Below are 53,652 nucleotides of genomic sequence, written 5' to 3'. Positions count from 1 at the left end.
GCGGGCGATGAGCCCGTCCCGGAACGTGAACAGGTCGTTGAAGGCGAACCGGAACGGCCCGTGCTCGACGCTGACGCCCCGGCCCTCGCCGGTCACCACGACGACCGGCCCGTCCTCGTGCACGCGCTCGACGTCGAGCCGCGGGCTGCCGGTGAACGCCGGATTCTCGATCTCGCCGTCGAACTCCGCCCGGCCCCGCGTGGTCCGGTGGCCGTGGATGACCCACTCGACGTCGTCGGTGAGCGTGGCGAGGATGCGTGCGTGGTCACCGGCCCGGAAGCCGGCGAAGTATTCGGCGACCAGGTCACGCTGGGTTGCTCGGGTCACTGTCGTCTCCATCGTCGTGGTGTCGGAGGTGCGCGGCGAGGGCGTCGAGGATCGAGGCGAGCCCGTCGGCGGCCTGGTCGGTGCGCAACTCGGGCGGGAGCTTGCGCTGGTGCACGGTGAGGTCGGTGCCGTCTCCGGCGGGCCGCAGCGTGACGGTCGTGCGCAGCCCGGTGACCGGCTCGTCGAACACCAGCTCACGTGGCCTGTCGACGCTCACGTAGACGAACCGCAGCCGTCCGGTCCGGCCGTCCGGCGCGCGCGTGTCGAGCGCGAACTCGCCGCCCGGTCGCAGGTCGACAGTCACCGACGCCCGCGGCACCGTGGCGTGTGAGCCGCCCCAGAACGCGGCGATGCCCGCCGGCGAGGTGAAGGCCATCCACACCCGGTCCGGCCCGGCCGGTAGGTGACGCCGGGCGATCAGCTCGTCGCCGTGCCGCTCGGTACGGGCCCTCACCGGGTCGCCTCCGGTCCGGCGAGGTGGTCTTCGAGCGCGTCGAGACGGTCGTCCCAGGCGCGGCGCTGCTCGTCGATCCACGTACTCAGCCGGGTGAGCCGGTCGACGCGCAGCCGGCAGGGCCGCCGCGTGCCCTCCCGTCGTTGCTCGACCAGGCCACACCGGCGCAGCACGCCGACGTGGTGGGAGATGGCCTGCGGCGTCAGGTCGAACGGCTCACCGAGCTCGCCGACTGTGGCCTCACCCCGGGCGAGGCGGGTCACCAGGGCGCGGCGGACCGGGTCGCCGAGGGCGGCGAACGCGAGGTCGAGGTCCGGATCGGAGCGCATGACCCGCACGCTATCGCAAACACACGTTTGTGCAAACAAGTATTTGCGTATTGCTGGTCAGGCGGGTGGCCTCCGCGCCGGAACGTGGCACGGGGTGTCGGCGTTGGGGAAGCAGGGACGGGAGCGGCCGTTTCGGGCGGCGTGGCATCGGGAACGTCGTCGGGACGGGCACGGGACGGAGGTCGACGTGAGGACACCGGGTCGCCGTAGGCGGATGCTTGGCGTACCCCTGCTCGTCACCGCGCTGCTGGCCGGCGCGTGTGGCGACGGCGGTGAGAACGACGGCGGCGGCGACGCGGGGCCGGGCGCGACCTCGGCGGCCCCGGCGCCCACGGCCGTCACGCCGTCGGCGTCGCAGTCGTCCGGCGGGCGCGTGACGATTCCGACGTCCGCCTTCGCCGACCTGCCGCCGGAACTGCGCAAGTCCGGCGCGCAACCGATGGAGGTCACCGACGCGCTGCCCGGGTTGTGCGACCAGGAGTTCCGCAGCGGCGGACGGTCGGTCACCGCGAGCGCCGCCATGATGAGCGCCTACAAGCAGCCGAAGGACCCGCCGGAGAACGTCCCCTACGGCACGCTGCACCAGACCGTCTTCGCCTTCGAGGGCACCGGCGCGGCCGACTACCTGCGCCGGGTCCGCGGCGCGGTGGCGGACTGCCGGTCGTTCCAGGCCTCGGGCGGCACCGTCACCGTCCGGTCCCAGCCGATGGCCGGGACCGGGGACGAGGCCCTGCTGGTCACCGTGAGCCGGCCGGCGACCGGCCTGGACGGCAGCCCGGCCGAGGGCCGGACCACCAGCCAGATCCTCGTGATCCGGGTCGCCGACGCGGTCACTGTCGTGCACGACCAGGGCTGGGAGGGCACCAGCAACGACCCCGGCCTGGCCGACGACGTCGCCCGGGCCGCGGTCCGCGGCCTCGACTCCTGGCAGCGCTAACGACGGCGGCGCGCCACCCGGCGTACGAGCAGGAAGGCGACGCCTCCGGCCAGCACCCAGGGCGCGGCGACCACGACCGGGTCGAGCGGGTGGTGCACGCGGTCGACCCGGTTGCCGCGCCGCGACGACAGCCCGTGGTGGGTGAACTCGCTGCGTACGCCCGTCTCGGCCACCGGGTTGTCCGGGTGACGGCTGAACAGCGACCCCAGCCTGCTCTCCGCGGTGTCGACCCGGTCGGCGGCGAGCAGCAGCAGCCAGTGCGCCGCGCGGCCCTCGCTGAACCGGCGGTACGAGTAGCGGCGGATCACGCCGGAGAGCCCCTTGGGCGGGCACGAGGTGCCGAAGACCGGGGTGAGGAACCTGTGCTCGATCGACCGCTCGCGCGGCCACTTCTCCGGCTGCCGCTCGGGGAACTCCCAGTGCGCGCCGGTGATCTCCGGGGCGAAGCGCTCCTTCGGTACGGCGGGCCGGTCGGCCGGGTCGAGGTCGGCGCCCCACCCGGGGATACGGGCACGCAGCTCGTCCGGGGACTCGGCGAGTTTCGGCTTGTCCGGCGTGTACGGCATGGTCGGCTCCGGTCCTCTCAGGCGGCGTTCGGGACGATGAGCGGCTTGATGCAGCCGTCGAGCTTGGCGGAGAAGATGTGGTACGCCTCGGCGACGTGCTCCAGCGGGATCCGGTGGGTCACGATGTCGCTGGGCTTGAGGTAGCCGTTGCGGATGTGCTCGAACAGGCGCGGCCACTGCCGCTTCACCGGGCACTGGTTCGTCCGCAGCGTGAGCCCCTTGTTCATCGCGTCGCCGAACTTCACCGCGCTGAACATCGGCCCGTACGCGCCCATCACCGAGATCGTGCCGCCCTTGCGTACCGAGTCGATGGCCCAGTTCAGCGCCACCGGCGAGCCGCCCTGCAACTTCAGCTTCGCCGCGGTGACGTGCTGCAGCAGGTTGCCGTCCGCCTCCGCGCCGACCGCGTCGATGGCCACGTCCGCGCCCAGGTGGTCGGTGATCTTCTTCATGTGCACGACGATGTCGTCGTACTCGGCGAAGTTGTACGTCTCGGCGTGGGCGAAGGAGGCGGCCTTCTCCAGCCGGTAGTCGAGGTGGTCGATGACGATGACCCGGCCGGCGCCCATCAGCCACGCCGACTTGGCGGCGTACAGGCCGACCGGCCCGGCGCCGAACACCACCACCACGTCACCCTCGGCGATGTCGCCGAGCTGCGCCCCGAAGTAGCCGGTGGCGAGCGCGTCGGTGAGCAGCACCGCGTCGTCGTCGTCCATCCACTCCGGAATCGGGCTCGGCCCGACGTCGGCGAACGGCACCCGGACGTACTCGGCCTGGCCGCCGTCGTAGCCGCCGCAGGTGTGCGAGTAGCCGTAGATGCCGCCCACGGCTGTGGCGTTCGGGTTCACGTTGTGGCAGTTGCTGTAGAGGCCCCGGGCGCAGAAGAAGCACGACCCGCAGTACACGTTGAAGGGCACCATCACCCGGTCGCCGGGCTTGAGGTTGCGCACCGACGGCCCGACCTCGTCGACCACGCCGACGAACTCGTGACCGAACGTCATCCCGACCCGGGTGTCCGGCATCATCCCGTGATAGAGATGCAGGTCGGAGCCGCAGATGGCGGCCCGTGTCACCCGCACGATCGCGTCGTTGGGATGCTCCACGACGGGCCGGTCCTTCTCCTGTACCCGCACCCGGTACGGACCGCGGTAGACCATTGCTCGCACTCGACGCCTCCCGGATGCCCGTGCCCTGTTCGACTCGCCCCGGATCGTCCGGAGCACTGGGAGGGCTACCCCCGACGACGAGGGACAAACGGGAGCGGGGTCACCGGGCAGAATGGGTGGGCGGCCACAGCCGTGACGCGATGGGAGTCCGCCATGACCGCACGTCCGGACGTCGTCGTCCTCGGAGCCGGCGTGAGCGGCCTCAGCACCGGCATCCGGCTGGTCGAGAGCGGCGCCCGGGTGCTCGTCCGCACCGCGGCGCCGCCCGCGCACACGACGTCGGCGCTGGCCGGGGCGATGGTCGGCCCCAATCTGTCCCCACCCGGCGACCCGCAGCGCGCCTGGACCGACGAGACGCTGCGGGTGCTCGGCGCCGAGCCGCTGCCGGGCGTGGCGTGGCGCGACGGCACGCTCGCCGCCCGGCCGGAAGGGGCGACGCCCCCGTTCGCCGACCAGGCGCCGGGCTTCCGGCAGTTGGGCGACGACGAGCGCCCCGCCGGCTTCGGCACCGCGTTCGCCGTCCGGCTGCCGCTGGTCGACATGCCGGTCTACCTCGCGTACCTCCTGGAGCGCTTCCGCGACGCCGGCGGTGAGGTGCGGGTCGCGCCGGCGGGCTCGCTCGACGAGGCGGCGACGTCGGCCCCGGTGGTGGTCAACTGCGCCGGGCTGGCGGCGCGGACGCTGACCGGCGACACCGGCCTGCACCCGGTGCGCGGCCCCCGGATCGTGGTGCGCAACCCCGGCCTGGACCGGTTCTTCATGGAGGCGCCGATGGCGCCGACATGGGCGTCGATCTTCCCGCACGGCGACCACGTGGTGCTCGGCGGCGGCCAGCGACGCAGCGACGACACCACCCCCGATCCGGCCGAGGAGGCCGACGTCCTCGCCCGGTGCGTCGCGATCGAACCCGCCCTGGCCGCCGCCGAGATCCTCGAACACCGCGTCGGGTTGCGCCCCGGCCGGGCGGCGCCGCGCGTGGAGGCCGAGCGGCGCGGTGACGCGCTCGTCGTGCACAACTACGGCCACGCGGGCAACGGCGTGATGCTGTCCTGGGGCTGCGCCCGCGACGCCGCGGCGCTCGCCCTCGGCGCGGCGCCCGCCGCCTGACGGGGCCGCCGGTCAGGAGACGGCGGCCCGCACCAGCTCGGTGATCCTCTTCTCCACCTCCGGGCTCCACTTCACCAGCGCGAACGACGCCGGCCACATGTCGCCGTCGTCGAGCTTCGCCGCCTCCTGGAAGCCCAGCGTCGAGTAGCGGTACTTGAACTTCCCCGCGTCCTGGAAGAAGACGACGATCTTGCCGGCCGCGTCGGCGTACGCGGGCATGCCGTACCAGGTCTTCGGCGCCAGCTCCGGCGCGGCGGAGGTGATGGTCATGTGCACGCGCTCGGCCAGCTCGCGGTCCTCCGGCGCCATCTGCGCGATCCGGTCGAGCACGGCCTGGAGGTCGTCGGCCTTCTTGGCGCCCTTCTTGCCCTCGGCGCGCAACTCGGCCGCGCGCTCCTTCATCGCGGCGCGTTCCTCGGCGCTGAAACCGTCGGACATCTCGATTCCCCCTCGTGGCTCGCGGTCCGCGTGGTGCCGACCGCCCGAGGACCACGCTATGGCGCGGCGGTCACGGTGCGCTTCTCGATTCCTGATCACCTGCCGGGACCACGCCGGCACGGCCCACGCCCTAGCATCGCGGCCATGGCAACCCGGCTCGTACAGATCAACATGAAGGCCCACGACGAGATCACGCTCGGTGACTTCTGGGCGAAGGTGCTCGGCTGGGAGATCTCCAGCGAGGCCCCCGGCGTGACGAACCTCGAACCCGAGGGCTTCACCTACCCGGACCCCCGCTTCCTCTACGTCGACCTCGTCGTCTCCTCCGAGCCGAAGACGGCGAAGAACCGCGTCCACGTCGACCTCGCGACCACCTCGGCCGCGCACCACGCGGAGGTGGTCGCGCGCCTGACCGCGCTCGGCGCCACGCCCGCCGACGTGGGTCAGGGCGACGTGCCGTGGACGGTCCTGGCCGACCCGGAGGGCAACGAGTTCTGCGTACGGGAGCCGGACCCGCGGCACGCGGACACCGGGCCGATCGCCGAGGTGGTGGTCGACTGCGTCGACCCGGGCGCCATGGCCGGCTTCTGGAGCCGGGCCACCGACTGGACCGTGCACGAGGTGACCGACCGGCAGGCGGTGCTGCGCTCCGCCAAGGGCGTCGGGCCGTACCTGCGGTTCGCCCGCAGCACCGACGCGAAGACCGGCTGGAACCGCGTCCACCTCGACGTCCGCCCCTACCCGGGCGACGACCTGGACGCCGAGGAGGCCCGGCTGCTGGCGCTCGGTGCCACCGCCGCCGACGTGGGTGGGGCCGACATCCACTGGCGGGTGCTCGTCGACCCGGAGGGCAACGAGTTCTGCCTGCTCACCCCGGGCTGAGCCGCGGACCGCGGCGCCGGGCGGGCGCGACCGCCTGCCCGGCGCCGGTCAGGCCGGCCGGTTCTCCGCCCGGAACTCGTGGACCACCTCGATCGGCCCGACGATGTGCCGGTTGAACTCGTCGAGCTCCTCGGCCGGCACCCACAGCTCCAGGATGTCCCGGCCACCCACCTGCCGGACCGGGTAGCGGGCGGCGAACGCGCGCTCGACGTGGAAGCGCGTCACGTAGCCGGCGCCGGACGCCGGCACGTTCCAGTCCCGGGCGATCATGACCGCGTACTGCTCGTTGAGCACCGGGTAGAAGATCGGCTGGTCCGGCAGCCGCGGCGGCCAGGCCCGCCAGCCGGAGGCGCGGACGAGGTCGAGCTCCCGTGGGCCGGTCGGGCGCCACAGCGTCGTCGTCTCCGTCATCACGTACCCCCTTCTGCCACGGTCGTGGCACGGTACCGGCGGCGCGCCGCGACCGGCCATCGGGTTTCGGCCGCAGAATCGACAGCGGGTGCGATGAGTTCGCGAAGCCTCGGCGGTCCACCCGTCGACATCCCCAGACAGACAGGTAGGGAGCACCGCGATGGCCACTGTCATCTCCACGTTGTTCATCTCGGCCGACGGTGTCGCCGAGATCGACCCCGACTGGCACTTCCCGTACTTCGACGACAACATGGGCCGCGCCGTCGGCGAGGACTACGACACCTCCGACGTGCTGCTGATCGGCCGGGAGACGTACGACAGCTTCGCCGGCGCCTGGCCGGACCGGGAGGCCGCCGGCGGTGAGGACGCGCCGTTCGCCAAGCAGCTCGGCGACATGCGCAAGGTCGTCGTCTCGCGCCAGCCGCTGGAGTTCTCCTGGCGCAACTCCGAGCTGATCCAGGGTGACCTGGTGGACGCCGTGCGCGCGCTCAAGGCCGACGCCGGCATCAAGGGCATCCTCATCCCCGGGTCGATCTCGGTGGTGCAGCAACTGCTCGCCGCGGGCCTGGTGGACGAGCTGCGGCTGCTGGTGCACCCGGTCGCCGCCCGCAAGGGCCGCCGGCTGTTCGACGAGGGCGACGCGCCGTACCACCTGCGGGTGGCCGCGACCGAGGCGTACCCGACCGGCGTGATCCGGGTGATCTACACCCCGGCGCCGGCGCCGGGCGCGGTCGGCTACGACGACGTCAAGGACCAGGTGCCGGCCGGGAGCTGACGATCACGGGGCCGCGGCGGGCCGGTGTGTCGTGAAAGGATCCGCCGGTGCGTCGCGCTCCGCTGCTGCTGATCCTCGCGGCGGTGTCCGCCGTCGCCCACGTCGTCGGCGTCCTGGTGGCCGCCCCGCTCTGGCGCGGCGCCGAGGTGCTGAGCCTGGCGCTGCTGCTCGGCTACGCCGTCGCCGCCGGACTGCCGGCCCCGCGCTGGGCGGTGCCGGCGGCGCTCGTACCGCTGGTCGTGGACGCGGTCCGCACCATGCCGGCCGAGCCGGGCGCCGGGGACGCCGCCTGGTTGGTGTACGGCGGCCCCGGCAGCGGCTTCGACGTCACGGCCGGATTCGACGCGGCGTTCGCCGGGAGCTGGGCGGCGCTGGTCGCGGTGGCGGTGCTGCTGGTCGCGTTCCGGGGCCGTGGACGGCGCCGGCACCTGATCGCCGCGGCGGTCGCCGCCGCGCCCGTCGTCGGGTACGCGGCCGTCCGGGTCGCCGACGTCGGCTCTGCCGTGGCCGCGAGCACCCGGGTCGTGGAGATCCGCACCGAGACCACGCTGACCCGGGTGGACGGCCCGGGGTACGACCAGGCCGACGTCGTGCCCGCGCTCGTCCTCGCGGTGCTGCCGCCGCTGGCGCTCGCACTCGCCGCGCTGGCGCTCGCCGCGCTGCTGGCCGGGCGGGGCCGGCGGCTCGCCGCGACCGGGGCGGCACTGCTGGCGGTGCTCGCGCTGCCGCTGCTCGACGCGGCGCTGGCCGCGGTGCCGCATCCGTTGGACGCCGACGGCACCGCGCTGTTCGCCTGGTACGCCATCACACCCACCGCGGCGATGCCGCAGCCGGTGGCGGCGCTGACGGCGGCGGTGGAGCTGACCGCGTACCTGCTGCTCGTCGCGGGCCTGACCCGTTCGCGCCGTGCGGCGGTGCCCGCACCGGCGGCGGCCGGCTGATGTCAGGCGGTCGACTCCAGCTCGTCGAAGGCCATGTTCCACCACGACTCCGGATCCGCGAACGCGACCGGGTCGACCGGGCGCAGGTCGTCGCGGATCGCCGCCGCGCGCGCGGCCCGCTCCCGCCCGCCCGGGTCGGTGGCGATGAGCTGCCCGAGCCGGTAGAGGAACTCCACGAACGCGGCGAACGTGCTGTTCACCGTCTCCAGGTTCGGTGTCTCCAAATCCAGCAGGATCACCGCGCCGGTGCCCGCGTCCAGGCAGAACAGCAACGCCGGGTCCTCCGGGGAGGCGCCCAGCACGACGTACGGGCGGGGGCCCTGGTCGCCCAGCTCGATCGACAGCGTGGAGAACAGCTCGACGTCGGGTACCGAGACGTCGACCGTGAACAGGATCGGCACCTCGACCGGCAGCGCCCCGTCGGGCGGGAACACCTCCGGCCCGAGCGGCCCGAGGATCGCGTCGAAACGCTGGTCGGGGAAGTAGATGACGCCCCGCTCACCCCAGAGTGCGGTGAGCTGCTCCCGGGTGACGGTCACGGCTGCGCCTCGTCCTCGTCCACGTCGTCCGACTCGTCGAGCAGGCCCTGCCGGTCCAGGAACGCGTACCATCCGTCGTCGTCGGTGACCAGCTCGGCGTAGCCGGGGCCGAGCACGTAGTAGTGCACGAACGAGTCGAGGTCTGGCGCCAGCTCCTCGAACGCGTCGCCCATGAACCACTCGGTGCCGGTCGGCGGGAAGTACCAGACCGCGCCGGTCGCCCGCTCCAGGAAGATCGGCTCGTCGCTGCGGGCGCCGACGACCAGCCAGCCGGTCTTGTCCTGCGGGATCGGGGAGAAGTCGGGCGCGTAGTCGAGGAAGTACTGCACGCCCGCGAGCCGGCCGGCCGAGGCCAGCTCGAACGCGCCGGCCCGCAGGCCGTCGGCGGCGAGCAGCAGGTCGCGCAGGCACGCCGGCAGGTCCGCCGGCACGTCACCGGCGTCGGCCGGGTCGCCGATCTGCCCGTACGCGAGACTGGCCGGCTCGTCGGCGGCCAGGTCGGCGCGGAGTTCGGCGAGAAGCTGCGCGAGATCGGAAGTCAATCCACTACCTCTATTCGGATCGGGGTTCCGTCCGGCAGATTCTGGATCTGCCCCCAGATCTGGGAGCCGATGTCCGTGTTGGTTCTACCATGCAGCAGCTTGAGGTTGTCGACGGTGTCCGGCCCGCCGAGCTGCAGTTCCCACACGTGGTCGGGATGGTAGTCGCTGAGCCGTTGACTGAGCCGGTTGGCGAGGTCCTTGTCGTGCGGCCAGTACTTGTCCCAGATCTTTTGCCGGATCCGGTCCTTGTATCCGTCGGTGATGCTCTTGTCGCGCTGCACCGGGTTGGTGGCCTTGTAGAGCTTGCCGGAGTCGCTGAGCTTCTTCAGCGCGGCCATCTTGCGCCGGAACTGGGCGGTGGCGTGGAAGTCCCGGCGCTCCACCCGCACGACCTTCGTGGGCAGGCTGTGGTTGGGCCCGGTGACCCGGACGATCGGCTTCTCCAGCTTCTCGACCGCCTTGCGGACGATCTTGCCGGCCGCCGGTTTCGCGGCGGCGCCCCGGCCGCGTTTCGGGCTAGGCATCGAGCAGTCTTCCGATGACCTGGTCGATCAGCGCGCCGACGATCTCCCGGGTGATGATCTGGAAGATCGGGATCTCGGCCAGCGAGGCGCCGAACGTGACCACGGCCGTGGCGATGGCCTGGGCGACCTGGAACGCGAGGATGGCGAGCTGCACGATCACCGCGATCTTCAGCGCCAGCACGATCGCCGCGCAGATGATCAGCCCGGCGCCGAGGAGCATGGCCGCGGGCATGCTGTCGTGCAGCACCAGCGGCCCGTTCTGCTCGCCGCCCCACCACTTCTGGAACGCGGCGATCGCCGGGCCGACGTTCTGCGTCCAGACCTGCGCGGCCGCCGCGTCCGCCTCGCCGGCCGCCGCCCCGATCCGGCCGCCGAACTCGAGCCACGCCTGGCCCATCTCGAAGAGCTTCTCCTCGTCGGCCTGCGGCCAGGTGTAGCCGATCCAGCCGAGCGCGGTGATCAGCTCACCGGGTAGTTGCAGTCCCACGGCTCACCCCAGCCCGCCGGCCAGCGAGCGCATGGTGCCCGCGCCGTCCTCGTCGACCCGCTCGTACGCGTCGGCCATCCCGGTGATGTCGGCGCCCGCCGAGGTGAACTCGTCGGCCGCCATGCCGACGCAGTCGAAGATGTAGTTCGCCACCTCGGTGTAGGCGATGCCGATCAGCGAGCCGATGTCGTCGGCGCCCCACGGTTCGCCGTAGCCCTGCATCCGCGCCTCGAACGCCTCCAGCTCGCCGTTGAACCGCTTGGCGAGGTCGGTGACGCCGCGCCCGGCGGCCCGGATCAGCGGCGGGTGCACCTCGAAGCCGTCGCCGCTCATCGCTGCCCGCCGCGCGCCAGCCGCTCCTGCGCCTCGGTGAGCGCGTCGAGGAACGACCCGAGCCGGGGTACGGCGGTGTCCCGCACCTCCTGCAACTGCTCCCGCAACTGCGACATGTCCGCGACCTGTGGCGCCGGGCCGGTCCGCAGCCCGTCGATCGCCGCGTTCACGGCGGTGACGACGTGCGCGGTCAGCTCCTCGGAGCCGAGCCGCATCAGCCGCGGCTCGACGTGCAGCGACTGGAGCTTGCCGTCGCGCCCCATCTCGGCGCGTACCTGCCCGTTGGCGGCCTCGCCTACCGCCGGCGTCTCCGCCTCCTCCGCCGGCGGCGGACCGACCGTCCGAAGTGCCGCCATCGTCGCGTCGAGCATGCGGGTGAAGTCGCCGCTCATCGAAGGATCCGCACTCATGAGACCTCCCCAAGGCCAAACGCCACGAGCGTAACCGAGAGGGACAAAGCGATTCCGCCCCGTACGACCGCACGGTCCACGACGGACCGCCCGACCGGCCTACCGTCACGGGCGTGAACCGTCCGGACGCGAGCAGCGGACAACAGGTGACACGTCCCCACTCGCCGAAAGGCCGCGCATGAGAAGACTGAGACGGGCGAAGGATGTCGACGTCGGCGCGCTCACCGACGCCGAGGTCGTCGCCCGGTCCGTGCGGGAGCCGGAGACCTTCGCCGCGATCTTCGACCGGCACGCGCCGCACATCCACCGCTACCTGGCGCGCCGCCTCGGCTCCGCGGCCGCTGACGACCTGGTCGCGGAGACGTTCCTCGCCGCGTTCCGGCGCCGGGACCGGTACGACACCGGCTGCCCGAGCGCCCGCCCCTGGCTGTACGGGATCGCCACGAACCTCGTCGCCCAGCAGCGGCGCACCGAGGAACGGGAGTACCGGCTGCGGCAGGCGTACCACCCGGCGACGTCCGAGGCGTCCCCCGCCGACCGGGTAGCCGCCGAGGTGACCGCGCGGTCGCTGCGCCGGCACCTGCTGGACGCGCTGGCCGGGCTCGCCGACGGGGACCGCGACGTGCTGCTGCTCGTCGCCTGGGAGGACCTGACGTACGAGGAGGTCGCCGCCGCGCTGGCCATCCCGGTCGGCACCGTGCGGTCCCGGCTGAACCGGGCGCGCCGGCTGCTGCGGGAACGGCTCGGCGGCGAACCGGCCGACACCATCGAGGAGGTACTGAGCAATGGATGAGATGAGACTGCTCCAGCGGCTCGGCGACGAGACCGAGCTGCCGGCCGGCGAACGACTCGGCGCCGCGCGTACCCGGTTGGTCGGCGCGCTGACCGCGACGGAGGCCGCGCCGGTTCGGAGGGCGCGACGGCCGGCCTGGCGGCTGGTCCTCGCCGGCGTCGCGACGGCGTCGGTGGCGGCGTCGCTCGCGGCGGTGCTGGTGCTGGCGCCGGACCGGATCGGCGGCAGCGCGCCGGCCGCCCGGGCCGACGCCCGGCAGGTGCTGCGCGACGCGGCGGCGGCGGCGTTGCGGCTGCCGGACGTCGAGCCCCGGCCCGACCAGTTCGTCTACACGCGCTCGCAGGGCGGCGCGGAGCTGCGGGAGAGCTGGGCGTCGGTGGACGGGACCAGGGACGGCCTGGTCGTCGAGTACCCGCCGGGCGGCCGACAGGAATACGTGCTCCCCGGCTGCCGGGACGGCCGCGCGAAGGGGTACAAGGGTCAGCAGCTCATGCCGGGCACCGAGCCGTGCGTGCCGGAGCCCGCCTACGATCCCGCCGTGCCCACCGACGCCACCGCGATGCGCGCCTACCTGGACAAGCACCGCAGCGGCGAGCCCGGTGACGTCAACGCCGCCGCCAAGGACGTGCTGTTCCTGCTCAACGACTCGTACCTGAGGCCACGGTCGCGGGCCGCGCTGTTCGAGGCCGCCGCCGCGACGCCGGGCCTGAAGGTGGTGGAGAAGGCCACCGACGGTGCGGGCCGCTCCGGTGTGGGCGTCAGCTGGTCCTCCCCGGGGAACCCGGCCCTGATGGTGATGGTGTTCGACCCGCGGACGTACGCGTTCCTCGGCGTGGGCGGGGAGGCGGGCACGTCCGCGGTGCTGTCCGTCGCGGTCGTTGACCGGGTCGGCCAGAAGGGCTGAAGCCCGCCGGGCGGGTCGCCTCCCTGGGCGGCCCGCCCGCTCCGGTCGTGCGTCCGGGGCCTGCGCCATCATGGGCGTCATGACGAAGGCGGACGTGGTGGTGGTCGGCGGCGGGGTGATCGGGATGACGACAGCGCTCACGCTCCAGCGGCGGGGCGCACACGTCACCGTGCTGACCGCCCACGACCCCGCCGACACGGTGTCGACGGTGGCCGCCGCGGTCTGGTACCCGAGCCACACCGAGGAGGATCCCCGGGTGCTGCGCTGGGCCCGGGACACCCACGCCGAGCTGCGCCGCCAAGCGGCCGACGGCGTGCCGGGGGTGGTCGACCGGCCCACCCGGATGTGGCTGCGCCACCGCTACGCCGGGCCGCCCTGGTGGGCCGACGCCTGCGGCGATCTGACGGCCGAGCCGGCGGTGCCGCCGTACACCGCGCTGCTGCGGTTCACCGCCCCGTCGGTGGAGATGACCGGCTATCTCACCTGGCTGCGGCAGCGCCTGGAGGCCGGCGGCGGGCGGGTCGTCCGTCGCGCGCTGGGCACGCTCGCCGAGGCGTACGAGTTCGCGCCGGTCGTGGTGAACGCGACCGGCCTGGCCGCCGGCCGCCTCGCCGCCGACCCGGCCGTGTACCCGGCGCGCGGGCACGTCCTGCTGGTGGCGAACCCGGGCCTGACCGTCTCGGTCCGCGACGAGGACGACCCGGCAGGCATCACGTACGTGCACCCGCGCCGCCACGACGTGGTGCTCGGCGGCACCTACGAGGCGGGGGTGGGACACACCCGCCCCGACCCGGAGGAGGCGGCGGCGATCCGGCGCCGGTGTGTGGCGCTGGTGCCGCAGCTCGCGGACGCGCCGGTGCTGGGGGAGCGGATCGGGCTGCGCCCGGCCCGGCACGGCGGCCCCCGGGTCGAGGTGGACGCGGCGGACCGGCGGCTGGTGCACGCGTACGGGCACGGCGGCGCGGGGGTGACGCTGTCCTGGGGCTGCGCCGCCGAGGTCGCCGATCTCGCCCTGGGTGTCTGACCGTCGCGGCGCGGGCGGCCCCCCGCCGGAGCGCGCGGGCGGGACGCGAGTGACCTGCCGCTCCGGCGCGGGCTGGCCGCTGACTGACCAGGAGCAGCGCGGCGTGGACCGGTCAGGAATCGAGAAGCGTCGCGCGGGCGGGCGGACCTAGCGTTTCCGGCACGGGCCTCCCACCGGGGCGGCCACCGGGGAAAGGTCGTCGACCCATGGACACGCGCATCCGTCAGCTGCACCGCTGGTTCTCCATCGCCTTCACCGTGACCGTCGTGGTCACGTTCGTGGCGCTGGCCCAGAAGGACCCGATCGTGTGGGTCTCCTACGTGCCGCTGCTCCCGCTCGCCCTGCTCCTGATCAGCGGCCTCTACCTGTTCGCGCTGCCGTACCTGCGGCGCCGCCGCGCCGCCGCACGTCCGCGCTGACCAGGGGGATTACCGGGGCCGGTCAGCGGGCAACACTGGCGGATGGACCAGAAGGTGATGGTGTTCGCCCCGGCCCCGCTGTTGACGGTGACCATCGAGCAGCAGGGCGAGGCGACCGAGCTGCATCTGCACCCGGGCGGGCAGGGGGTGTGGCAGACCCGGATGATCGCGGCGCTCGGCGTACCGGTCACGATGTGCGTCGGCCTCGGCGGCGAGGTCGGCGACGCGGTCCGCAAGCTGCTCGACGACGAGGACGTCACGGTACGGGTGGTGCGGCGCGAGTCCGGCACCGGCTGGTACGTGCACGACCGGCGCGACGGTGAACGGACCGAGATCGCCGAGCACCCGGGCGCGCCCATGGTGCGGCACGACATCGACGAGCTGTACACGGTGACGCTCACCGAGGGGCTGCGCGCCCCGGTCAGCGTGCTCAGCGGACCGGCCGACCCGGCCGTGGTGGACCCGGACATCTACCGCCGGCTCGCCGCCGACCTGAGCGCCAACGGCGGGACGGTGGTGGCCGACCTGTCCGGGCCGTACCTGGAGGCGGTGCTCGACGGCGGCGTGAGCGTGCTGAAGGTCAGCCACGAGGAGCTGCTCGACGACGGCCTGGCCAAGGACGACAGCGTGGAGGCGCTGCGCGACGCCGGCCGCCGCTGCCAGGAGCGCGGCGCGCGGACGGTGCTGATCAGCCGGGCCGGGGAGCCGGCGCTGGCGCTGCCGGAGGACGGCGAGCCGCTGCTTGTGCACGCCCCGCCGCTGGAGCTGGCCGACCACCGGGGCGCCGGTGACTCGATGACCGCCGGGGTGGCCGCGGTGCTGGCCCGGGGCGGGGACATGCGGGAGGCGCTGCACGTCGGCGCCGCCGCCGGCGCGCTGAACGTGACCCGGCACGGGCTCGGCACCGGCCGGGCCGAGGCGGTACGCGAACTGGCCGGCCGGGTGCGGCTGACCCCGCTGGACGGCGGCGACCATGACGGCTGACCGGCCGCCCCGGGTGCTGGTGACGAACGACGACGGTGTGCACGCCCCCGGCATCCGCGCGCTGGCCCGGGCCGCGTACGAACGAGGGATGGACGTGGTGGTCGCGGCGCCGGAGGCCGAGGCGAGCGGGATGAGCGCGGCGCTGTCGGCGGTGACCGAGGACGGGCGTCTGGTGTTCCGCGAGACCGAGCTGGACGGCCTGCCCGACGTGCCCGCGTACGCGGTGGCCGCCTCACCCGCCTACATCGCGGTGCTGGCCGGGCTGGGTGTGTTCGGGCCGGCGCCGGACCTGCTGCTGTCCGGCATCAACCGGGGCGCGAACGCGGGCCACGCGGTCCTTCACTCCGGCACCGTGGGTGCGGCGCTGACCGCCGGCAACAACGGCATCCGCGCGCTCGCAGTGTCGCTCGACGTGCTCACCGCGGCGGCGGCGAGCGCCGGCAGCGGTGGCGCGGCGATCGCGGTGCTGGACAGCGTGGACGACGAGTCCCGCCACTGGTCGACAGCCGCCGAGCTGGCCGGGACGTTGCTGCCCTGGCTGGCCGGCGCGCACCCGGGCACCGTGCTCAACCTCAACGTGCCCGACCTGCCGGCCGACCGGGTGGCCGGGCTGCGTCAGGCGACGCTGGCCCCGTTCGGTCAGGTGCAGGTGTCGGTCGCCGAGCGCGGTGAGGGCTTCGTGCGTACGGCGGTGGAGGCGAACGCGGTCCGCGCGGTCCCCGGCACCGACATCGCCTGGCTGGCCGACGGGTACGCGGCGGTGACCGCGATCCGGGCGCTCGGGCATCTGCCCGACGTGGAACTGCCGGTCGACGGCTGAGGACGGTTCCGCCCCGCCACAGTCGTACGGATGGCGGGGCGGAACCGGTCGTTCACTCGCCGGCGGCGCGCCGGCGGTCGGCCTCGGCGTCGGCGGCACCCACCGGGGTGCCGTCGCTGTCCCGGTCGGCCCGGGACAGGTCCACGTCGGCGCCGGCCCGGGCGGCGTCGGCGGCCGCGTCGTCGGCGCCGACGACCTCACCGCCGCCGGTCTGTCCGTCGTCGGGGACCAGCTGCCCGGCGGCGGCCAGCCCGATCGGTGCGTACCTGGGGTCGGTCATCTCGTCCTCCTCACCGGTGCTCCTGTGCAAGCGGTACCCCGGTACGGGACGCGGCACACGCGCGGGGGTCAGCGGCCCCGGCCGAGGAAGTCCAGGGTGACCGCGGCGAACAGCGGCGACTGGTCGATGTCGTAGTGGGTCAGGCCCGGCAGGATCGCCAGCGCGTGCCCGCCCGCGGGCCGGCCCTCGCCCGTCCAGCCGCCGTCACGCCGACCGCCGTCGAGCAGCCCGAACACCTCGACGAAGTGGCTCGGCGGGGCCATGTCGGCGTCGGCGGCGACGACGAGCGTCGGCACCCGCAGGGCGCGCACCTGCTCGGTGAAGTCGAAGTCCTTCCGCATCGCCTCGCCGATCTTGTCGAGCAGCCGGGGGAAGTCCTCCGGACGGGGCGCGACCCGCTGGTACAGCTCGTACATCGGGGTGCCCTTCATGTACTCGGCCGCCGCGGCGTTGACCTGGCCCTGCTGCGCCAGCAACTCCGGGTGGACGGCGTCGCGGCGGATGTGCGCGGACGCCGCGACCAGCCGGCCGACCTTCTCCGGGTGCCGGAACGCGGTGTGCAGGGCGACGCCGCCGCCGAGGGAGAAACCGACCACGTCCGGCCGGTCCAGGCCCAGGAGGTCGATCAGCGCGGCGACGTCGTCGGCCATGAGCGCCATGTCGAGCGGCCGGTCCACGTCGGCGGTGCGGCCGTGCCCCTGCAGGTCCACCAGGATCACCTGGTGCTTCGCGGTCAGCGCGGGCAGGATCGGCGCGAACATCTCACCCGAGGTGAGGCCGCCGTGCAGCAGGATCATCGGCCGGCCTTCGCCGTGCGTCTCGTAGTAGAGGTGCACGCCGTTGACGTCGGCGTACCGCCCCGGGGCGTGGGTCTCGTCGCGCTGCGCTGTGGTCATCGGTGCTCCTCGGACGTGGTGACCTGACCACTGTTTGACCGGGCGGGTGGGGCGTACTCATCGGCACGGGCTCGAACGTGCTCGCGTCGACGCAGCATGTGGGCTAGTTTCAGCCAGGTGAGCGAGGTGGCGAGCGTCCCCGTCGAGGCGCAACTCGAGGCGTACCGGTCGGAGCTGACCGGCTACTGCTACCGGATGCTGGGTTCGGCCTTCGAGGCCGAGGACGCGGTGCAGGACACCTTCGTCCGGGCCTGGCGCAACTTCGACAAGTTCGAGGGGCGGTCCGCGCTCCGGACCTGGCTCTACCGGATCGCGACGAACGTCTGCCTCACCATGTCCACCAGCGCGCAGCGCCGGATCCGGCCGATGGACCTCGGTCCGGCGGGCAGCGGCACCGCCACGCACCCCGGTGAGCCGCGCCCGGAGCAGATCTGGCTCGGCCCGGCGCCCGACGACCGGGTGCTGCCCGAGGTCGCCGACCCGGCCGAGGTGGTCGCCGGCCGGGAGTCGGTCCGGCTGGCGTTCGTCGCGGCGTTGCAGCACCTGCCGCCGAAGCAGCGGGCCGTGCTGATCCTGCGCGAGGTGCTGGCCTGGTCGGCCCAGGAGGTCGCCGACCTGCTCGACACGTCGGTGGCGAGCGTCAACAGCGCGCTGCAACGGGCGCGCGCCACGATCGCCTCGGCCGACACCGAGGCCGACGTGCGCCGGCCGCTGGACACCGAGCAGCAGGCGCTGCTCGCCCGCTACGTGCGCGCCTTCGAGGCGTACGACCTGGCGGCGCTCACCGCGCTGCTGCACGAGGACGCGACGCTGTCGATGCCGCCGCTGCCGCTGTGGCTGCGCGGCCCGGAGCACATCGCGGCGTGGATGGCCGGCACCGGCAGCGGCTGCCGCGGCTCCCGCCTGGTGCCGACCGCGGCCAACGGGATGCCGGCGTTCGGGCACTACCGGCGCGACCCCGACGGCTCAGGCCACGTGCCCTGGGCGCTGATCGTGATCGGCGTCTCCGGCGGCCGGATCACGTCGCTCAACAACTTCCTCGACGTCGACCGCCTGTTCCCGCTGTTCGGGCTGCCCGCCCGGCTGGAGGAGGGCGCCGGCCAGCCCGAGCAGGCCGGCCAGCTCGCGTAGGTCGTCGCCCGCGCCGCGTACCTCCATCCGCCAGCCGAGCCGCCGGGCGGTCAGGCGCATCCGCGCCAGCACCTCGACCGTGACGAGGTCGGGCGCGGTCACCGCGGACACGTCGCACACCACCACGCCCCGGTCGCGGCCGCGCAGCGCCTCGGCCAGTTCGGCGCAGCGGGCCGCGATGTCCGCGCGGGTCGGCGTCCCGTCGGCCAGGCAGAGCATGTGCGTGATCACACGCATTGGACCGCCGTACGTCCCGGCTCTCATCGGTACGCGCGCGGCCCGCGCAATTTGCCTCGAACACCTTGTTGCAGGCAGTTACATCGACGTTAACTGCTATACCAATCATCGGTGCTCGGCTATATGATCCCGGTAGTTCACCCCGAAGCCTCACGAAACTGCAGCTCCCACACCCCTCGGGTCGAACTCCGCAAGCCAGGTGCCTCCGCAACGTCGTGCCTGGCGACCGCCCGGCGTTGTGGTTCGGCCTGCCGGAAAGGTGGGAACGGATGACAGGGCTCCCGTCCTTGGTCATCGGCATCGCGTCCTCGTCGGCCGAGCGCCGACAGCTCGCCCAACTGCTCGGCGGCACCGAGTCGTTCCTGATCGTGTCCAGCGCCCATCAGGCCCGCCGCTTCCTGGACCTGGTACGCCGGCCCGCGCTCGCCCCGGCGCCGCACCCGCCCGCGAGTGACGAGGCGCCGGCCGAGCCGCCCGGACGGGATCTGGCCGTCGACTCCGACCGGCGGGTGCTGCGCTGGCGGGAGCGGGAGATCGGGTTGACGCCGCTGGAGCACGACCTGATCGTCTGTCTGACCGGCACGCCCGGCCAGGTGTGGACGTACGCCCGGCTGCACCGCGCCGTCTGGGGCAACGACCACCTCGGGCGGCGCTCCGACATGCACTCCGTGGTACGCCGCCTCCGCCGCAAGCTGGGCCGCCTGGATGCCCCCGCGACGATCCACGCGGTGCGAGGCGTAGGTTTCCGCCTCACTCCCTGACGCCCCCCCTTCTCGCCGTCGATCTTGCACTTGCGTCCCTCGGGGTGGGGTATTTGTGTGCCTTGCCGGGGCGGTAAGTGCAAGATCGCCGGGAACGTGGGGCGGCCCGCCCGGTGTGTGTGCGCCGGGCGGGCCGTCCTTCGGGTGCTGGGTCAGCAGCGGGTGGGGGAGAGGGTGAAGTCCTCAACGGTGGGCGTGCTGCTGTTGATCTTCGTCTGGCGCGTCTGGGGCTTCCAGCCGTCCTTCGCGACGATCAGCGTCAGCGGGTTGTTGCGCCGGTCCATCCAGTAGGCGTACCGGCCCTCGGCGTCGGTGGTGAACGTGTACGAGTTCGCCCAGGAGTCGACCTGCACGGTCACGCCCGCCAGCGGCGCGGTGGCGCCCTGGCAGCTCTTGCCGGAGACCGTGCCGGACAGCTTGCCCCAGGTGGTCGGCGGCTGCGCGATCATGGTGACCGCCACCGGCTCCACCGTGTACGGGGTGTTCTCCTTGATCACCACGGACGCGGAGTACGTGCCGGGCTGGTCGACGTTCGCGGTCATGCCGACCGTGACGGTGACCTTCTCGCCCGGCGCCAGCGTGACCTTCGACTTGTCGACGGTCAGCCAGCTCACGTCGGCCGCGCCCTCGGCGCACTCGCCGAAGCCGGGCAGGACCTCGCTGTCCTTGGTGGCCGTGAAGCCGCCCGACGAACCGCCGACCTTGTAGAACCCGCAGGCCGCGCCACCCCGGTAGCGGGGGGCGTTGGCGTTGGGCAGGTTGGCCCACGAGTCGGTCGCCGGGTCGAAGGCGAAGCCGGCGTTGGTGATGGCGCCACCCTGCGACCCGCCGACGACCAGGAGCTTGCCGTTGGCGACCGCGTACGAGGCGGCCCAGCTGTCGGCCGGCGCGTCCGGGATGGCGGTCCAGGCTCCCGCACCCGGGTCGAAGGCGTAACCGACCTTCTGCGATGTGGTTCCGTCGTTGCCGCCGGTGCAGTAGACGGTGCCGTCGATCCCGCCGCAGGACAGGAACGCCACCGACTTCGGGTACGCCGGCAGCGTCTCCCAGGCGTCGGCGCCCGGGTCGTACCGCACCACCGAGTTGGCCATCGGCGTGCAGCTCGCGGTGGTGCAGCCGCCGATCGCGTACAGCTTGCCGCCCGCGACCGCCTGGCCGGCCGCCGCGCGCGGCGCCGGGTTGTCGGCCTTGCGGGTCCACGTGTTCGCCGCCGGGTCGTACGAGAAGGTGGCGGCGTCCGGACCGGCGGCGCCCCAGCCACCGGTGGCGATGATCTTGCCGTCGATCACGCCGACCGTCATGGCGTTACGCGCGCCCGGCAGGTCGGCGATGCCGGTCCACGTCTGGGTGATCGGGTCGTACCTGTAGTTCTTGGCGCTCGACGCGGTGCCGTCGCCACCGGCGATGGAGTAGACGGTGCCGTCGACGTTGACGACCCGGTTGTCCATCACGTTCGCCGGGTAGCCCGGGATGGTGGTCCAGGGGTCCGCCTGGGGTGCGGCGGCGGTGATCGCGTTCGACGACTTGCCGGACGAGCGCGCCGCGAACGACGTGGCGGCGGTCAGCCGCTGGACCGGCGCGCCGGTGGAGCCCAGCAGCGCCTGCTCGGACAGCTGGGAGCCGTCGGCCCGTTGCAGCACGAACCCGCCGTCGCGCTCACCGAACTCGGCGGTGACCGGGGCCCCGCCGGTGTTGGTCACGGTGAAGGTCTTGCTGACCTTCCCGCTGGGCATCCGGACCGTGCCGGTGATCGAGGTCGGCTTCACCGACAGCCGGCCGGCGGCGAGCTGGAAGTTGGCCGTGGTGGCCCAGTCCTCCTCGACCGCCACCTGCTTGGTCTGGCTCACGTAGTTGCCGGCGGCGGCGGTGAACGGGTGCGTCCCGGTCAGCGACGAGAACATCCAGTAGAAGCCGTCGGGCAGTTCGGTGTCGTCCGGCGTGGCGACCGTGGTGGCCTTCTCCGCCGGGCGGTCCTTGCTGGTCACCGTGGCGCCGTTGACGTAGCCGTTGTCGTTCTTGTCGCGGACGTGGCCGAGGACGAGGCCGCCGTTCACCGGCTTGCAGACGAGCTTGCTGCCGATGAGCACGTTGTCGACCTGCCACCACCATTCCCAGCTCGCCTCGTAGTAGTGGAAGCGCACCCGCACCTGCGACTGGCCGGCCGCCTGCGGGATCGGCACCTCGGTCACCCGCGGGCCGCGCACGTCGGCGGCCTGCCGGAGCACGTTGCTCCACGTGGTGCCGCCGTCCAGGCTCAGGTCGACGTCCGCGCGGTCGCTGTTGAGCCAGTTGTAGTCCTGGTTGAACCGGATCACCGGCGTGGTCACGCCGGTCAGGTCGACCACCGGGCTGACCAGCGACGTGTCCTGCCGCCCGCCGCTGCCGTAGTTGTCGCTGTCGATGATGGCGAAGTTGCCGCTGCCGCCGGTCAGGTTGCCGCGCTCACCGGCGTCGGTGAACTCCCAGACCTGGCCGGTGCCGGCGTTGTCCACCACGGTCCAGCCGTCCGGGACACCGGTGCCGTCGAACGTCTCGTACTCGCCGTCGGAGCTGACGGTGTAGCCGGGGGCGGTGGTGCACGCCTCCGGGTTCGCCTGCACCGCGATGTTGGCGGTCACGTTGGCCGTGCCGACGGTGACCTCCTTGGTGGTGGTCAGGTAGCCGGCGTACTGCGGCTCGACAGTGAGCCGGTACGTCGCCCCGGACGGCAGTGACAGGCTGTAGCGGCCGGTCGACGGCGTCGTGTAGTCGGAGATCGGCGTGCCCTCGACGCTCACCTTCGCGTACAGCGGCCAGCCGTGCCCGGAACCGTCGGTGACCTGACCGCTGACCGTGACGCTCGCCACCGCGGTGAGCGCGACATCGAGCGTGGTGGTCGTGTTCGCGGTGATCGTCGCGGACAGCGTGCGGGTCGCGTACCCGAACGCCGAGACGACCACCTGGTAGTCGCCGGCCGGCAGGAGCGAGGAGTACGTCCCGTCCGCGCCGGTGGTCAGCGTGCGGTCCGCCGGGCCGGTCAGGGTGACAGTCGCGCCGGCGATCCCGGCGCCGGTGGCGGCGTCGGTGACCTTGCCGGCCAGCGTGCCGTTGTCCCCGATCGGGGCGGCGGCGAGCAGCGCGAGCGCGTCCAGGCGGCCCTCACCGTAGACGTTGTTGTCGTCGGTGGTGCCGCCGCACTGCGAGTCGCCCTTGTCGATCGCCGTGTCGTTGAGCAGCGCGCGGGTCGCCGTGACGTCGCCGACCAGCGTGGGCGCCGCCGACCAGAGCAGCGCGATCGCGCCGGCCAGGTGCGGCGCCGCCATCGAGGTGCCGCTGATGCTGGCGTACGAGTTGGTCGGCACGCTGGAGCGCACGTTCACGCCCGGCGCCGAGATGTTCGGCTTGATCTCGCCGTTCTGCCCGGTGCCCCGGGACGAGAAGCTGGCGATGTTGTTGTTGACGTCGTACGCGCCGGCCGAGTAGTTGCTCGCCAGGCTGCCCGGCGAGCCGCTGGTCTGGCAGGACGGGCCGTTGTTGCCGTTGGACCAGACGCCGAAGATGCCGGAGGCGGTCCAGGCGTCGGTGACGTCCTCCATGAACGGCTCGTTCGACGGCGCCGTGGTGCCCCACGAGTTGTTGATGATGTTGGGTCGCTTGCTGGCGTCCGGGTTCTGCCCGTTGAGGTCGGTGGGCTCCAGCATCCACTGCCCGGAGGAGACCAGCGCGGCGTCCGACGGGCAGCACCCGTTCGCGGCGATCCACTTGACCTCGGGGGCGACACCGATCTGGTTGGCCCCGTCGGCGCCGGCCATGGTGCCCATGGTGTGCGTGCCGTGGCCGTCGGTGTCGCACGGCGCGGTGGCGCACTCGCCCGCCGCGTCGAACCAGTTGTAGTCGTGGTCGAAGGTGCCGTCACCGTTGTTGCCCCGGTAGGCGTTCACCAGCGCCGGGTGGTTGAACTGGACGCCGCTGTCGATGCTGGCCACGGTGATCCCGGCGCCCTTGACGCCGTACTGGGACCAGACGTCGTCGGCGTTGATGTTGGCGATGCCCCACTCCAGGGCGTTCGCGGACTTCTCGTCGGTGCCCGGGGTGGTCTCCGGCAGCTTGTACTCCACCGGTGCGTACAGGCCGTCCACCTCGGAGTGGGCGGCGAAGTTCTGCGCCATGGTCAGCGAGCCGTCGGTGACCTTGATGGCGTTCGTCGCCCAGAAGGTCTGGTACTTCGTGCCCGAGCGGTCCAGCTCGGCGCGGATCTTCGACTGGCTGTCGGCGGCGGTCTTCTTCAGCGCCGCGGCGACGGCGGCGCCGCGCTCGTTCCAGTCCTTGATCGCGGCGGCCTTGCTCAGGTCCGCCTTGGCGCCGAAGTGGATCCAGAAGTCGCCCTCGCTCTTGCCCTGGAGCTGGCGGGTGAGTTCGGGACGGATCTTGTCGCCGGCCGACGCGCCCGCGCCGGTCCCGGCCTGTGCCGCCGTGCCGGTCGCGGCCAGCGCGGTGGCCGCGAGCACCAGGGCCGCGCCCGCGCTCACCAGCCGCCGGGCCGGGCCCCATCTGTGTGGACGTCTCAGCATCGGTGCTGCCTCCTGTTCCGATGACCCGCGGATGATCGAGCCATGGCAGAAGGGCCAGGAGACATGCTCTCCCGACTACGACACCGGTGTGAAAAGAACCCCCCAGGCCCCCTAGGCGCCGTGCGGGTCTGCGCCGGACGCCTGAGTGGACACTATGATCGACAGTGACGAACGATCAATGACCGTACGTGAGCAACATGTCACCAACAGGCCCCCGGATCGGGCGGCCTGTTGACAGTTTTTGTCACGGTGGGGCGCGGTGACGACTGACGGCACGAACGCGGCGAACTCCGGCACCGACCCGCCGGAGCACCCCTTCTCGCTCGTCATCGGGGTGACGTCGTCCCCGGCCGAGCGGCTGCGGCTGACCGAGCTGCTGGACGGCGTCGCGCCCCTTCTGATGGTCGCCGATCTGGACGAGCTACGCGAGTTGATCACGGACGCGCCGGCCCCGGCCGGCGCGCCGGCCCGGCCCGTACCCCGGGACAGGCCCGCGCCGGACGGCGCGCTGGTGATCGACGCGGCCCGGTCGACCGCCCGGTGGGGCAACCGCGAGACCGCCCTGACCCGGCTGGAGCGTGACCTGCTGACCTGCCTGACCGCCGAGCCGGTACGGGTGTGGAGCTACGCCGAACTGCACCACACGGTCTGGCGCGACGCGCCGACACACGGCCGGGCCGACGTGCAGTCCCTGGTCAAGCGGCTGCGCCGCAAGCTCGACGAACTGGGCACCGGCGTCACCATCGCGGCGGTACGCGGCGTCGGCCTGCGGCTCACCGACCACCGCCACCCCCGGGTACGGGGCGACTGACCCACCCCTCGGTTCCGCTGTGGAAGACCGCACGTCGCGGACCGGGCGGGCGCACGGCCGGACGGTGACAGCCGGTGACCCGATCGGTGGAGCCGCGCTGCCGGTGTGGCCGGAATTGATGGCGACCGGTCGATTACCGGTGCGGCACGTATCGCGAGAAGTCTTTGCCTCCTACGGTGGCGTCCGGCACGCGGACGGAGGGGACTCGGGAATCACCCGAGGGGGCCGTCCCGGCGGACAGGGAGAGTTGTCTCGATGCGAGTTTGGCTTCGCGCGGTGGCGGTGCTCGCCGCCGGCGCGATCGTGGTGGCGGGAGTGCCGGCGCTCGCCGCCACCGTCACCGTGCGGGACGCCGGCGTGGCCGGCCACACCGGCGCACAGGCGACCGGAAGCAGCGCCGCGCTCGGCGCCGCGCGCACCACCGCGACCCGTGCGCTGGTCACCCCCGGGGACACCCGGCTGATGCCGACCACGCCCCGCACCGACACGCCGCGGATCACCAACGGCGAGATCACCGACATCGAGGTGATCGGCAACCGCGTCTTCATCGCCGGCACGTTCACCTCGATCGCGAACGTCGGCGGGTCCACCATCGCGCAGCGGTCCCTGGCGTCGTACAACCTGGACACCGGCAAGGTGGACACCGGGTTCAAGCCGGTCATCGACGGCGCGGTCGCCGCGGTGGAGGCGTCGCCGGACGGCTCGTCGCTCTACATCGCCGGCGCGTTCAACACCATCAACGGCGTCACCAAGCGCAAGATCGCCCGGCTGAACCCGACCACCGGCGCGCCGATCGCCGCGTTCACCGCCACCGCCAACGCGCGGGCCACAGCGCTCGCGGTCAGCGGCAACGCGGTCTACGTCGGCGGTCAGTTCGCCACCGTCAACGGGGTCAGCCGCAGCGGCCTGGCCGCGCTCAACCCCAACACGGGCGCCGTCGACACCGGCTTCAACCTGCCGCTGACCGGCGGCATCGGCGTCGGCGGCATGCTCACCGTGCAGCAGCTCAAGCTCACCCACGACCGCAGCAAGCTGCTGGTCGTGCACACCGGCCGCCAGATCGCCGGCCAGGACCGCTACGGCGTGGCGCTCATCGGTACGGCCAGCAAGGCGCTGCTGCCCTGGCGTACCCGGCTGTGGGAGGACAACCTCTCCTTCGTCGGCGGCATCCAGCGGGTCTTCGCCGGTGACATCGCCCCGGACGACTCGTACTTCGTGGTCACCAGCGGCTCCGGCGGTGACCGTCCGCCGATCAACGACACCGCCATCGCGTACTCGCTGACCGGAAACGACCACGTCGAGCCGCTGTGGATCTCCCGGCACTTCGACAGCATCTACTCGGTGGCGATCACCGACACCGCCGTCTACGTCGGCGGTCACTTCAGCTGGCAGGAGTCGCCCACGTCGAACGTGCCGTGGCCCGGCCTGGACAACGTCGGCTACGGCACCGGCCAGGGGCTCAGCGGCTACGGCCTCGGCGACCAGGTGGTCCGCCGCGACCACCTCGGCGCGCTGGACCCGCTCACCGGCACCGCCCTGGAGTGGAACCCCGGTTCCAACTCGTACGAGGGTGAGAAGGCGATGCTCGCCACCTCGCGCGGCCTGCTCGTCGGCGGCGACGGCAACGTCAAGGGCGGCAAGACCACCGGCCGGGTGGCCTTCTTCGACCTCTCCAAGGAGCCCAAGCCGGCGGCGCTGGACACCACCATCACCACGCCGATCGAGGGCGCGGTGAAGCCTGCGGGCGAGTCGTTCACGATCAGCGGCCAGGCGCTCGCCCCGGCCGGCGTGGCCCGGGTCCAGCTGGAGATCCAGGACCGCAACAGCGGCAAGTACCTCCAGGCCGACCTGACCACCTGGGGCGCGTTCAAGGCGATCAACACCACCGTCGCCGCGCCGAACGCCACCTCCACCACGTGGAGCCTGCCGGTGACGCTGCCCGCGGGGGTCTACCAGTTGCAGGCCAAGACGTTCGACCGCAACGGGGCCGGCGACACCACCAAGGCGGTCAAGAAGATCGAGGCGTTCCGCTTCGACGACCTGCCGCCGACGACCCGGATCAGCTCGCCGTCGGCCGGCCTGGTCGCCACGCAGACGTTCGTGGCCTCCGGCACCGCCACCGACGACAAGGGCGTCAACTCGCTGATCTACTCGTTCCGCACCCCGGACAACCGGTACCTGCAGGACGACGGGACCGTCGCCGCCGTCTACAACACCTTCCGCGGCGAGCCGGACGTGATCGGCGCGACGTCCACCACCTGGCAGTACGAGGTCACGCTGCCCACCGAGGGACAGTGGAAGATGACCGCCACCGCCGTCGACACGACCGGGCAGAGCGACCTGCGCGGCGACACCCGCGACTGGACCGTCTCGGCGAACGGCGTACCGCCGACGGTGGCGATCACCTCGCCGGTGGCGATGACGCCGCCGGGCAACGCCGTGCCGTTCACCGTCGCGCCCGGCGGCACCGTCACGTTCGCCGGTACGGCGAGCGACGACGACGCGCTCAAGTCGGTCGAGATCTACCTGCGCAACAACACCACCCGCGAGGCGCTCGCCAGCGACGGTACGTGGGGCGCCGACTCGGTCGCCGGTTACCACCGGATCTCCCCGACCAACCTCGACGCCGCGACGTTCGACTGGTCGTTCACCACGGTGCCGCTCACCCCGGGCGTCTACGACTTCCGGGTACGGGCGACCGACAGGCTCGGCCTGACCACGTCCAGCACCAACATGGGCCGGCTCACCGTCACCGCCCAGGTGCCGGGCGACGCCTTCCCGAACGGGCTGCTCGGCTTCACCGGCACCAACCAGGACATCGACCAGCTGCACCTGGACCTGGCCGGCACGGCGACCGACGACAAGGGTGTGCGGGCGGTCCGGATCGCGCTGCGTGACCTGGACACCGGCCGGTACGTGCAGCCGAACGGCACGATGGCCGCCGCGTTCGCCACGGTCGACGCGACGCTCGCCGCGCCCGGTGCGACCAGCACCGCGTTCACGCTCTCGATCGACCTGCCCACGCGCGGCACGTACAGCGTCGAGGCGTGGGCCGTGGACACCGCCGGTCAGCAGGACAACTCGACGAACGGCGCGACCGCCCGGTACCTCGTCTACCCGGGTGACACCGACCCGACGCTGGAGCCGAGCATCACGCCGGTCGACGGGCAGGCGTACACCGGGGGCCGGATCGTGATCACCGGCCGGGCGGTGGACGACGGCGGGATGCAGAAGGTCGAGGTGCAGATCGGCAACAGCGCCGGGCAGGGCATGAACTCGGCCGGCACGTTCGGCCGGGCGGGCGCGCCGACCAGCTGGCCGTGGATCGCCACGTTCCTCACCAGCCCGGGCTCGCCGGGATCGAACTTCGCGTACACGTCGCCGGTGATCCCGGCCGGCACGTACACGGTGACGATCCGCGGCATGGACAACCGGGGGCAGTACCAGCAGCCGCCCCGTACCGTCACGGTGACCGTCACCGACTGACCGGGCAGGCTCGCGGGCCGGTCCGCGCCGGGTCTCCCGGCGCCGGGCCGGCCCGTGCCCGTTCAGGGACGGATCAGGCACATCCCGGCCGTGGCCGGCCGGTCCATGGTGGCCAGCGCATCCGGCGCGGCGTCCAGGTCGACGGTGCGGGTGACCAGCTCGGCCGGGCGCAGCACCCCGGCGGTGACCAGCCGCAGCATCTCCGGGTACGCGTGCGCCGGCATGCCGTGGCTGCCGCGCAGCTCCAGCTCGTACGCGATCACCAGGTCCATCGGCAGCGCGGGCCGGCCCTGCGCGTCAGGCAGCAGCCCGACCTGCACGTGCCGGCCGCGCCGGCGCAGGCCCTCGATCGACGCCACGCAGGTGGCGTGACTGCCGAGCGCGTCCAGCGACAGGTGGGCACCCCCACCGGTGGCCTCCCGGATCGCGGCGGCCACCTCGCCGGGACCGCCGAGCGTGCTCGCGTCCACGCACACCGCGGCACCGCTGCGGCGGGCCAGCTCCAGCGCGCCGGGCGACACGTCGACGGCCACCACCCGCGCGCCGCTCGCCGCCGCGACCATGACCGCGGACAGGCCGACGCCGCCGCAGCCGTGCACTGCGACCCACTCGCCCGCCGCCACCCGGCCCTGCGCCACGACGGCCCGGAACGCGGTGGCGAACCGGCAGCCGAGCGCGGCGGCTGCCGCCTCGTCCAGCTCGTCCGGCAGCCGGACCAGGTTCACGTCGGCGTGCCGCACCGCGACCAGCTCGGCGAACGAGCCCCACCCGGTGAAGCCCGGCTGGGTCTGCCGCTCGCAGACCTGCTGGTCACCCGCGAGACACGAGGGGCACCGCCCGCACGCGCAGACGAACGGCGCGGTCACCCGGTCGCCGGGCCGCCACCCGCGTACGTCCGCGCCGGCCGCCACGACGACACCGGCGAACTCGTGCCCCGGTACGTGTGGCACTTGGATGTCCGGGTCGTGGCCCTGCCAGCCGTGCCAGTCACTGCGGCACAGGCCGGTCGCGCCGACCCGGACGACCACCCCGTCCGGCGCCGGCACCGGGTCGTCCACCTCCCGGACCTCTGGCCGCACCCCGAACCGCTCGAACACCACCGCACGCATGCCCCCGATCCTCACACCCCCACCCCACGGCCCCCCTCCCACCCCCTCCCACCCCGCCCGCTCCCGGGGCCGCTCCCCGCCCGCCCCCCGCGATCTTGCACTTGCGGCCCTGTCGATGTCGCAGATGTCCCATCTGAACGGGCAGAAAGTGCAAGATCGCCGACGAGGGCCGGTCCCAGGCGCGTCGTGTCCCCATCACCTGAGATGCGTGGTCCGCATCCCGGGAGCAGCCGTAGATCTTGGTACGAGAGCGCCCTCATGGGGGCCGTTCCGTACCAAGATCTACGGGCGGCTCGGGTCGGCGAATCAAGCAGTCCGAGGGCGGAATCCGCTCTCACGCCTCGACCCCCTGACCCCGGTGATCAAGGATTTTGTGTCCTCATCAGGGCCGTATCAGTCCGCAAACTCCTTGATCACCGGGGGGAGGGGACGGGAGAGGGAGGGGAGAAGGAGCGGGCTACAGGCGGCGGCCCTGGGGGTCTCGGGCGGTGATGCCGTCGAGCGGGGTTCCCGGAGCGAGGGTCGCCGGGTCGAACCAGAAGATCACCACCTGTCGGTCCTCGCTCCACCGGGCGAGCTTCGCCTCGACCTGCCGGCCGCCGACTGTCCCGACGATGCGTGCCGCCGGGCCGACGAAGTAGCCGAACGTCGGTACCGACGTGTCCGTGGGCACCCGCTGCTGGTCGTACCCGATCTCGTGGAACCCGGCCCGGCGGTCGCTGCCGGACACGTCGTTGACCAGGAAGTCGGACGTCAGGTGGCCGTCCGGCGCGCGCCGCCCGGCGACCAGGCCGATCGTCACACGTGGCAGTTCCGGCACGTCGACCGGGACCATGAAGAACACGCGCGCGTCGGTGCCGTACCGGATGCCGCTGTCCACGACGGTCCCGAGCGGCCGCAGCGGCGACTCGGTCGGGGCCGGCGCGGCGGTCGGCGTGGGTGGGGGAGTGCCGGTGGACGCGGTGGCGACCGGCTCCCCGGCCGGGAGGTCCGGCGGGCCGGGCCGCGTCGCCACGGCGTCGACCCCGACCGCCACCGCGACCGTCGCCACGGCCGCCGCGACCCCGGCGCCGACCCGCCGGCGGCGGCGCAGTCGGCGTCCCCGGCGCATGATGTCCGCGATGTCCAGGCCGTCGGCCCGTTCGGTCGCCCGCATCGCGCGGCGCAGCTCGTCCATCTCGGTCACCGGCACGTCTCCTGCGGTCGGGGCGCGGACAGACCTGCGGTACGCAGCTTCTCCAGCGCCCGGGACGAGGTGCTCTTGACGGTGCCGACGGACACGTCGAGTTCGCGGGCCACCTGGGCCTCCGGCAGGTCGAAGTAGTGGCGCAGGACGACGACGGCGCGTTCCCGCGCGGTGAGCGTGCCGAGCGCGGTGACCAGCCACCGCCGCGTCGCCACCTCCTCGGCCAGGTCGCCGCCGTGCCGCTCCGGGAGGTCGTCGCTCGGGTACTCGCGGATCGGCCGCCGCCAGGTGTCGACGAGGTGGTTCACCAGCACCGAACGGGCGTAGCCGTACGGGTCGCCGTTGCGGATCCGGGACCAGGACGCGTACGTGCGCACGAGCGCGGTCTGGGCGGCGTCCTCGGCGTGGTGGTGGTTGCCGGTCATGAGGAAGGCGGCATGCGTCAGCCGCGCGGAGGACGCCCGCGCGAACTCGACGAACTCCGCGTCACCCCGGGCCATGCCGGTCCTCTGCACCTCTCACCCCGGTAGGGACGTGCGGGAAGCGGAAAAGGTTGAGTCCCCGCCGGACCAACTTTCGCGACGGGTCACCCGTCCTCATCCCTGCGCCCCCGACCGGGCGCCGAGGGGAGACGAGATGACCAGGACCGTGGACCGGGCACGCGGCGGCGCGGCGGTGATCGCGCTGGCGGTGTCGCTGGCCGGGTGCACACCGGCGGTGGCCGACCAGCCCGCAGTCGCGCTGTCCGAGCCGGCCGGGCCGTCCGCTGCCGCGCCGGCCGCGTCGGCGGCGGCGCCCGTCCGGTCCCGTCCGGCGCGGATCGGCTATCCCGCCGAGGGCGGGAACCGATGGCGGTACGCCGCCGCCGAGCCGGCCACCCCAAGGGGTACGGGCAAGCTGCTGCGCTACCGGGTGGCGGTGGAGCGCGACATCACGGGTCTGCCAGCGGCCGAGTTCGGTGCGGAGGTCACCGGCATCCTCACCGGACCGGGTGGCTGGACGACCGATGGACGGACCGCCCTGCGCCGCGTCGGCGCCCGTGAGCCCGCCGACTTCACCGTCTACCTCGCGACCCCCGGTACGCGCGACGACCTGTGCGGGGACGGGCTGGACCGGTACACGTCCTGCCGCAACGGGGAGCGGGTGGTGGTGAACGTGGCCCGCTGGGTGCTCGGCGCGCCCGCCTACGGGAGCGACCTCGCCGCGTACCGCCGGTACATGGTCAACCACGAGGTCGGCCACCGTCTCGGTCACGGGCACGAGCGCTGCCCGGGGCGGGGGCGTCCGGCGCCGGTGATGCAGCAGCAGACACTCGGCCTGCACGGCTGCACCCCGAACCCGCTGCCGTTCCTGCGCGGCGAGCGGTACGCGGGCCGGTCCGGCGCGTACGACGACCGCCTGCCCCCGCCCGAGGGCGGCCGGCCGGGCTGAGGTCCGGTCCGGCGCCGGGTCTGTGCGGCCGGGCTGCGCGGACTGTCCGGTCGGGCGCGCCTGCGCCCGGCCGGGCCGGCGATCCCGCACGGCGCCCGGAACAGCATGACCGGGCCGGCGATCCCGCACGGCGCTCAGAACAGCGTGGCCGGGCCGACCGGCTCCGGCTCCGGTAACGGCGCGAGCCCGGGCACCCGCTCGCGGACCTGGTCGTGGAAGCGGCGGGCCAGCTCGGGCGCGTCCGCGTTGTCCGGCGTGTGCACGAACACGGTCGGCGAGCGGCCCTCCCGCAGCCAGCCGGTGACCACGTCCAGCCACGGCTGCCAGCCCTCGACGGTGCGGGCCGGGTCGTCCCGGCCCAGGTAGCGCACGACGGGCCGGTCGGTCAGCGCCCGGGTACGCAGCGGCAGGCGCGGCTTGCGCGTCCACGCCTCCCGCTCCGCGTCGCTCGTCGGCGGCGTCCGGAAGAACGCCGTGGTGTCGAACGGGATCCACTCGGCGCCGGCCCGGTCGAGCGTCGCCTCCAGCGCGCGTACCGCACCGGCCTCGGTGAAGAAGGCGGGGTGGCGGACCTCGACGGCATACCGGTGACCGGTGGGCAGCGTGCGCAGGAACCGGTCGAGGTCGGGCACGTCACCGGGGCCGAACGAGCCGGGCAGCTGGATCCAGAGCGCGTCCGCCCGCGGGCCGAGCGGCTCCATCGCGTGCAGGAACGCCCGCAGTTCCGCCTCGCCGCCGGTGAGCCGGCGCTCGTGCGTGACCACCTTCGGCAGCTTCGGCAGGAAACGGAAGCCCGGGTCGGTCTGCTCGGCCCAGGACGCCACCGTCTCCCGGGCCGGGGTCGCGTAGAACGTGGTGTTGCCCTCCACCGCGTCGCACCACCCGGCGTACGCGCGCAGCCGCTCGTGCGCGGGCAGCGGGTGCGGCAGGAAGCGGCCGGACCAGGACTTGTGCGTCCACATGGCACAGCCCACGTGCAGGCGCAGCCCGGTCACCGGTAGGGCCAACTTGTCGAGCCGCCGCGCAGAGCCGCCTCCCGGTTCCATTTCCGGGTGAGGTACAGCGCGAGGCAGCCGAGGCCGGCGAGCACCGGGGCGAGCAGCATGAGCAGCAGTCCGGCGCCGAGCCGGAACCGGTCGCTCTGGATGCCCTTGGCGGTGGTCAGCGCGAACGCCTCCGCACCGGCGCCGGTGCAGCTCACGAAGTCGGTCTCCATCCAGCCGGTGCCCTCGGTGGCCAGCACCGGAGTGAACTGCCGGGGTTCGCCGCGGTCGCGCATCACCGCCGCGGTCCCCTCGGGCCGGGCCCCGGTCAGCTCCCTGGACCGCTGCTCGCCGGTGGAGTAGACCCGGCTCTTCGCGGTGCACCGGACGGTGGCGGGGTCCACAGTGGCGGGGGCGGCGAGGATCAGGATGTTGCCGGGGCGTACGCCGGTGTCCCGCACCTTGATCTCGGCGCCGGGGGCGAACTCGGCGGCGGCGGAGAAGGTCGACGCGGCCGCGAACGGACCCGTCTGGGTCAGCAGGGCGAGGCCGAGGAACCCGGCCAGCAGGAACCCGCCCCAGCCGACGAAGATCCACATCGCGACCACGGCGCGGAAGCGCTGCACGAGCGGGTTCACCGGACGCGGTCCATGTCGCAGGCGCCGTCGGCGACCTGTCCGGGGTCGGAGGAGTACACGCTGCGCTTGGCGCCGCAGGAGGCGAGCGAGAGGGCCACTGTCGCCAGCGTCGCCGCCAGACCGGTCCTTCTCCGTCGCATCCGTCCTCCTCGCGCGCCACGTCGGCGGGCTGGGGCCGCCCGTCCGCCGCGCCCACGGTAGCCGGACCGGTCAGCGACGACGGATCGGGCCGCGACCGCCGGGCGTCACCGCGTCGGATCGGGTCGCGACCGGCGGGGCGTCACCGCGGCGGATTGCGCCGCGACCGGCGGGGCAAGAGGAGGCCGGAGGTGGTGACGATGACCGACGGACCGGGTCTGCGGCTGTGCCAGGTGGTGCTGGACTGCACCGACGCGCGCGCCCTGGCCGAGTTCTACCGCGCGCTGCTGGGCCTGGTCTACCGGCCCGGTGACGAGCCACCGGCGGCCGGGGAACCGGACGAGCGCGGCCGGGACTGGCTGGTGCTGCGGACCGCGGAGGGCGCGCCGCAACTGGCCTTCCAGCAGGTCGACCGGCTGCCGGAGGCGACCTGGCCGGAGGGGGAGGTGCCGCAGCAGTTGCACCTCGACCTGACCGTGCCGTCGGTGGCCGAGCTGGACCGGCAGCACGAGCGGGTGCTCGCGCTCGGCGGGCGGCTGCTGCGGGACCGGTCCGACGACCCGGACGAGCCGCTACGGGTGTACGCCGACCCGGCCGGCCACCCGTTCTGCGTCTTCGTCGCGTGAGGCCGGACGCCGACGGTGGAGCCGGCCGCCGACGGTGGAGCCGGCCCCCGACGGCGGGCACGGGTCACGGCCCGGCCCGCCCTACGGCCGCTCCACCCGTACCGGGTCGCCGCGCACGAGGTCGTCGTGGATCCGCCACCGGGCGTCGACGCCCGCGCGCCGGGCCGCCTCGTCGTCGGCGGCGATCCGCTGCCGCAGCAGCTCGACCGCGATACGGCGGTTGAGGTGCAGGTGCCGTTCGGTGTCGACCACCACGGTCCGGCCCGACGGGCGGTGTGTGGCCCGGACGGCGGTGCTGGCCTTGTTGCGGTGCTGGCCGCCCGGCCCGCCGGTACGGCACGGCACGAACTCGATGTCGGCCTCGTCGAACGGCGTGACCACCACGTCGGTCCGGCACGTCCGCGCGGCGACGTACCAGTTCTTCCGTCCGTGACCCGTCCGGTACGGGCTGGGCGCCTGCCAGCAGAGCGTGCCGGTCCACCCGGCCGCGAACGCCTCCGCCCCGGCGCCGGTGATCCGGACCAGCACCGACCGGTAGGTGCCGGCCCGGTCGCCGGCCACCGTCTCGACCCGGTCGGTACGCAGGCCCCGCCGGGTCGCCTCGCCCTCCAGGCGGGACAGCAGCCGGGCCAGCGCCCACGCGCACTCGGCCGGTCCGCGTCCGGCGGACAGCAGCAGCTCGGTCACCTGCGGCCCTTCCGGCGCTCGTCGCGACGACCCACGTCCGGCGTCTTGTAGGTGACCAGCGGAACCGTCGTGGTGACCGGGGTGGCGAGGTCGTGCGCCACCAGGTCGCCGATCACCTGCTCGATGCGCTTGTACGCGGTGGGCGCCTCCTCGAACAGCAGCTGCCGGTCGCCGCACACCACGATCGAGCCGACCGGCGTACGGCGCAGCTCCTCGACGGTGTGCTTGGCCCGGCCCCGGCGCAGCGCGTCGGCGCGGGACATCTTGCGCCCGGCGCCGTGCGCCACCGAGTAGCCGGCCTCCGGCCCGGCGTGCGCCGCCACCAGGTAGGAGGGCGTGCCGCGGGTGCCGGCGATCAGCACGTCCCGGCCGTCGCCCGGCGCCGCGCCCTTGCGGTGCAGGTAGCGCCCGTCGCGGATCTCGACCAGGTTGTGGCACTGGTCGACGACCGGCTCGGTCGGTTCGGCGCCGAGCGCGTACGCGACCCGCGCGGCCAGCAGCCGCCGGTTGAGCGAACCCCACCGCACCGCGGCGTCGTGCCGGGCCAGGTAGGCGTCCGGGTCGGGTGCGGGGCCGGCGCCGTGCGCCTCGGTGTGCTCGCGCAGGATCCGTTCGCCGAGCCCGCGCGAGCCGGAGTGCACGACGAGCACCAGGTCGCCGGCGTCCAGCCCGAGCCGCGCGGCGTGCTCCGCCGCGAGGACGGGCCCGACGCGGGCCAGCTCGACGAAGTGGTTGCCGCGCCCGACCGTGCCGAGCCCGTCGAGGTGACCGGCCGGGATCTCGCCGTCCAGCATCGACCACGCCGGGTCGTCGGTGTCCGGGTCGAGCGCCCGGTCCAGGTCGGGGAACCGGGCGGCGAGCCGTTCGGGTACGACCCGGCGCAGCGCGATCGGGAAGACCGCGATGCCGCACCCGATGTCGGAGCCGACCAGGAACGGGTAGAGCACCGTCGAGGACATCGCGGCGCCGATCGGCGCGCCCTTGCCGGGGTGCAGGTCCGGCATGGCGGCGACGTGCGCCATGCCGTCCAGGGCGGCGACCTGCCGGCACTGGTCGAGCGCGGCGGACTCGATCCAGCTGCCGGGGGAGGAGAAGACGGAGACGGTGGCGGGCACGACGGCCCGCCCGGAGGGGTACGCGGACACAGACGCTCGTTTCTGGGGAAGAACGCGGAGAACGGCGGGCGGCAGGCGGCGAGGGCCTGCGGGCTGGGGTGCGATCCGTCAGAACGTCATGCCGCTCAGCCTCCCGGAGGCGGCCAGGGCCGGCAACCGACTTTCGACCCGCCGAGCGCCCGCGTCGACATCGTCCCACCCGATCCATAGACTCCGGTCGTTCTGGTACCACGAGTCCAGGGAGGACCACCGTGTCGAGCGAGACCCGAACGCACGCCGCCTTACCCCTGCTGGCCCGCCTCGCCGGGGTGAGCCTGGCCGCCGCGACGATCGTCGCCGCCGCAGGTGTCGCCGCGACCGCGGCGCCCGCCGCCGATCCCGCGCCGACCAAGGGACCGTGCGCGTACACGCCCACGCCGGACGAGCCGGCCGCCCGTCCGGTGCCGCTGCCGCCGGACCCGCGCCGGACGCCGGACCGGGGCACCGTGCGGGTCACGCTGCGCACCAACCAGGGACCGATCGGGCTGACGCTGGACCGCGAGCAGGCGCCGTGCACCGTGCAGAGCTTCCTGCACCTGGTGCGGAAGCGCTTCTACGACCGGACGCCCTGCCACCGGCTCACCGCGTACCCGACGCTCACGGTCCTCCAGTGCGGCGACCCGTCCGGCACCGGCGAGGGCGGCCCGGGCTACCGCTACCGCGACGAGCTGCCCACCGACCTGCCGCCCGCGCCGACCGACCCGACCGGCGTACGCCGCCTGTACGCGCGCGGCACGCTCGCCATGGCCAACGCCGGCCCGGACACCAACGGCAGCCAGTTCTTCCTGGTCCAGGCCGACTCCGCGCTGCGCCCGAACTACACCGTGTTCGGGCAGGTCGACGCGGCCGGGCTGGCCACGCTGGACCGGATCTCGGCCGGCGGCATCGCGCCCACCCCGGAGGATCCGGCTCCGGTCGACGGCGCCCCGGCGGTGCCGGTGGAGATCTGCCGCGCCAAGCAGGGACGCTGACGCGACGGCCCGGCGGGACGGCCGTCCAGGCCGCCCGCCGGGCCCGCGCCGCCCTCGGTAGCCTGCGGCGATGACGCATGAGCGGGAGATCACCGAGCCGGTCGACCTGTGCCGGCCGGACGGGCGGCTGAACCCGAACGCGGTCGGCTGGAGCCGCCGGCCACTGCACCGGGCGAACCTGCGTGGCTGGGGCCGGGCCAAGCGGTGGGAGCACTGGGGCGTGGTCACGCCGACGCACATCCTCGGCCTGGTCGCCTCGTCGCTCGACTACGCCGGGGTGCAGAGCCTCTACCTGCTCGACCGGCGCACCGGCCGGGAGACCACGGCGGAGGCGGTGGTGCCGTTCGCCCGGGGCACCGTGCTGCCGCCGGTCAGTGGTGCCGGTCCGGTCCGCGCCCGGGGCGGGAAGCTGACCGTCGCGGTGGACCAGGGCCCGGACGGCAGCACGGTGCGGGCGAGCGCGCCCGGCGTCGAGGTGGACCTGACCGTGCCGCTGCCGCCGGGGCACGAGTCGCTCGGCGTGGTGGTGCCGTGGAGCACCCGACGGTTCCAGTACACGGTCAAGGACATCGGCCGGCCGGTGCACGGTACGCTCACCGTGGACGGCACGGCGTATCCGGTGGGGGAGGGATCGTACGCGGCGCTCGACCACGGCCGGGGCAAGTGGCGGTACGCGGTGCGGTGGAACTGGGCGGCCGGCAGCGGCCCGGGCCGGTCGATCCAGCTCGGCGGCACGTGGACCGACGGCACCGGCTCGACCGAGAACGCGGTCTTCGTCGACGGGCGGCTGCACAAGATCGGCACGGACCTGACCTGGGAGTACGACCGCGCCGACTGGCTGCGGCCGTGGCGGATCAGCGGCGACCGGGTGGACGTCACGTTCCACCCGTTCCACGAGCGGGTGGCGCGTACCAACCTGGTCGTGCTGGCCGGGGAGACGCACCAGTGCTTCGGGCGCTTCACCGGCTGGGCGGCGACCGACGACGGTGAGCGCGTGGATCTGGACGGCCTGGTCGGATGGGCCGAGGAGGCCCGCAACCGCTGGTGAGGCCGGTCCCCGCCGGGTGGGACAGCCCGGCGGGGAGCCCTGGGGGTCAGGCCGGCAGCCGCCAGACCTGGTTGGCGCCGCCGAAGCAGTCCCAGATCTGCAGCCGGGTGCCGTTGGCGGAGCTGTTGCCGGTGGCGTCCAGGCACCGGCCCGACGCGGGGTTGCGCAGCGTGCCGTTGCTCTGCGCCTGCCAGACCTGGGCGCCGGTGCCGTTGCAGTCCCACAGCTGGATCTTCGTGCCGTTCGCGGTGCCGGCGCTCGTCACGTCCAGGCACTTGCCCAGCGCCCGCAGCGTGCCGTCGCCGCCGACGGTCCAGCTCTGCGCGGCGGTGCCGTTACAGCCGTACAGCTGGATCGCGGTGCCGTTGGCGGTGCTCGCGGCGGCCACGTCCACGCAGGCGCCGCCGATGCCGGTGACCGGCCCGGTACGCCCGGCCGGCGGCGGGTTGCCGCCGCCGGTGACGGTGTCGTAGATCGCGCTGACCAGCGACGTCGAACCGGTGGTGTCCTGCGACAGCTCCCAGTTCATCATCCCGCCGGCGTTCGCCATGGCCCACTGCGTCTTGCGCTTGACGGTCGGTACGCCGTTGTAGCACTGCTGCGCGCCGCCGACTGTGGTGCAGTCCCGGTTGGCGTTGGCCGGGTCCATGCCGACCAGCGCCGAGTAGGTGTAGTAGCCGGGGCGGCTGTAGAAGGGCACGCCGAGCACCGCCTTGGCGGCGGGCAGGCCGCGTGACTTCCACCTGTTGATGCTGGCGATCGACCAGTCGTAGCCGGCGTGCGGGCTGCCGCCGTCGTACGCCATGATGTTCAGCCAGTCCACCGAGCCGAAGACGGCGGTGGACACCCCGTCGACGTAGTAGCCCTCGGAGACCACGGCGGCGGTGAGCAGCTTGCCACGGCTGTGCAGGGCGCTGCCGAGCTGCTGCATGAGCAGCGTGTAGTTGTTCGCCGAGGCGCCCGAGTCGGGGTACTCCCAGTCCATGTCCACGCCGTCGAGGTTGTACTGGTCGACGAACGCGATCAGGTTGTTGACGAACGCGCTGCGCGAGCCGGAGTTGGCGGCGAGCGCCTCGAACGCGGAGTCGTCGCCGTCGTTCCAGCCGCCCACGGCGATGGAGACCTTGACGTTGTTGGCGTGCCCGAGCGACACGAGCGAGGAGAGCTTGCTCGGGTTCTCCACCGGGCGCAGGCTGCCGTCGCCGTTGGGGAGCACGAACGCGTAGTTGATGTGGGTGAGCTTGCCGTACTGGACGGTGTTGACGTTGCCGCTCCAGGACGGCATGTAGCCGACGCTCTTGAAGTTGTTCGGCAGCACCGCGGCCTCGGCGGCGGTCGGGGCGAGGGTGAGCGTCGCGGCGGTGGTGGCCAGCGCGAGCGCACCGGCGGCGAGGCGCCGCCGGAGGTGAGGTCTGGGCATCGAGGGCCTTCCCGGGGGACGGGGGCGGATGGGGGTCTTCCTCGAGGTGGCCCAAATATTAAAGAGTATTAACTAAGGCGTCAACGACACACTTCGATACGTGACGCGGCGTGCGCCCTCGGTCAGCGCAGCAGCACCGGCCCGGCGTCGATCGGCACCCGGAACAGCGCGTACGGCTTGCGCCGCAGATCCCGTCCGCCCTGGTAGGTCGCCTGCCGGTGCAGCTGGTTCGCGGTGACGTAGAGGTGGCCGTCGACTGCTACCGACATGGTGTCCGGCCAGAGCAGGCGCGGATCGTGCACCACCGTCTCGAACTCCCCGTCCGGGCGGCGTCGCAGCACCGCGTCGTGCTCGTACGCGGTCAGGTAGAGCGCTCCGGAGTCGTCGGTCTCCAGACCGTCGGAGCCGGTGCCCTTGTCGCCCTCGTCCACCACCGTGGCGGCCACCTGGTCGTCGCCGAGCGACCGGTCGGCGAGCGCGTCGGTGGCCACGCTGTACCAGCGGCGCGAGGCGAGCGGGCAGTAGTACAGCCGGGCGCCGTCGGCGGAGATCGCGATGCCGTCCGCGCCCATCGACACCGGCTTCGCCGGCCCGTCGGCCGGGCGTTGCAGGAACGGCCGCCCCTCCACCACCGGCCGGAACGCCGACAGCGGTTCGGCCTTGGTGGACGGGTGCTCGTGCAGCCGGCGCCAGGACTCCCCGGTGGCGAGGTCAACCACGATGAGACCGTTCGGACCGGAGTCGGAGGAGTCGGTGATGTAGGCCAGGCCCGCCTCGCCGCGGCGCAGGTCGAACCGGACGTCGTTGAGGTACGTCGTGGGCAGCGCCACGTCGGCCGGGAAGGTGATCACCTGTCCGACGGAGTCGGTGTCCAGGTCGACGCGGACCAGCTTCGGCCCGCCCGGCTTCGTGGGCTGGAACATCGGGCTGCCGGTGTCGAGCACCCAGAGACGGTCGGCCGGGTCGACCACGATGCTCTGCACCGAGACGAACGCGCCCGCGTCGTCGTCGCCGGACGGATCGTTCCAGTCCCGGTCGGGGAACGGCACCTCACGGCCGTCGCGCAGCTCCACGACGGTGGCCGGCACCTCGTCGCCCCACTTCGGGAAGTTGACGAAGATCCGGCCGGTGTGCGACACGCTCACCCCGGTCGGCATCGCCCCGGTGAAGGTGTGCACCAGTTCCAGCTCGCCGACCGGTTCGTCGGCCACAGGCCCGTTCATCCACTGCTCGTTCCCGGGCGGGACCGCGGCAAACGTGGACGTGGGGCGGTCCCGGATCCGGGACCGCCCCACGCACGTGGACGAGATCAGGCGACCGAGGCCGGGAACCTCTCCCAGACCCGGTGCGCCGCCATCAGCCGCTGCACCTCCGTGAGCACCTCGGCCCCGGAACCGCCGGTGACCACACCGGGCGTGCCGGTGACGCCGGCCTGGTGCAGCACCTCGGCGCCCGCGCCCCAGGCGCCGATCACCTTGGCGTGCCGCCACGCCTCCTCGACCAGCAGGAGCACCCGCGGGTCGACGGTGGAGGAGCCCGGCGCGCCGGCCTTGGCGTCGCGGGCCGGCAGCGCGTCCGGCGCCGGGGCCGGCGCGCCCGCCAGCAGCACCGCGTCGAACTCGACCGAGCGGCCGGTGGCGAACGTGCGCTGCACCGGCAGCCCGTCGACGGTGCCGCCGTGCGCGGCGATCAGCAGCGGCACCATGCCGGCGGCGAACACCGCCCGGCGTACCTCGTGCACGTCGCCCATGTCGCCCTGGGCGTCGACCACGATGCCGACCATCCGGCCGTCGGCCGGCCACTCCCGGCCCACCTGGGACAGCGCGGGGCTGGGCTGCACCTCCGCCAGCGGCACGGTGGGCTGCGGCACAGGCAGGCCCAGGCCGATCGCGACCTGCTCGCACAGCACCGGGTCGACGTTGGCCAGGCACTGGAGCTGCCGCTCCTTGATCGCCTGGTGGTAGCACTTGCCCAGCTCGAACGTGTACGCCCGGATGATGTGCTCCTTCTCCACCGGCGACATGCTCTGCCAGAACAGGCGTACCTGGCTGTAGTGGTCGTCGAAGGAGGCCGGCGAGGCGCGCACCTTCGGCGCCTCGGCCACCGTCACCGGCGTGTCCACGAACGCGTGCTCCCGGTCGCCGGCCGGGAACGGGTTGCCGCCGTCGAGCGAGTTCGGCCGGTACGGCGCCACGCCCGCGTGCACCGCGTGCTGGTGGAAGCCGTCGCGCAGCATGTCGTTGACGTCGGCGTGCGGCCGGTTGATCGGGATCTGGGTGAAGTTCGGCCCGCCGAGGCGGGTGAGCTGCGTGTCCACGTACGAGAAGAGGCGGCCCTGCAACAGCGGGTCGTTCGTCACGTCGATGCCCGGCGGCAGGTGCCCGACGTGGAACGCCACCTGCTCGGTCTCGGCGAAGAAGTTGCGCGGCGTCTTGTTCAGGGTGAGCTTGCCGATCGGCTGCACCGGCGCCAGCTCCTCCGGCACGATCTTCGTCGGGTCGAGCAGGTCGATCCCGGCGAACGTCTCCTCCGGCGTGTCCGGGAAGACCTGGATGCCCAGCTCCCACTCCGGGTACGCGCCGGCCTCGATCGCGTCGTACAGGTCGCGGCGGTGGTAGTCCGGGTCGATGCCGCCGATGAGCTGCGCCTCCTCCCAGGTCAGGGAGTGCACGCCCAGCTTCGGCTTCCAGTGGAACTTGACCAGCACCGTCGCGCCGGCCTCGTCGACCATGCGGAACGTGTGCACGCCGAAGCCCTCCATGGTCCGGTAGGACCGCGGGATGCCCCGGTCGGACATGTTCCACATGGTGTGGTGCTGCGCCTCGGTGTGCAGCGAGACGAAGTCCCAGAACGTGTCGTGCGCGCTCTGCGCCTGCGGGATCTCCCGGTCCGGGTGCGGCTTGCCGGCGTGGATCACGTCCGGGAACTTGATCGCGTCCTGGATGAAGAAGACCGGGATGTTGTTGGCGACCAGGTCGAACGTGCCCTCGTCGGTGTAGAACTTGGTGGCGAAGCCGCGGGTGTCGCGGACCGTGTCCGCCGAGCCGCGCGAGCCCAGCACGGTGGAGAAGCGGACGAAGACCGGCGTCTCGCGGCCCTTCTTCAGGAACCCGGCCCGGGTCACCTCCTCCGCGGTGCCGTACGCCACGAACGTGCCGTGCGCGCCCGCGCCCCGGGCGTGCACCACCCGCTCCGGGATCCGCTCGTGGTCGAAGTGGGTGATCTTCTCCCGCAGGTGGTGGTCCTGGAGCAGGACCGGGCCGCGCGGACCGGCCTTGAGCGAGTGGTCGGTGTCGCGCAGCCGGTGCCCGTTGGCGGTGGTGAGGTACGCGCCCTGCTGCCCCTTGGCGATCTTCGGCACGCCGGTCTCGGCGCCGGTCGGGGTCCGGGTGTCCGGCGCGCCCTGCTCGTCCTTGGGCGGCAGCGGCCCGTGCGGCGTGGTCGGCTCCTCCAGTGGTGGTGGCGCGCTGCCGGGTGCGCCCGGCACGTCCGGAGTCAGCGCGTCGCCGACCTTTTCGACGGCGGCTTCGACGACACCCTTGACGATCTGGGTGGGCTTGCTGGATTCCATCAGGACCTGTCCTCCTACAGCGAAATGTCCAGGCCCCTTCGGCCGTACCCCAGGTCGGGCCGGGCAAACCGGAACAATCGCGGTATCGCTGGTCAGGGTCGGTGCGGCACGGCCACGGCGGTGAGCAGCAGCCCGCCGGCGACCAGCCAGCGGCCGTCCAGGACGTCCAGCGGCGGGCCGCCGTCGGTGCGGGTGCCGTCGACCAGGATGCGGGCGGTGAACCCGCCGGACCGGTCGAAGGTCAGCTCCGCCTCCTCGAAGCCGAGCCAGCGCCCGGTCAGCGGGTACCACGCCTTGTAGACCGACTCCTTGGCGCTGAACAGCAGCCGGTCCCAGTGCGTCGCCGGGTCGGCGGCGCGCAGCGCGGCCAGCCGTTCCGGCTCGCCCGCGGTGAGGACCACGCCGGCCACCCCGTCGGGCAGCGGCTCGTGCGGCTCCGCGTCGATGCCCAGCCCGGCCATCGCCCCCGCCGGCGCCACCGCCGCCGCCCGGTAGCCGGTGCAGTGGGTGATGCTGCCCACCACGCCGGCCGGCCAGACCGGCTCCCGGCGGGGACCGGGGCGGATCGGCGCCGGGGCGTACCCGAGCCGGGCCAGCGCCTCCCGCGCGCAGCGGCGGGCCGTGACGAACTCCTGGCGGCGCGCGGCGACCGCGCGCGCGACCAGATCCTCCTCGCCCGGGTACGGCGCCTCGTCCGGCACGTCGGCGAACGCCTCGACGGCCAGCGCCCCGGCCGGCAGCAGCGCCCCGATCATCCGAGGATCCGCTTCATCGGCGCCGGCTCGCCGCCGCGGCGCCGCCACTCGCGCGGGTAACCCAGCGACACCTCCTCGAACCGAACGCCGTCGTAGTGGGTGGTGCGCGGGATGTGCAGGTGGCCGTAGACGGCGACGGTGGCGCGGTGGCGCACGTGCCAGTCGGCGGTCTGATCGGTGCCGCACCACTGCGCGAACTCCGGGAACCAGAGCACCTCGGTCGGCTGGCGCACCAGCGGCCAGTGGGTGACCAGCACCGTGGGCAGCGCCGGGTCGGTGGCCTCCAGGCGTCGCCGCGTCTGCTCCAGCCGGGCCGCGCACCAGGACTCCCGGTCCGGGTACGGGTCGGGGTGCAGCAGCATCTCGTCGGTGCACACCACGCCGGCGTCGTACGCCGCGCGCAGCGACTCCTCCTTGGTCGTGGTGCCGGGGGCGCGGAACGAGTAGTCGTAGAGCACGAACAGCGGCGCGACGGTGACCGGCCCGCCCGCGCCCCGCCACACCGCGTACTCGTCCTCCGGGGTCAGCACGCCCAGCTCACGGCACATCGCCACCAGCGCGTCGTAACGCGCCACCCCGCGCAACGTCACCGGGTCGTTGGGGTGGGTCCACAGCTCGTGGTTGCCCGGCGCCCACACCACAGTCGCGAACCGGTCGCGCAGCAGCCGCAGCGTCCGTTCCACGTCGGCGAAGACCTCGCCGACGTCGCCGGCCACGATCAGCCAGTCGTCCGCCGTCTCCGGCCGCAGGCCGTCCACCACCGCGCGGTTCTCCGCGTACGACACGTGGAGGTCACTGACCGCGTACAGCGCACCCGTCACCCGGCCGATCCTGCCAGCGGCGCTCGCCGATGACCAGGCGCGGACCGGTGGAGGTCCGGCGCCGGTCAGCCGACCCTCGCGGTCACCTCGTCCAGGGCGCGCAGCACCTCCCGGGTCACGCCCGGCTCGGCCGCGGAGTGCCCGGCGTCCGGCACGATCCGCAGCGCCGCCTCCGGCCACCGGCGGGCCAGGTCGTACGCGGACACCGGCGGGCAGCACAGGTCGTAGCGGCCGTTGACGATCACTGCGGGCAGGTGCCGGATGCGGTCCACGCCGTCGAGCAACTGGCCCTCGGCGAGGAAGCCGCCGTGCACCGCGTAGTGCGACAGGATCCGGGCCACCGGCAGCGCCTGGTCGTCGGCGGTGAAGTGGGCGAGCAGCTCCGGGTCGGGCCGCAGCGACGAGTTGACCGCCTCCCACCGCCCCCAGGCCCGCGCGTACTCCCGGGCCCGCGCCTCGTCCGGGCCGTGCAACCGCCTGTGGTACGCGGCCAGCACGTCGTCGCGCTCGTCCGGCGGGACCGGCGCGACGAACCGCTCCCACTCCTCGGGCTGGAGGTGGCGCAGCCCGCCCTGGTAGAACCAGTCCCGCTCGCTGCGCCGCAGCAGCAGCACGCCGCGCAGGACCAGGCCGGTCACCCGCTCCGGGTGCGTCTGGGCGTACGCCAGGCCGAGCGTGGTGCCCCACGAGCCGCCGAACACCAGCCAGGAGCCGATGCCCAGCCGCTGCCGGATCGTCTCCAGGTCGGCCACCAGGTGCCAGGTGGTGTTGGCGCGCACCTCGCCGTGCGGGGTGCTGCGCCCGGCGCCGCGCTGGTCGAACAGCACGGCCCGGTGGCGGGCGGGGTCGAAGAACCGGCGGGCCACCGGCACCAGGCCGCCGCCGGGCCCGCCGTGCAGGAACACCACGGGTACGCCGTCCGGCCGGCCGACCTCCTCGACGTACAGGACGTGGCCGTCACCGGCCGGGACGCGGTGGGTGGCGTACGGCTCGACGGGCGGGTGCAGACCGGTCATGCCCGGTCATTCTGCCCGCCGAAGGGCCTCCCGGTGGTCCCGGTCAGCAGGCGACGTTGCCGCCGAGGTTGTCCAGCAGGGCGTCGGCGACCCAGCCGGAGACGCCGGTGGTGACGTCCCGCAGGTACGTCCACGTGTAGGTGGTGTGGCCGTTCGCGCTGACCCGGTCGCCACTGGCGAAGCAGTGGAAGTCGACAGTGTGACTGAGCTGCCCGTAGCCCAGCGAGGCGCAGGTGGTGTGCGGGCCGGTGCGGATGTTGACGTTCGTGGCGTTGAACAGCTGGCCGAACTTGCTGTCCACGTTCGAGTGCGAGTGGCTGCACCCGGCGCTCGCCGGTCCGGCCGTACCGGCCACCACGGCGCCCGCCGAGGCGACGGTCAGGACGACGGCGGCACCGATCGAGGAAATCTTCCGCATACCCGTCAACCCCCGAATAAAGATCGAGACGCATCAGCAGATCGATCCAAATATTTGCATATAGCAAGGTCGATGGGCAAGATGCGCCGCCGCCGCCGCCGGCGGCGGCCCGGCGGCGACGGTTGCTCAGGCGGTAGCCGGTACGCCGTTGTCAGTGCCCGTGCTCTCCACCTCGGGCACCCCGCGCGGGGCCGGCGTGCGGACCGCGAACGCGTCGAAGCTCGGCCCGTCCAGCCGCTCCACGATCGGCTCCACCGCAGGCGGCTCCGACCGGTCCGGCTCGATCGCGTCCGGCTCGATCCGCCCGTCCACCGCCCGCGGCGCCACCTCGGCCGGGACGGTGATCGCCGGACGCGTCGCCACCTGCGGGTACTCGGCGGTCTCCCCGCCGCCCGCAGCGGCCGCCATGACCGCCGCCGCGGCCAGGTCGGCGACCCGCTTGGCCTCCCGCTGCACCCGGGCCCGGGTCTCCTTGGCGTGCTGCTCGGCCAGGTCCGCCGCGCGCCGCGCCTCGTCGAGCCGCCTGCTCTCCGAGGCCAGGTCCCGGCGTACGCCGACCAGCCGCTCCTCCAGTTCCGCGCCGGTCCGCTCGATGGTGGCGATCTCCCGGCGGGTGTCCTCCAGCTGCCGGCCGGCCGTCTCCAGCTCCGCCTTGAGCCCGGTCAGCGTCTCCTGCCGCTGCTGGATCTCCCGCTGCACGCCGGCGAGCTGCTCCTGGTGCGCCGCCGTCTCCTCGTCGGCCCGCTCCCGGACCTCGTTGGCGTACTGCTGCGCCTCGGCGACCAGCGCGGCGATGTCCTTCTCGGCGGCGGCGGCCCGGTCGGCCAGCTCCTGCTCGGCGGCGGCCCGCCGCTCGTCCAGTTCCTTGGCCATCGTGGCCTGCCACTGGGCCAGTTCCTGCTGGGCCTTGCTGCGGTTGGCCTGGACCTCCTGCTGGATCTGCGTCCGCGCGGCCTTCACCAGCGCCTCGGACGCCGAGCGCGCCTGCTCGACCTGCTGCGCGCTCTGCTCGGTGATCCGCTTCGCCTCCTGCTGGGCCCGGTCGTGCACGGCCTGGCCCTCGACGCGAAGCTTCTCCGCCAGCTCCCGCACGGCGGTCAGCTCCGCCTGCGCGGCGGCCCGCCGCTCCTCGTCCACCCGCTCCTGCTCGGCCCGGCGGGCGGACAGCTCCTCGTCCAGCTCACGCCGCTCCCGCGCGGCCTGCTCCTGCGCCGCCGCGAGCAGCTTCTCCGCCTGCCCCTGGACGTCCTCCGCGCGCCGGGTGGCCAAGTCGGTGATCTGGCCGGCCTGCTTCTCGGCCAAATCCAGGATCTGGTCGACCATCGGGCCGAGGTCGCGGAAGGACGCCCGGTCCACAGCAGTCGGACGGTCGCGCAGCTCCACCGTCTCGGCCTGCGCCCGCTGCACCTGCGCGGTCAGGTCGCGCACCTGCGCGTACGCCCGGTCCCGCGCGGCGGTCAGCGCGCTCACCTCGGCGTCGACCTGCTCGACGTACCGGTCCACCTGACGTTTGTCGTAGCCGCGCAACGCGGGATCGAACCGCGGACGCGCGGACAGGTCGTCGTGGGATGCGAACGGCTCGGCACCGTTGGACATGCGCCATCCTCCGTCGGTTCGCCAGCGCCAGGCCGGCGGATGACCGCCCCGCAGGGCACGATGAGGCGCTACGGTACCGCGTCCGCGCGCGGGGCTCGCCCCGCCCCGCCCCCTGCCCGCCGACCGGCGGCGCGGTCAGACCGGGAAGTGCGGGTTCCCCGCCGTCAGGCGGATGGTGAAGCCGCCCGCGTCCCGGTGGTACGTCACGTGGTCGCAACTCTGGTGGCTGATCCACAGGCCCAGCCCGCCGTCGGAACCGTCGCCCGCCGGCAGCAGCCCGGCGTACGGATCCTTGGGGCCGCTGCCCCGATCGTGGACGGTCACCACCATCCGGTCCGGCGCGCGCCACAACCGCAGGCACACCGGCGGCTCACCGTGGCGCAGCGCGTTGCTCACCACCTCGCTGACGGCGATGACCAGGCCGTCGAGGCCGTCCGGCGTGAGCAGGCCACGGTCGGCGGCGCGCACCTCGGCGCGGGCGCGGGCCGGCGTCGGATCGATCAGCTCGACCAGCGGCACGGTCCGCTGCACCGGGTCCGCGGGCGCCGGACGGAACTCGGTCAGGTAGCTCGTCGGCTCGGTGTAGAGACCGGCCGGCTCGTGCCCGCCGTCCGGCCGCGCCACGCGCGGATGGGTACGCGCCACGTCGGCGAGCACGTGCGCGGGCGTGCCCCGCCGGTCGTAGGCGCAGATGCCCCAGAGCGGAAAGTCGTCGTAGGCGTGGTTGATCGCCGACTCGTAGCGCGCCCACCAGTCCCAGGTCGCGCCGAGCAGCACCGGAGGCAGCTCGCCGACCATGCGAATCTGCGCCGCCCCCGCCGCCACGTACGAGGCGAGCAGCTCCCGGTAGGAGCGCAGCGCGACGCTGGGCCGGGCGTAGACGTCGCCGACCGGCAGGAACGTGACCTCGGCGCCCGGCGGCAGCGCCCGGCGCACCAGCTCGGCGTTGCGCTCGTCCAGGTTCACCGCCGTCGGCTCGCCGGCCGCGACCCCGTCCAGCAGGAACGGCAGCGCCACCGCCAGCAACTCCTCGTCGGAGTCGTAGACGAACGCCTCGTGGAAGTAGCCCACGTGGCCGGAGGCCGCGCCGCTCCTCATCGGACGACCTCCACCCGTACCTCGGACAGACCGAGCAGGTCGACCAGCCGGGCCGGGGCGCGGCTCGGCGTGCGCAGCACCGCGACGGCGTCGTGCCGGCGGGCATGGTCCCGCAGGTGCAGCAGGCTGCGGTGGTCGACGAACCGCAGCTCGGCGGCGTCGAACACCAGCCGTCCCGCCACCGGCCGCGGGTCGGCCCGCTCCAGCGCGGCGGCGAAGTCCCGGTGGTTGGACGGGTCCAGCTCGCCGGCCAGCGCCACCACCGAGTCGCCGCCGCCGGCGTGCAGCCGGAACAGCACGTCGGCGTTGGTCTCCGGGTGCAGGCAGGCCAGCTCGGCGATCGCCGCGTCGTCCAGTTGCCGGCGGTCGTAGGCGCAGATCGCCGACATCGGCCGGTGTCGCATCCAGTGGTCGATGCGGTGCTCGTAGCGGGCGAAGGCGTCCCGCTGGGCGGTCGTGCGGACCAGGCTGGTCGCCTCGGCCAGCACCCGCAGGCCGGTGTGCCCGGCGGTCAGCGCCTCGGTGGTGGCCCGCACGTACGCCCGGACCTGTCGCTCCGGGTCGACCACCTCGTCGTGCCGGTACGCCTCGCCGACGGGAACCAGCCGGAGCGCGTCCCGCCGGCGCGCGGCGTCGACCCCGGGGACCGAGGCCAGCCAGCCGGTGACCGTGGCGCGATCCTCCGGACAGACCACCCAGACCTGCTCACCGGCGGCCAGACCGGCGGTTACCTGCGCGACCGCCAGCGCGCGCAGCGTGGCCGGGTCGTCGTAGGCGAGGCAGCCATGGGTGTAGCCCGGGTGCGTCACGCTCCCGCTGGTCACCGGCTCCGCCTCATGGGACCAGTCTATGCCGGGCCCACCTGGAGATCGCGCCAGGCCGTGGCCTCGGGCGGCGGGTCGCCCAGCTCGAACTCGGCCCAGTTGTTCCAGTACGCGATCGCGTCCACGTCGTTCTGCTGGCGCAGCCAGGTGACGTGCTCGCGGATCGTCCGCGCCCGGCCCGCGCCGGTGGTGTCGGCGGCGGTGCGGCTCAGCCCGTACTCGGGCACCAGCAGCCGGATGCCCGGGTACGCGGCGCGCACCTTGCCGAAGGCCACGCCGAACATCCGGGAGGCCGGCCAGTACGCGGCGGTGTCCCGGGAGTAGCAGTCCACGCCGTAGTGGGTCATGCCCGGGTAGCCCCAGTCGGCCGGGTTGCCGCGCCCCTCGTCGAGCCAGTAGCGGGTCACGATCGGCCCGTGCCCGAGCACCCACCGCCGGTTGCGGTGCGCCGCCACGATCTGCGTCACCCGGCTCGCCGTCGCCCGGTACGTGGCCGGGACCACGTCCCCCATCGGCTCGTGGTACCAGGTCAGGTAGATCGGGCGGTTCACGCCGTCGAGCCATCCGGCGAGCTGCTCGACGTCGTCCTTCCAGCTGACGTGCATGACGGCCGAGGGCGCGTCGGCGAACTTGCCGGCGTTGAGCGCGGGCAGCTCCGGCAGCGTGTCCGCGTCCGGGCCGTCCGTGCCGAAGTCGCGCATGTAGCGGATCCCCGGGTAGTCGGCCACCGCCCGTTGCGTCCGGGCGCCCTTCTCGGCGCTCATCCCGACCAGCAGCGGCACGGTCAGCGTGGTGGTGCCCGTGCCGGTGCGGCCGGCGCCGTCACGCGCCGTCGCGGTCAGCGTCACCGTGCCCCGGCCGGCCAGCACGGTGACTGTGAAGCGGCCCGGTTCGGCGCCGCTCGGTGTGATGGTCACCCCCGGCGAGGCGCTGGCGAGCTGGACGGTCAGCGGGACGCTCAGATCCACCCGGACGGGGCTGTCCCAGGTGACGCCGGTGGGGTCGCTGACCCGGCCGGCGAGCGTCAGCAGCCGCGAGTCGGGGTGGAAGGCGTCGACCCGTACGGTGGTCGACTGCCCGGGCAGCAGGACGGTCTGGTCGGCGGTGACGGAACGGACGACGGGTGCGGCCATGAGGCTCTCCTTCGACGTGCTCGGCTGCCGCTCCGGCCGCACGTCTTCGGGTGGCCAGAATGGCTCTGACCTGCGCTTTTACCAGCTTGCTTCGGTTCGGCCCCGATCGTCAGGGCAGCCGCAGATGGCGCGAAACCCGGTCGCCGCCCCGCTGTCCCGCCCGCATCCTGAACCGATGCCGATCACCGTGCGGGACCTGCGCGTACCGGACTGGCCGCAGCTGTGGCCGATGCTGCGGGACATGGGCGTCGGCGACGACCCGCCGGAGGCCCACCGGCTTCGGTTCGCCGCGCTGCTGACCGATCCCCGCTGGGTGCTGCTCGGCGCCACCGACGCGGGCGGGTTGATCGGGTACGCCGCCGCCCAGGACCACGGGCCGCACCTGCGTTCCGGCGACGCGCACCGCACCGTACGCCTGCACGACCTGTACGTCCGGGCGGACCGCCGCCGGGACGGGGTGGGCCGTTCGTTGTTCACCGCGATCCACCGCTGGGCCGGCGGGCGGGCCCGGCACCTGGAGTGGCAGGCCCACCACGAGCGGGCGGCGCCGTTCTACGAGCGGCTCGGCCATCGGGGTGACCCGTGCCCGCAGCCGGACTACCCGACCTTCCTGCTCGACCTCACCCGTACCGACCCCGCCTCCCCCTGACGTGACCGGCTCACCTGCGCCCCCCCATCCAAGATCAACACCGGTTCGGGGAGGTGGCTGCATCAACGATGGTCTGATGCCCCCACTTCCCCGACCTCGTGTCGATCTTGGATCGCGATGCCACCACTTCCCCGAGCTGGTGTCGATCATGGGGCGGGGAGGGTGTCAGGGGAGGGGGTGGGAGATGCCGCGGGCGTGGTCGGCCACCGCGGCGCCGACCACCGTCGCGGTCAGCGGCAGCACCTCCAGGCACCGGCGTACCGCCGCGCCCATCAGCGGGTTCGGCACCCGCATGGACAGCGTGCAGTGCGGCACCCAGCGGCCCGGCCGGTAGTGCTCCACCACCTCGACGCCGGCCCGCGCCAGCCGGTCGTGCACCGCGGCGTGGTGCGCCAGCAGCTCGGGCGTCGGCGCCGGCCCGAGCCAGAGCACCCGCCCGAGGAACTGCCCGGCGTGCTGGAACTCCAGCCGCAGCGGCGCGGCCACGACGGTCCCGGCGAGCGCCTCGGCGACGCGGTGCGGGTCCAGGCGGGGCGCGACCGCCAGCGAGACGTGCGGGCGGTGCCGCTGCGCCAGCAGGGACCGCATGCTCGGCACCCCGTCGGACTCCAGCAGGTCCCACAGCACCCGGATCCGCCGGGTGGCGTCGGTGTCCAGATACAGCTCCAGCGCCGCGACCACGCGATCACCCTAGAGGCGGTGCCCGTGCCGAGGTTTGCCGGGCACGCTGGGCGGTACTGCCCGAAGGGACGGCAGGAAAGCCGAGGGGACGGCAGGAGACGGCAGGGGAGTGAGGGACGCGTGGACGCGACGGACGTGCTGACCGAGGCGTACGGGCGGCTGCCCGATCTGGTCGCCGGGGCGCTCGACGGGCTCGACGCGGCCCAGCTGCGGCGGGCGCCGGCCGACGGGGCGAACCCGGTCGGCTGGCTGGTCTGGCACCTGACCCGGATCCAGGACGACCATGTCGCCGACGTGATGGGCCAGCCGCAGCTCTGGGCCACCGGCGACTGGGCGGCGAAGTGCGGCCTGCGGCCCGACCCCGCCGACACCGGCTTCGGGCACGGCCCGGAGCAGATCGCCGCGGTACGCCCGGAGAGCGGTGAGGTGCTGCTGGACTACCACCGGGCGGTGGTGGACCGGAGCCTGGCGTACCTGCGCGGGCTGCGCCCGGCCGACCTGGACCGGGTGGTGGACGAGAACTGGGATCCGCCGGTCACGCTCGGGGTGCGGCTGGTGAGCGTGCTCGACGACGATTTCCAGCACGTCGGTCAGGCCGCGTACGTGCGCGGGCTCATCCTGAGCTGAGCGCCGCACCGGCCCGGCGCAGCGCGGCGTGCCCGAGCAGGTGACACGCCTGCGCCTCGGGCGAGGTGCCGGGGCGCTCGAAGTCCGGCGCCCCGCTGACGCCCGTCACCCGGCCGTACGCGTCGATGCGCCGGCCGGCGGCGGCCAGCAGGTCCGCTCCCACCTCGTACCAGGACCGGGGCAGCCAGCCGCCGGCCACCCCGGTGAGGGCCGCGTACCCGAGCAGCTGGGCGGTGTTGGCCTCGCGGAACGCGCCCGGCTCGTCCAGCACGTCGGGGAAGAGCCCGTCCGCGCCGCGGTACGCCAGGCAGGCGGTCAGCACCTCCTCCACGTGCCCGGCCAGCTCGGCGCGGAGGGTGCCCGGCCAGTCCGGCGCGAGCCGCAGCGCGCGGGCGATCCCGGCGACCACCCAGCCGTTGCCGGTGCCCCAGGGGCCGGGCCGGTCCAGTTCGCCCCGGTCCTCGTCCCAGCGGGCGGCGTACAGGCCGGTGCGCGTGTCGTACAGCCGTCGCCGGTGCCCCGCGACCTGCGCGGCGGCCGCTTCGGTCCGGCCGGTCAGCGCCAGCAGCGGCACCACCATGTAGATGGTGTCCGCCCACACCTGGCGGCCGTCGAGCAGGTGGAACAGCGTGCCGTCGGCGGCCCTCGGCGCCCGGCGGGTCAGCCAGTCGAGCTGGGCGTCCAGCGCCACGGCGTACCGGCGGTCGCCGGTGCGGCGCGCGGCGTGCCGGACCACCTCGCCGCACGCGGCGCCGTTCACCACGCCCACCGAGCCGGGCGGCTCCCCGAGCCGCCCGTCCGGCCGCTG

General features: G+C 73.6%; 58 protein-coding genes and 1 pseudogene (2 of these 59 running past the window's edge). 21 read left to right on the top strand and 38 right to left on the bottom strand.

The features are described 5' to 3' along the window. The 3 genes in view from ACN27C_RS30300 to ACN27C_RS30290 are tightly spaced (each overlapping or abutting the next) and all read right to left on the bottom strand, a layout consistent with a single transcriptional unit that may run on beyond the window. Window positions 1-327, bottom strand: the 5' portion of a protein-coding gene (locus tag ACN27C_RS30300; protein WP_120570794.1) for a nuclear transport factor 2 family protein. Its footprint begins 42 nt before the window's first position; 327 of the gene's 369 nt are visible here — the first part of the coding sequence; it begins with the start codon at window positions 325-327; its stop codon lies off the left edge, out of view. Beyond that, window positions 305-781, bottom strand: coding sequence for an SRPBCC family protein (locus ACN27C_RS30295; RefSeq protein WP_252450142.1), 477 nt, complete (start codon window positions 779-781; stop codon window positions 305-307). Before ACN27C_RS30295 ends, ACN27C_RS30300 begins: the two co-directional genes overlap by 23 nt. Beyond that, window positions 778-1,110: an ArsR/SmtB family transcription factor gene (locus ACN27C_RS30290; RefSeq protein WP_120570792.1), complete on the bottom strand. Its 333-nt coding sequence runs from the start codon at window positions 1,108-1,110 to the stop codon at window positions 778-780. Before ACN27C_RS30290 ends, ACN27C_RS30295 begins: the two co-directional genes overlap by 4 nt. Before the next feature lie 214 nt (window positions 1,111-1,324). On the opposite strand from ACN27C_RS30290, the gene ACN27C_RS30285 reads away from it, so the two are divergent. After that, window positions 1,325-2,047 carry a hypothetical protein gene (locus ACN27C_RS30285; RefSeq protein ID WP_393378575.1) on the top strand — a complete coding sequence of 241 codons (723 nt, stop codon included), beginning with the start codon at window positions 1,325-1,327 and terminating at the stop codon, window positions 2,045-2,047. On the opposite strand, the gene ACN27C_RS30280 is transcribed toward ACN27C_RS30285, so the two are convergent. Next, a complete protein-coding gene (locus ACN27C_RS30280) occupies window positions 2,044-2,613 on the bottom strand; it encodes a hypothetical protein (protein ID WP_120570790.1) in 570 nt (189 codons plus the stop codon). The genes ACN27C_RS30285 and ACN27C_RS30280 overlap by 4 nt on opposite strands. Before the next feature lie 17 nt (window positions 2,614-2,630). Then, entirely contained in the window at window positions 2,631-3,716 is a 1,086-nt protein-coding gene (locus ACN27C_RS30275; protein WP_357899140.1) for a zinc-dependent alcohol dehydrogenase, read from the bottom strand. A 216-nt stretch (window positions 3,717-3,932) separates the two neighbouring features. On the opposite strand from ACN27C_RS30275, the gene ACN27C_RS30270 reads away from it, so the two are divergent. Further along, window positions 3,933-4,886 (top strand): FAD-dependent oxidoreductase, encoded by a 954-nt coding sequence (locus ACN27C_RS30270; RefSeq protein WP_364805268.1) that lies wholly within the window; start codon window positions 3,933-3,935, stop codon window positions 4,884-4,886. Between the two features lie 12 nt (window positions 4,887-4,898). On the opposite strand, the gene ACN27C_RS30265 is transcribed toward ACN27C_RS30270, so the two are convergent. Beyond that, window positions 4,899-5,324, bottom strand: coding sequence for an iron chaperone (locus ACN27C_RS30265; RefSeq protein WP_091423431.1), 426 nt, complete (start codon window positions 5,322-5,324; stop codon window positions 4,899-4,901). Between the two features lie 144 nt (window positions 5,325-5,468). Between ACN27C_RS30265 and ACN27C_RS30260 the strand changes: the two genes are divergently transcribed. Beyond that, window positions 5,469-6,206: a VOC family protein gene (locus ACN27C_RS30260; RefSeq protein ID WP_422749673.1), complete on the top strand. Its 738-nt coding sequence runs from the start codon at window positions 5,469-5,471 to the stop codon at window positions 6,204-6,206. Window positions 6,207-6,254: 48 nt separating this feature from the next. Here the strand turns inward: ACN27C_RS30260 and ACN27C_RS30255 are convergent, their stop codons facing one another. Next, window positions 6,255-6,617, bottom strand: a complete 363-nt coding sequence (locus ACN27C_RS30255; RefSeq protein ID WP_043325166.1) for a hypothetical protein — start codon at window positions 6,615-6,617, stop codon at window positions 6,255-6,257. Window positions 6,618-6,777: 160 nt separating this feature from the next. Between ACN27C_RS30255 and ACN27C_RS30250 the strand changes: the two genes are divergently transcribed. Both ACN27C_RS30250 and ACN27C_RS30245 read left to right on the top strand, forming a co-directional pair. Continuing rightward, window positions 6,778-7,392, top strand: a complete 615-nt coding sequence (locus tag ACN27C_RS30250) for a dihydrofolate reductase family protein (protein ID WP_120570786.1) — start codon at window positions 6,778-6,780, stop codon at window positions 7,390-7,392. 47 nt (window positions 7,393-7,439) lie between these two features. Beyond that, window positions 7,440-8,333 carry a hypothetical protein gene (locus ACN27C_RS30245; protein ID WP_422749670.1) on the top strand — a complete coding sequence of 298 codons (894 nt, stop codon included), beginning with the start codon at window positions 7,440-7,442 and terminating at the stop codon, window positions 8,331-8,333. 2 nt (window positions 8,334-8,335) lie between these two features. Here the strand turns inward: ACN27C_RS30245 and ACN27C_RS30240 are convergent, their stop codons facing one another. Genes ACN27C_RS30240 through ACN27C_RS30215 form a run of 6 tightly spaced genes read right to left on the bottom strand, consistent with a single transcriptional unit; the run spans window position 8,336 to window position 11,168 of the window. Continuing rightward, entirely contained in the window at window positions 8,336-8,872 is a 537-nt protein-coding gene (locus tag ACN27C_RS30240) for an SUKH-4 family immunity protein (protein ID WP_120570784.1), read from the bottom strand. Beyond that, window positions 8,869-9,414 (bottom strand): hypothetical protein, encoded by a 546-nt coding sequence (locus ACN27C_RS30235; protein WP_422749668.1) that lies wholly within the window; start codon window positions 9,412-9,414, stop codon window positions 8,869-8,871. The genes ACN27C_RS30240 and ACN27C_RS30235 overlap by 4 nt, the downstream gene beginning before the upstream one ends. Continuing rightward, complete coding sequence (locus ACN27C_RS30230) at window positions 9,411-9,938, bottom strand: endonuclease (protein ID WP_120570782.1); 528 nt, start codon at window positions 9,936-9,938, stop codon at window positions 9,411-9,413. The genes ACN27C_RS30235 and ACN27C_RS30230 overlap by 4 nt, the downstream gene beginning before the upstream one ends. Next, window positions 9,931-10,425, bottom strand: a complete 495-nt coding sequence (locus ACN27C_RS30225; protein ID WP_350815300.1) for a hypothetical protein — start codon at window positions 10,423-10,425, stop codon at window positions 9,931-9,933. Before ACN27C_RS30225 ends, ACN27C_RS30230 begins: the two co-directional genes overlap by 8 nt. 3 nt (window positions 10,426-10,428) lie before the next feature. Beyond that, window positions 10,429-10,758, bottom strand: a complete 330-nt coding sequence (locus ACN27C_RS30220) for a hypothetical protein (protein ID WP_091423449.1) — start codon at window positions 10,756-10,758, stop codon at window positions 10,429-10,431. Then, the gene (locus tag ACN27C_RS30215; protein ID WP_422749665.1) at window positions 10,755-11,168 is read right to left on the bottom strand and encodes a YbaB/EbfC family nucleoid-associated protein; all 414 of its coding nucleotides are present in this window, start codon (window positions 11,166-11,168) and stop codon (window positions 10,755-10,757) included. The genes ACN27C_RS30220 and ACN27C_RS30215 overlap by 4 nt, the downstream gene beginning before the upstream one ends. A 178-nt stretch (window positions 11,169-11,346) precedes the next feature. On the opposite strand from ACN27C_RS30215, the gene ACN27C_RS30210 reads away from it, so the two are divergent. From ACN27C_RS30210 to surE, 6 genes are all read left to right on the top strand, one after another. After that, on the top strand, window positions 11,347-11,961 hold the full coding sequence (locus ACN27C_RS30210; protein WP_120570779.1) for an RNA polymerase sigma factor: 615 nt from the start codon (window positions 11,347-11,349) through the stop codon (window positions 11,959-11,961). Then, complete coding sequence (locus tag ACN27C_RS30205) at window positions 11,954-12,865, top strand: CU044_5270 family protein (RefSeq protein ID WP_422749663.1); 912 nt, start codon at window positions 11,954-11,956, stop codon at window positions 12,863-12,865. The genes ACN27C_RS30210 and ACN27C_RS30205 overlap by 8 nt, the downstream gene beginning before the upstream one ends. A gap of 70 nt (window positions 12,866-12,935) precedes the next feature. Further along, a complete protein-coding gene (locus ACN27C_RS30200; protein ID WP_422749661.1) occupies window positions 12,936-13,889 on the top strand; it encodes an FAD-dependent oxidoreductase in 954 nt (317 codons plus the stop codon). A 206-nt stretch (window positions 13,890-14,095) separates the two neighbouring features. Next, complete coding sequence (locus ACN27C_RS30195) at window positions 14,096-14,308, top strand: hypothetical protein (protein WP_120570776.1); 213 nt, start codon at window positions 14,096-14,098, stop codon at window positions 14,306-14,308. Window positions 14,309-14,350: 42 nt separating this feature from the next. Beyond that, the gene (locus ACN27C_RS30190) at window positions 14,351-15,292 is read left to right on the top strand and encodes a 1-phosphofructokinase family hexose kinase (RefSeq protein WP_422749659.1); all 942 of its coding nucleotides are present in this window, start codon (window positions 14,351-14,353) and stop codon (window positions 15,290-15,292) included. Continuing rightward, window positions 15,282-16,112: a 5'/3'-nucleotidase SurE gene (surE, locus tag ACN27C_RS30185; protein ID WP_422749657.1), complete on the top strand. Its 831-nt coding sequence runs from the start codon at window positions 15,282-15,284 to the stop codon at window positions 16,110-16,112. Before ACN27C_RS30190 ends, surE begins: the two co-directional genes overlap by 11 nt. A 52-nt stretch (window positions 16,113-16,164) precedes the next feature. Here the strand turns inward: surE and ACN27C_RS30180 are convergent, their stop codons facing one another. Next, the gene (locus ACN27C_RS30180) at window positions 16,165-16,392 is read right to left on the bottom strand and encodes a hypothetical protein (protein WP_120570774.1); all 228 of its coding nucleotides are present in this window, start codon (window positions 16,390-16,392) and stop codon (window positions 16,165-16,167) included. Between the two features lie 68 nt (window positions 16,393-16,460). After that, complete coding sequence (locus ACN27C_RS30175; protein ID WP_422749655.1) at window positions 16,461-17,288, bottom strand: alpha/beta fold hydrolase; 828 nt, start codon at window positions 17,286-17,288, stop codon at window positions 16,461-16,463. 96 nt (window positions 17,289-17,384) lie between these two features. On the opposite strand from ACN27C_RS30175, the gene ACN27C_RS30170 reads away from it, so the two are divergent. Then, a complete protein-coding gene (locus ACN27C_RS30170; RefSeq protein WP_120570773.1) occupies window positions 17,385-18,419 on the top strand; it encodes a sigma-70 family RNA polymerase sigma factor in 1,035 nt (344 codons plus the stop codon). Between the two features lie 30 nt (window positions 18,420-18,449). On the opposite strand, the pseudogene ACN27C_RS30165 reads toward ACN27C_RS30170, so the two are convergent. Further along, a pseudogene (locus tag ACN27C_RS30165) lies at window positions 18,450-18,638 on the bottom strand (hypothetical protein); the annotation flags it as partial. Window positions 18,639-18,925: 287 nt separating this feature from the next. Here ACN27C_RS30165 and ACN27C_RS30160 point away from each other — a divergent pair. Continuing rightward, on the top strand, window positions 18,926-19,417 hold the full coding sequence (locus tag ACN27C_RS30160; protein WP_120570772.1) for a winged helix-turn-helix domain-containing protein: 492 nt from the start codon (window positions 18,926-18,928) through the stop codon (window positions 19,415-19,417). A gap of 152 nt (window positions 19,418-19,569) precedes the next feature. Here the strand turns inward: ACN27C_RS30160 and ACN27C_RS30155 are convergent, their stop codons facing one another. Continuing rightward, window positions 19,570-23,967, bottom strand: a complete 4,398-nt coding sequence (locus ACN27C_RS30155; protein WP_422749653.1) for a S8 family serine peptidase — start codon at window positions 23,965-23,967, stop codon at window positions 19,570-19,572. Between the two features lie 259 nt (window positions 23,968-24,226). Here ACN27C_RS30155 and ACN27C_RS30150 point away from each other — a divergent pair, with 259 nt between their 5' ends. Then, window positions 24,227-24,778 (top strand): winged helix-turn-helix domain-containing protein, encoded by a 552-nt coding sequence (locus ACN27C_RS30150; protein WP_393157925.1) that lies wholly within the window; start codon window positions 24,227-24,229, stop codon window positions 24,776-24,778. A gap of 255 nt (window positions 24,779-25,033) precedes the next feature. Beyond that, complete coding sequence (locus tag ACN27C_RS30145; RefSeq protein ID WP_422749650.1) at window positions 25,034-28,264, top strand: Ig-like domain-containing protein; 3,231 nt, start codon at window positions 25,034-25,036, stop codon at window positions 28,262-28,264. Window positions 28,265-28,326: 62 nt separating this feature from the next. Here ACN27C_RS30145 and ACN27C_RS30140 read toward each other — a convergent pair whose 3' ends face one another. The 3 genes from ACN27C_RS30140 to ACN27C_RS30130 all read right to left on the bottom strand — a co-directional run bounded on the left by ACN27C_RS30140 (window position 28,327) and on the right by ACN27C_RS30130 (window position 31,059). Further along, entirely contained in the window at window positions 28,327-29,373 is a 1,047-nt protein-coding gene (locus tag ACN27C_RS30140; protein ID WP_422749648.1) for a zinc-dependent alcohol dehydrogenase family protein, read from the bottom strand. A gap of 457 nt (window positions 29,374-29,830) precedes the next feature. Next, entirely contained in the window at window positions 29,831-30,550 is a 720-nt protein-coding gene (locus ACN27C_RS30135) for a hypothetical protein (protein WP_233585416.1), read from the bottom strand. A 5-nt stretch (window positions 30,551-30,555) separates the two neighbouring features. Further along, a complete protein-coding gene (locus tag ACN27C_RS30130; protein ID WP_120570767.1) occupies window positions 30,556-31,059 on the bottom strand; it encodes a SigE family RNA polymerase sigma factor in 504 nt (167 codons plus the stop codon). 136 nt (window positions 31,060-31,195) lie between these two features. Here ACN27C_RS30130 and ACN27C_RS30125 point away from each other — a divergent pair, with 136 nt between their 5' ends. Further along, window positions 31,196-31,990, top strand: coding sequence for a DUF3152 domain-containing protein (locus tag ACN27C_RS30125; protein WP_357797971.1), 795 nt, complete (start codon window positions 31,196-31,198; stop codon window positions 31,988-31,990). A gap of 134 nt (window positions 31,991-32,124) precedes the next feature. Here ACN27C_RS30125 and ACN27C_RS30120 read toward each other — a convergent pair whose 3' ends face one another. From ACN27C_RS30120 to ACN27C_RS30110, 3 genes are read right to left on the bottom strand one after another with little or no spacing between them, the layout of a single operon-like run. After that, a complete protein-coding gene (locus tag ACN27C_RS30120; RefSeq protein ID WP_422751688.1) occupies window positions 32,125-32,952 on the bottom strand; it encodes a DUF72 domain-containing protein in 828 nt (275 codons plus the stop codon). Window positions 32,953-32,981: 29 nt separating this feature from the next. Beyond that, a complete protein-coding gene (locus tag ACN27C_RS30115; RefSeq protein ID WP_357797969.1) occupies window positions 32,982-33,611 on the bottom strand; it encodes a hypothetical protein in 630 nt (209 codons plus the stop codon). Continuing rightward, entirely contained in the window at window positions 33,608-33,751 is a 144-nt protein-coding gene (locus tag ACN27C_RS30110) for a hypothetical protein (RefSeq protein ID WP_422749645.1), read from the bottom strand. The genes ACN27C_RS30115 and ACN27C_RS30110 overlap by 4 nt, the downstream gene beginning before the upstream one ends. Before the next feature lie 198 nt (window positions 33,752-33,949). Between ACN27C_RS30110 and ACN27C_RS30105 the strand changes: the two genes are divergently transcribed. Next, on the top strand, window positions 33,950-34,375 hold the full coding sequence (locus ACN27C_RS30105) for a VOC family protein (protein WP_120570764.1): 426 nt from the start codon (window positions 33,950-33,952) through the stop codon (window positions 34,373-34,375). 81 nt (window positions 34,376-34,456) lie between these two features. Here the strand turns inward: ACN27C_RS30105 and prfH are convergent, their stop codons facing one another. Next, the gene (prfH, locus tag ACN27C_RS30100; RefSeq protein ID WP_121683287.1) at window positions 34,457-35,062 is read right to left on the bottom strand and encodes a peptide chain release factor H; all 606 of its coding nucleotides are present in this window, start codon (window positions 35,060-35,062) and stop codon (window positions 34,457-34,459) included. After that, on the bottom strand, window positions 35,059-36,207 hold the full coding sequence (locus ACN27C_RS30095) for an RNA ligase RtcB family protein (protein ID WP_350815281.1): 1,149 nt from the start codon (window positions 36,205-36,207) through the stop codon (window positions 35,059-35,061). The genes prfH and ACN27C_RS30095 overlap by 4 nt, the downstream gene beginning before the upstream one ends. 221 nt (window positions 36,208-36,428) lie before the next feature. Between ACN27C_RS30095 and ACN27C_RS30090 the strand changes: the two genes are divergently transcribed. Both ACN27C_RS30090 and ACN27C_RS30085 read left to right on the top strand, forming a co-directional pair. Continuing rightward, the gene (locus ACN27C_RS30090) at window positions 36,429-37,187 is read left to right on the top strand and encodes a peptidylprolyl isomerase (protein ID WP_252454055.1); all 759 of its coding nucleotides are present in this window, start codon (window positions 36,429-36,431) and stop codon (window positions 37,185-37,187) included. Window positions 37,188-37,257: 70 nt separating this feature from the next. Then, the gene (locus ACN27C_RS30085; RefSeq protein WP_422749642.1) at window positions 37,258-38,235 is read left to right on the top strand and encodes a DUF2804 domain-containing protein; all 978 of its coding nucleotides are present in this window, start codon (window positions 37,258-37,260) and stop codon (window positions 38,233-38,235) included. A gap of 46 nt (window positions 38,236-38,281) precedes the next feature. Here ACN27C_RS30085 and ACN27C_RS30080 read toward each other — a convergent pair whose 3' ends face one another. The 11 genes from ACN27C_RS30080 to ACN27C_RS30030 all read right to left on the bottom strand — a co-directional run bounded on the left by ACN27C_RS30080 (window position 38,282) and on the right by ACN27C_RS30030 (window position 50,887). After that, window positions 38,282-39,655: a glycosyl hydrolase family 18 protein gene (locus ACN27C_RS30080; RefSeq protein ID WP_422749640.1), complete on the bottom strand. Its 1,374-nt coding sequence runs from the start codon at window positions 39,653-39,655 to the stop codon at window positions 38,282-38,284. Window positions 39,656-39,777: 122 nt separating this feature from the next. Continuing rightward, window positions 39,778-40,878, bottom strand: a complete 1,101-nt coding sequence (locus tag ACN27C_RS30075) for an L-dopachrome tautomerase-related protein (protein WP_120570757.1) — start codon at window positions 40,876-40,878, stop codon at window positions 39,778-39,780. 86 nt (window positions 40,879-40,964) lie between these two features. Further along, on the bottom strand, window positions 40,965-43,226 hold the full coding sequence (locus tag ACN27C_RS30070; RefSeq protein ID WP_422749638.1) for a catalase: 2,262 nt from the start codon (window positions 43,224-43,226) through the stop codon (window positions 40,965-40,967). A 92-nt stretch (window positions 43,227-43,318) separates the two neighbouring features. After that, window positions 43,319-43,981 carry a 4'-phosphopantetheinyl transferase family protein gene (locus tag ACN27C_RS30065; protein ID WP_422749636.1) on the bottom strand — a complete coding sequence of 221 codons (663 nt, stop codon included), beginning with the start codon at window positions 43,979-43,981 and terminating at the stop codon, window positions 43,319-43,321. Next, window positions 43,978-44,802 (bottom strand): metallophosphoesterase family protein, encoded by an 825-nt coding sequence (locus ACN27C_RS30060; protein ID WP_422749634.1) that lies wholly within the window; start codon window positions 44,800-44,802, stop codon window positions 43,978-43,980. The genes ACN27C_RS30065 and ACN27C_RS30060 overlap by 4 nt, the downstream gene beginning before the upstream one ends. Window positions 44,803-44,867: 65 nt before the next feature. Next, a complete protein-coding gene (gene pip, locus ACN27C_RS30055) occupies window positions 44,868-45,818 on the bottom strand; it encodes a prolyl aminopeptidase (RefSeq protein WP_422749632.1) in 951 nt (316 codons plus the stop codon). Window positions 45,819-45,861: 43 nt separating this feature from the next. Then, the gene (locus ACN27C_RS30050; RefSeq protein WP_120570752.1) at window positions 45,862-46,236 is read right to left on the bottom strand and encodes a hypothetical protein; all 375 of its coding nucleotides are present in this window, start codon (window positions 46,234-46,236) and stop codon (window positions 45,862-45,864) included. A 126-nt stretch (window positions 46,237-46,362) separates the two neighbouring features. Continuing rightward, window positions 46,363-47,832 carry a hypothetical protein gene (locus ACN27C_RS30045; protein WP_120570751.1) on the bottom strand — a complete coding sequence of 490 codons (1,470 nt, stop codon included), beginning with the start codon at window positions 47,830-47,832 and terminating at the stop codon, window positions 46,363-46,365. Between the two features lie 135 nt (window positions 47,833-47,967). Then, window positions 47,968-48,930, bottom strand: coding sequence for an anti-sigma factor RsbA family regulatory protein (locus ACN27C_RS30040; RefSeq protein ID WP_358173095.1), 963 nt, complete (start codon window positions 48,928-48,930; stop codon window positions 47,968-47,970). Further along, window positions 48,927-49,754 (bottom strand): MEDS domain-containing protein, encoded by an 828-nt coding sequence (locus ACN27C_RS30035; RefSeq protein ID WP_120570749.1) that lies wholly within the window; start codon window positions 49,752-49,754, stop codon window positions 48,927-48,929. The genes ACN27C_RS30040 and ACN27C_RS30035 overlap by 4 nt, the downstream gene beginning before the upstream one ends. A gap of 23 nt (window positions 49,755-49,777) precedes the next feature. Beyond that, the gene (locus ACN27C_RS30030) at window positions 49,778-50,887 is read right to left on the bottom strand and encodes a hypothetical protein (protein ID WP_422749629.1); all 1,110 of its coding nucleotides are present in this window, start codon (window positions 50,885-50,887) and stop codon (window positions 49,778-49,780) included. 175 nt (window positions 50,888-51,062) lie between these two features. Between ACN27C_RS30030 and ACN27C_RS30025 the strand changes: the two genes are divergently transcribed. Then, window positions 51,063-51,536: a GNAT family N-acetyltransferase gene (locus tag ACN27C_RS30025; protein WP_422749627.1), complete on the top strand. Its 474-nt coding sequence runs from the start codon at window positions 51,063-51,065 to the stop codon at window positions 51,534-51,536. A gap of 165 nt (window positions 51,537-51,701) precedes the next feature. Here the strand turns inward: ACN27C_RS30025 and ACN27C_RS30020 are convergent, their stop codons facing one another. Next, window positions 51,702-52,217: a 2'-5' RNA ligase family protein gene (locus ACN27C_RS30020; RefSeq protein ID WP_422749625.1), complete on the bottom strand. Its 516-nt coding sequence runs from the start codon at window positions 52,215-52,217 to the stop codon at window positions 51,702-51,704. A 120-nt stretch (window positions 52,218-52,337) separates the two neighbouring features. On the opposite strand from ACN27C_RS30020, the gene ACN27C_RS30015 reads away from it, so the two are divergent. Then, on the top strand, window positions 52,338-52,844 hold the full coding sequence (locus tag ACN27C_RS30015; protein WP_422749623.1) for a mycothiol transferase: 507 nt from the start codon (window positions 52,338-52,340) through the stop codon (window positions 52,842-52,844). Here ACN27C_RS30015 and ACN27C_RS30010 read toward each other — a convergent pair. Further along, a protein-coding gene (locus tag ACN27C_RS30010; protein ID WP_422749621.1) for a glycoside hydrolase family 88 protein crosses the window boundary here: on the bottom strand, window positions 52,831-53,652 show its 3' portion. Its footprint extends 156 nt past the window's final position; only the last 822 of its 978 coding nucleotides appear in the window; its start codon lies beyond the right edge, outside the window; it ends in the stop codon at window positions 52,831-52,833. The two genes, ACN27C_RS30015 and ACN27C_RS30010, sit on opposite strands and share 14 nt — an antisense overlap.

Origin of the sequence: Micromonospora sp. WMMD1219 (assembly GCF_049315215.1) — a bacterium.
In the GTDB taxonomy this organism is placed as follows: Bacteria; Actinomycetota; Actinomycetes; order Mycobacteriales; family Micromonosporaceae; genus Micromonospora; species Micromonospora tulbaghiae.
The sequence above is the reverse complement of the archived record's forward strand: the minus strand, read 5'-3'. Positions and strand labels throughout refer to the sequence as shown.

Coding starts and splice junctions, on each gene's coding strand:
- ACN27C_RS30220 (WP_091423449.1), bottom strand. CDS start 10,758: ATGAGCGGCGACGGCTTCGAGGTGCACCCGCCGCTGATCCGGGCCGCC.
- ACN27C_RS30260 (WP_422749673.1), top strand. CDS start 5,469: ATGGCAACCCGGCTCGTACAGATCAACATGAAGGCCCACGACGAGATC.
- ACN27C_RS30155 (WP_422749653.1), bottom strand. CDS start 23,967: ATGCTGAGACGTCCACACAGATGGGGCCCGGCCCGGCGGCTGGTGAGC.
- ACN27C_RS30265 (WP_091423431.1), bottom strand. CDS start 5,324: ATGTCCGACGGTTTCAGCGCCGAGGAACGCGCCGCGATGAAGGAGCGC.
- ACN27C_RS30170 (WP_120570773.1), top strand. CDS start 17,385: ATGTGGGCTAGTTTCAGCCAGGTGAGCGAGGTGGCGAGCGTCCCCGTC.
- ACN27C_RS30190 (WP_422749659.1), top strand. CDS start 14,351: ATGGACCAGAAGGTGATGGTGTTCGCCCCGGCCCCGCTGTTGACGGTG.
- ACN27C_RS30180 (WP_120570774.1), bottom strand. CDS start 16,392: ATGACCGACCCCAGGTACGCACCGATCGGGCTGGCCGCCGCCGGGCAG.
- ACN27C_RS30040 (WP_358173095.1), bottom strand. CDS start 48,930: ATGAGGAGCGGCGCGGCCTCCGGCCACGTGGGCTACTTCCACGAGGCG.
- ACN27C_RS30105 (WP_120570764.1), top strand. CDS start 33,950: ATGACCGACGGACCGGGTCTGCGGCTGTGCCAGGTGGTGCTGGACTGC.
- ACN27C_RS30075 (WP_120570757.1), bottom strand. CDS start 40,878: ATGAACGGGCCTGTGGCCGACGAACCGGTCGGCGAGCTGGAACTGGTG.
- ACN27C_RS30255 (WP_043325166.1), bottom strand. CDS start 6,617: ATGACGGAGACGACGACGCTGTGGCGCCCGACCGGCCCACGGGAGCTC.
- ACN27C_RS30065 (WP_422749636.1), bottom strand. CDS start 43,981: ATGATCGGGGCGCTGCTGCCGGCCGGGGCGCTGGCCGTCGAGGCGTTC.
- ACN27C_RS30025 (WP_422749627.1), top strand. CDS start 51,063: ATGCCGATCACCGTGCGGGACCTGCGCGTACCGGACTGGCCGCAGCTG.
- ACN27C_RS30080 (WP_422749640.1), bottom strand. CDS start 39,655: ATGCCCAGACCTCACCTCCGGCGGCGCCTCGCCGCCGGTGCGCTCGCG.
- ACN27C_RS30210 (WP_120570779.1), top strand. CDS start 11,347: ATGAGAAGACTGAGACGGGCGAAGGATGTCGACGTCGGCGCGCTCACC.
- ACN27C_RS30270 (WP_364805268.1), top strand. CDS start 3,933: ATGACCGCACGTCCGGACGTCGTCGTCCTCGGAGCCGGCGTGAGCGGC.
- surE (WP_422749657.1), top strand. CDS start 15,282: ATGACGGCTGACCGGCCGCCCCGGGTGCTGGTGACGAACGACGACGGT.
- ACN27C_RS30140 (WP_422749648.1), bottom strand. CDS start 29,373: ATGCGTGCGGTGGTGTTCGAGCGGTTCGGGGTGCGGCCAGAGGTCCGG.
- ACN27C_RS30280 (WP_120570790.1), bottom strand. CDS start 2,613: ATGCCGTACACGCCGGACAAGCCGAAACTCGCCGAGTCCCCGGACGAG.
- ACN27C_RS30125 (WP_357797971.1), top strand. CDS start 31,196: ATGACCAGGACCGTGGACCGGGCACGCGGCGGCGCGGCGGTGATCGCG.
- ACN27C_RS30205 (WP_422749663.1), top strand. CDS start 11,954: ATGGATGAGATGAGACTGCTCCAGCGGCTCGGCGACGAGACCGAGCTG.
- ACN27C_RS30200 (WP_422749661.1), top strand. CDS start 12,936: ATGGGCGTCATGACGAAGGCGGACGTGGTGGTGGTCGGCGGCGGGGTG.
- ACN27C_RS30070 (WP_422749638.1), bottom strand. CDS start 43,226: ATGGAATCCAGCAAGCCCACCCAGATCGTCAAGGGTGTCGTCGAAGCC.
- ACN27C_RS30290 (WP_120570792.1), bottom strand. CDS start 1,110: ATGCGCTCCGATCCGGACCTCGACCTCGCGTTCGCCGCCCTCGGCGAC.
- ACN27C_RS30130 (WP_120570767.1), bottom strand. CDS start 31,059: ATGGCCCGGGGTGACGCGGAGTTCGTCGAGTTCGCGCGGGCGTCCTCC.
- ACN27C_RS30110 (WP_422749645.1), bottom strand. CDS start 33,751: ATGCGACGGAGAAGGACCGGTCTGGCGGCGACGCTGGCGACAGTGGCC.
- ACN27C_RS30145 (WP_422749650.1), top strand. CDS start 25,034: ATGCGAGTTTGGCTTCGCGCGGTGGCGGTGCTCGCCGCCGGCGCGATC.
- ACN27C_RS30250 (WP_120570786.1), top strand. CDS start 6,778: ATGGCCACTGTCATCTCCACGTTGTTCATCTCGGCCGACGGTGTCGCC.
- ACN27C_RS30030 (WP_422749629.1), bottom strand. CDS start 50,887: ATGGCCGCACCCGTCGTCCGTTCCGTCACCGCCGACCAGACCGTCCTG.
- ACN27C_RS30050 (WP_120570752.1), bottom strand. CDS start 46,236: ATGCGGAAGATTTCCTCGATCGGTGCCGCCGTCGTCCTGACCGTCGCC.
- ACN27C_RS30175 (WP_422749655.1), bottom strand. CDS start 17,288: ATGACCACAGCGCAGCGCGACGAGACCCACGCCCCGGGGCGGTACGCC.
- pip (WP_422749632.1), bottom strand. CDS start 45,818: ATGACCGGTCTGCACCCGCCCGTCGAGCCGTACGCCACCCACCGCGTC.
- ACN27C_RS30195 (WP_120570776.1), top strand. CDS start 14,096: ATGGACACGCGCATCCGTCAGCTGCACCGCTGGTTCTCCATCGCCTTC.
- ACN27C_RS30120 (WP_422751688.1), bottom strand. CDS start 32,952: ATGTGGACGCACAAGTCCTGGTCCGGCCGCTTCCTGCCGCACCCGCTG.
- ACN27C_RS30230 (WP_120570782.1), bottom strand. CDS start 9,938: ATGCCTAGCCCGAAACGCGGCCGGGGCGCCGCCGCGAAACCGGCGGCC.
- ACN27C_RS30285 (WP_393378575.1), top strand. CDS start 1,325: ATGCTTGGCGTACCCCTGCTCGTCACCGCGCTGCTGGCCGGCGCGTGT.
- ACN27C_RS30085 (WP_422749642.1), top strand. CDS start 37,258: ATGACGCATGAGCGGGAGATCACCGAGCCGGTCGACCTGTGCCGGCCG.
- ACN27C_RS30135 (WP_233585416.1), bottom strand. CDS start 30,550: ATGGACGAGCTGCGCCGCGCGATGCGGGCGACCGAACGGGCCGACGGC.
- ACN27C_RS30215 (WP_422749665.1), bottom strand. CDS start 11,168: ATGAGTGCGGATCCTTCGATGAGCGGCGACTTCACCCGCATGCTCGAC.
- ACN27C_RS30160 (WP_120570772.1), top strand. CDS start 18,926: ATGACAGGGCTCCCGTCCTTGGTCATCGGCATCGCGTCCTCGTCGGCC.
- ACN27C_RS30045 (WP_120570751.1), bottom strand. CDS start 47,832: ATGTCCAACGGTGCCGAGCCGTTCGCATCCCACGACGACCTGTCCGCG.